Consider the following 57,671-nt stretch of genomic DNA (forward strand, 5'->3'; position numbering starts at 1 on the left):
CCGTGGAAAGCGTTACTGGTTGGAAGCCAGGCGGCTTGGGTTACCAGCAATACGTGCCGTTCGAGTCTTTCGAGCATGACCCGAGTTTCGACGTACCGAACAGCCGGCCGCATTACAGCATCCGCCAGCGCTCGTCTCTGCTGCACAATGGCTTGGATACCTACCTGAGTTTCGGCATCCGTCACGCAGAAGCTCATGAAACCTTGTCCATCGAGCTGACGTGTACCAATCAGAATCTGCCACGCAAGCTCAAGCTCGGCGACATCTGCGTGGCGTGCGAGGAAACCCCGGAGTTTCTGAGTTTCCGCAATATCACGCCGGCTACATCGAGCTTCGCGCCGCCGCTGAACCGCGACTTTCTATGGAAGTTGATCAGCAACATGTCGCTCAACTACCTGTCGTTGGCCGACGTCAGTGCGCTGAAGGTGATTTTGGAGACCTACGACCTGCCGCGTTATTACGACCAGCACGCGGAGAAGGTCAGCAAGCGCCTGCTCGGCGGGCTCAAACACATCAAGCATCACCACGTGGATCGCTTGCATCGTGGCTTGCCCGTACGTGGTTTGCGCACCGAGTTGACGATCGACCCTGAGGGTTATATCGGTGAGGGCGATCTGTTCGTTTTCGCTTCCGTGCTCAACGAGTTTTTCGCGTTGTACGCCAGCCTGAACTCGTATCACGAGTTGCGGGTAAACAGCACACAGGGAGAGGTGTACCAATGGACACCACGTATGGGCCTGCAGCCCCTGCTTTGAGCGGGCTGGCACGAGGCATACGCGAGTACTCGCTGTTTCAGGCGGTATTGCTGGTTCTCGACCGGCTGCGCCAGGCACACCCGTACCTGAGCGAAGAAGAACTGTATGACCAGTTGGAGTTCCAGGCCAATCCGAGCCTGGGCTTCCCGAGCAGCGATGTTGATCGTGTCGAGTTTTTCGAAGAGCACGGGCGTATGCGGGCGCGTATGCGCTTCAACCTGATTGGCTTGGTCGGCTCGGGTTCGCCGTTGCCTGCGTTTTACGGTGAGCAGGCGTTGGGCGATAGCGAAGACGGCAATCCAACGCGCAATTTCCTGGATCTGTTCCATCACCGGCTACAACGCCTGATGCTGCCGATCTGGAAAAAGTATCGATATCGCGCAAGCTTCGAAAGCGGCGCCGTCGATCCTTTCTCGTCACATCTTTTTGGCCTGATTGGCCTCGGTGGCGAAGAGATTCGACGTGCCAAGGAGTTGAACTGGAAACGCCTGCTGCCTTATCTGGGCCTGCTCAGTCTTCGCGCGCATTCGGCAGCACTGATCGAGGCGGTGCTGCGCTATTACTTCAAACACGCGGAGCTGACCATCGAACAATGCATCGAGCGCCGCGTGGAAATTCTCGAGGAGCAGCGTAATCGTCTGGGGCGAGCCAATAGTCTGCTTGGCGAAGACCTCGTTCTCGGCGAACACGTACGCGACCGCAGCGGCAAATTCCGCATTCATATCCGTGAGCTCGACTGGCAGCGCTTTCATGAATTCCTGCCGATTGGTTTTGGCTACCAGCCGCTCTGCGCGCTGGTGCGATTCACGCTGCGCGACCCACTCGATTACGACATTCGCCTCGTGCTGCGTCAGGAAGAAATTCGTGAACTGCGCATCGGCGAGCAGAACGCATGCCGCCTAGGATGGACCAGTTGGCTCGGCCGCGAGAAAGCGGACGGCGTGGTGACGCTGGGCAGCAAAATTCATTAAGGACAGATGACCAATGATCAACGTAGACCTGCAACAACTTATCCAGGCCCTGGACGCTGAAACCCGACGTGATCTGGAGCGTTCGGCCGAGCGCTGCGTCGCTCGGGGTGGTAGCAAGATTCTCGTCGAAGACTTGCTGTTGGGCTTGCTGGAACGACAGAACGGGCTGTTGTCCCGCGCCCTGCAGGATGCTGACGTGGAAGCCGGTGAGCTGAGCGCCGCCTTGCAGACCCGGGTCGAGCACAGTGCTTCACGCAGCCCGGTGTTCGCGCCGGAACTGGTGCAATGGCTGCAGGATGCCCTGCTGGTGGCCAACCTCGAGCTCGGCCAGACCCAGGTCGAGGATGCCGCACTGATTCTCGCGCTGCTGCGCAACCCGATGCGCTACGCAGGCAGCCGTTATCAGCCGCTGCTTGCCAAGCTGAATATCGAGCGTTTGAAGGAGTTCGCCCTGTCGCAACAACCTCAGACCCAGGCCGACGGCAAGCCGGTTGCGCAGGGCGAGTCACTGCTTCAGCGCTTCACACACAACCTGACGCAACAAGCCCGCGATGGCAAACTTGACCCGGTGTTGTGCCGTGATGGCGCGATCCGGCAAATGGTCGACATCCTGGCGCGTCGTCGCAAGAACAACCCGATCGTGGTCGGTGAAGCCGGGGTTGGCAAGACCGCCATCGTCGAAGGCCTGGCCTCGCGCATAGCGGCCGGTGAAGTGCCGCAGGTGCTCAAGGGTGTAGAGTTGTTGTCGCTGGACATGGGCCTTCTGCAGGCTGGCGCCAGCGTCAAGGGTGAATTCGAGCGTCGTCTCAAAGGCGTTATCGACGAGGTCAAGGCTTCGCCGAAGCCGATCATCCTGTTCATCGACGAAGCCCACACCCTGATCGGCGCTGGCGGCAATGCCGGAGGCTCCGACGCAGCCAACCTCTTAAAACCAGCACTGGCACGCGGCGAGCTGCGCACCATCGCAGCCACTACCTGGGCTGAGTACAAGAAGTATTTCGAGAAAGACCCCGCGCTGGCTCGACGTTTCCAGCCGGTGCAATTGCACGAGCCGACGGTGAGTGAAGCAGTGACCATTCTTCGTGGCCTGGCGCAGGTGTACGAAAAGAGCCATGGCATCTACTTGCGCGATGACGCGGTAGTGTCGGCAGCTGAACTGTCGGCGCGCTACCTGGCCGGTCGGCAACTGCCGGACAAAGCTGTCGACGTGCTCGACACGGCCTGCGCCCGCGTGCGCATCAGCCTTGCCGCTGCGCCGGAAAGCCTCGAGCGTCTGCGTGGTGAACTGGCCGAAGGTGGCCGTCAGCGTCAGGCCCTGCGCCGCGATGCCGAAGCCGGTCTGCTGATCGATCACGAAGCGCTGCGCGCCCTGGAAGCGCGGCTGGACGAAGCCGAGACGGAAAGGGCCGCGCTGGAAACCCAGTGGACAGAACAGAAGCAACTGGCCGAGCGTCTACTGGAGCTGCGTCAGCAATTGGCCAGGGTTCGTGAAGCCGCAGCCGCCGAACCGACCGTCAGCGTCGAAGAGGACGCCGAAGGCACGGTGATCGAAACCCGCGTTGCCGAGGTTGAGCAAGGCCAGAGCGTCGAAGCGCTGGAAGCCGAGCTCCACGAAACCCACACGGCGCTTGTTGCCGCGCAGGTGAAAGAGCGTCTGGTCAGCTTCGAGGTCTGCCCGCGTCTGGTGGCTGAAGTGATTAGCGCCTGGACTGGCGTCCCGCTGTCGCAACTGGCCCGGGAGCACAATGCCAAGATCGCCAGCTTCGCGACCGACCTGCGTACGCGCATCCGTGGTCAGGAACAAGCTGTGCACGCACTGGATCGCTCCATGCGCGCCACCGCCGCGGGCCTGAACAAACCTGATGCGCCAGTCGGCGTATTTCTGCTGGTTGGCCCGAGCGGCGTCGGCAAAACCGAAACGGCTTTGGCACTCGCTGATCTGCTGTATGGCGGTGATCGCTTCATCACCAACATCAACATGTCCGAGTTCCAGGAGAAACATACCGTTTCGCGTCTGATCGGCGCGCCGCCGGGCTATGTGGGTTATGGCGAGGGCGGCATGCTGACGGAAGCCGTGCGGCAGAAACCGTATTCGGTAGTGCTCCTCGATGAGGTCGAGAAGGCCGATCCCGATGTGCTCAATCTGTTCTACCAGATCTTCGACAAGGGGGTCGCGAACGACGGCGAAGGACGCGAGATCGACTTTCGCAACACGCTGATCCTGATGACTTCCAACCTCGCCAGCGACCGCATCAGTGAGCTCTGTGCAGACGGCGCGCGGCCCACTGCCGAGGTGCTTGAGGAAACCATTCGCCCGGTGCTCAGCAAACACTTTAAACCTGCCCTGCTGGCGCGGATGAAAGTGGTGCCGTACTACCCGGTCGGCGGGCCGGTGCTGCGTGAGCTGATCGAAATCAAACTGGGCCGCCTGGGCGAGCGCCTGAAGCGTCGTCAGCTGGACTTTACCTGGTGCCAGAACCTGGTCGATCACCTGTCCGAACGCTGCACGCAAAGCGAAAGTGGCGCACGGCTCATCGATCACCTGCTGGATCAGCACGTTTTGCCGTTGGTGGCGGACCGTCTGCTCGACTCTATGGCCACCGGCGAAACTCTCGAACGCGTGCACGCCACACTTGATGGTGATGGCAGCGTAGCCTGCGAATTCGCCTGAGGTGGGCGCAATGTTTGCTCAAGTACCGCAACCGCTGGTTTATGCAGAGCGCCTTCTAGCGCAGTTCTCCGGCTTGTCACGTGCATCCGATGGTGCTGCGTTGCTGGGCGACTTCGTGCGGGGCTTGGCCGAGCTCAGCGGGTGCGAACTGGCTCAAGTGTATTTGCTCGATGCCACGCATACCCGCCTGGGTATGCAAGCCGAGTACCTCGACAGCCAATTGCAACCTCGCGAAGCCGATAGCCTGCCGGCGGATTATAACGGCGAGCAATTGTTGCAGTTCGCGCTTTGCCAGAACCGCGTGGTGTGTCTCGAGGAGTTGAATGGCAGCCTGCATGAAACCAGTTTCCTGCCACCCTCCACGACACAATGGCAGTCGCTGCTATGCGTACCTCTGATCAACCAGCAGAAAGCGGTCGAAGGCCTGTTGGTCTGCGCCAGTCGACGCAACAGCGCCTTGCAGATGTTTGCCGATTCGTTGGGCAAGCTGGGCTCGTTCGTACTGGTGCAGTTGCATCTTCTCCAGCGTTTGCGCCGGCCAGCAGGCGACGCACTACCTGCAGCTCACAGCTCACCAGCCGCCAGCGGCTATGGCCTGATAGGCAAGAGCACGGCCATGCGGCAAACCTATTCGCTGATCAGCAAGGTGTTGCACAGCCCCTATACCGTTTTGCTACGCGGCGAGACGGGAACCGGCAAGGAGGTCGTCGCAAGGGCGATACACGATTGTGGTCCACGGCGCTCGCGCGCGTTCATCGTGCAGAACTGTGCTGCATTCCCGGAGAGCCTCCTGGAGAGTGAGCTGTTCGGCTATCGCAAGGGGGCTTTCACTGGCGCCGAGCGTGACCGGGCAGGGCTTTTCGACGCAGCTGATGGCGGCACGCTGTTGCTCGACGAGATCGGTGATATGCCGCTTTCGCTGCAGGCCAAACTGCTGCGCGTATTGCAGGAGGGTGAGATCCGTCCGCTGGGTTCCAACGATACCCACAAGATCGACGTGAGGATCATTGCCGCCACCCACAGGGATCTGTCAGTGATGGTCAGCGAAGGCAAGTTCCGCGAAGACCTGTATTACCGGCTGGCGCAGTTTCCTATCGAGCTGCCAGCGTTGCGCCATCGCGAGGGCGACATTCTTGACCTGGCGCGGCATTTCGCCGAGAAGGCCTGTGCGTTCCTGCAGCGCGACCCGGTGCGCTGGTCAGATGCCGCGCTCGACCGCCTTTCCCAATACGCCTTCCCGGGTAACGTGCGTGAGCTCAAGGGGCTGGTCGAGCGCGCTGTTCTGCTCTGCGAAGGCGGCGAGTTGCTGGCCGAGCATTTTTCCCTGCGTGTAGATGCCGTGCCTGTCGACAGCAATCTCAGTTTGCGCGAGCGGCTGGAGCAGGTGGAGCGCAGCATGCTGCTCGATTGCCTGCGCAAGAACGACGGTAACCAAACCCTCTCGGCGCGAGAGCTAGGCCTGCCGAGGCGCACGCTGCTTTACCGACTGGGGCGTTTGAACATCAACCTGGGTGAACTCAATGGATAGCAGCGAGCGCCTGGGTTCACGTTTTGTATATACCAGCAATGCCACTGCGGAAAATCGGTGCATTTCGCTTACTTCTGGAGACCTCTGATGCCTGTTCGTCACTGGCAAGCTTTTCTTCTGAGCCTTTTCGTGCTGTGCGGTATTAGCGGCTGTAGCGGCAATTACAAATTCAACGACGACACCTATCGCCCACTGGGTGATCCGCAGGCGGTCAACCGCGGCAAGTGACCGCAAGGAGCATCATCATGGAGCTGGTTTTCGAAGTGTTGAACACCAAGCAGTTCGTCCCTGCCGAGCTGTGCCAGAAGACGTTCAAACAGGCAGGCGGTGTGATCGGGCGGGGAGAGGATTGCGACTGGATCATCCCGGATCGCAAGCGACATCTTTCCAACCATCACGCGGTGGTCAGCTATCGCGACGGTACCTTCTTTCTGACCGATACCAGCAGCAACGGTATTCAGGACGGTTCGAGCGGTGCCCGCCTACGTAAAGGCGAGGCGGTGCGCATCGAGCACGGCAGCGTATACGTACTGGGCGACTTCGAGGTTCGCGCGCGCCTGGTTCGCGATCCGGCTGCGTTCGACACCGAAGTGGGCCGGCCTCAAGCCGCCGGTAGCATCATTCCCGACGACGCATTTCTCGATCTGGATCCGCTCGCTGCGCTCGATCAGCAAGAGCGCGTCTATTCGGAGTTCGAGGAACTGATTTCGCCCGCTGCTGCCCCCGACGACACCCGCCAGCGAGCCGACTATGCACGTATCGACATGGAAAGCCTGTTGGTTCCCGAGCTGGTCGAGGCGCCGCCGAAGGCAGAGTCGGTTCCCCAGACGGCACCGCGCGAGCAGCAGTCCGAAGGCTTTTGGGAGAAGTTCGCAGCCGCACTTGGCGTGGACATCTCTGGCTACGACCAGGAGGCCAGAGAGTTGCTGGCGGTAAACGTTGCGCAGTTGCTCAAACAAAGCGTCGCTGGCTTGCAGCAGAGCTTGCGCACCCGCAGCGAGCTGAAAAACGAGTTGCGTCTGGCGCAGACCACGGCATTGGGGTCTCAGAAAAACCCGCTTAAGCTTGCCGGCGATGCCAGCGAGGCACTGGGCCTCTTGTTGCAGACGAATAAACCAGGGCAGCTCACCGCGCAGCAGGCTATATCGCGCTCGTTCCGTGATTTGCAGGCGCACCAGGTGGCCATGTTGATGGCGAGCCGGGCCGCTGTTCGCGGCACTCTGGAGCATTTCTCACCACAGCAGCTCACGCTGCGTTTCGAGCGTGACAACAAGCCACTGTTTGCCACCTCCGGCAGCCGCTGGAAAGCCTACGGGCGTTATCACCAGGCGTTGCGGCAAGACGATGACTGGAGTGAGCGTCTGTTGGCGCGTGACTTCGCACAGGCCTATGAAGAGCAGGTGCGCCTTATTTCCACCCTGGATTCTGACCGTCAAGGATGATGCACATGTTTTGTCGTTCGAACGCTTTAATCAAAACCTTGGCAGTGTTGGGCGCTGTCGTCGCACTGGCCGCCTGCTCGACACTGTCGCCGTACTCGCATGTCACCAAGCTCAACCTGACGCTGACGGCAAGTGACCAACTCAATCCCGACCTGAATGGGCGTCCGTCGCCAATCGTCGTGCGTCTGTATGAGCTCAAGCACCCGGTCGCCTTTGAGAACGCGGACTTCTTCAGCCTCTACGAACGTGCCAAGGAGTCCCTGGCGCCAGACATGGTGGCCACCGAGGAGCTCGAGCTGCGCCCAGGGCAAACAGTCGATCTCAAGCTCAGTGTCCAGGAGGGAAGTCGTTATGTCGGTGTAGTGGCGGCCTACCGGGATCTACCCGAGGCACGGTGGCGCTATACGGTGCAGGTCGCTCCGTTGCAGATTACCGATGCCGATCTGACCCTCGATCAGAATGGCATTCGCAACACCCATGCATCGATTGCCAAGGCAGGTAACTGAACGTGAACTTCCATAAAGTCATTTGGCAGGAAGGCATGCTGCTGCGCCCGCAGCACTTCCAACACAGTGATCGCTACTACGACCACCAGATGAAGACCCGCACTCAGCTGTTGGGTGCTTACACCTGGGGTTTCCTGAGCCTGGACATCGATCTGCAATTTCTCAATATGGGCAAGTTGGTGGTGAGCCAGGCTTCGGGCATTCTCCCGGATGGCAGCCTCTTCGAGCTGGGCGGCAACGTTGAGCCCCTGGCGCTCGATGTGCCGCCCAATACTGGTAATACACCTATCTATCTGGCGCTGCCCTTGGTGACGGGCAATCACATCGAGGCGCGTCGCCCGGAGCAGTCCGATGTCTTGGCGCGCTACACCGCCTACGAGGCAGAGGTCACCGACTCGAACGCTGGCGATGACTCTTCCAGCCAGGTCAGCTGTGGTCGCCCGGACTTCAGGCTTCTGCTCGGTGAGCAGCAAAGTGATCAGGCTTACGTGAAGCTGAAGCTGTGCGAGGTGCTCGATGCTACGCCTGATGGCGTCATCAGCCTCGACCCGGATTTCGTGCCGACCTACATCCAGGCTCATGCTTCCAGCTACCTGCTGTCATGCCTCAAAGAGGTCATCAGCATGCTCAGCCACCGGGGCGACACCATCGCCGAGCGGATTCGCTCCAATGGCAAGGTGGGCGGTGCGGAGGTCGGCGATTTCATGATGCTGCAGCTGATCAACCGGACCGAGTTGCTGCTGCGCCACTACCTGAACCTCGAACAGGTACACCCTGAAGAGCTGTACCGCACGCTGCTGACCATGCTCGGTGATCTGGCGACCTTCTCGAGCGATAGCAAGAGACCCCGTCTGGACAGCCGATACCAGCACAGCGACCAAGGGGCGAGCTTTCGCAAACTGATGGAGGCGATTCGTCAGGTCTTGTCGATGGTGCTGGAGCAGCATGCCATCGAACTGATCCTGCAAGCACGTCAATACGGCATTATCGTGTCGCCTCTGCACGATCACAAACTGCTGGGCTCTGCATCGTTCGTGCTGGCCGCCAGTGCCAATTGTGATTCGGAGGAGCTTCGTCATCGGCTCCCGGCACACCTGAAGGTCGGCCCGGTAGAGCGCATCCGCCAGTTGGTCAATCTGCATTTGCCGGGTATCAAGGTCAAACCCTTGCCGGTCGCTCCGCGGCAGATCGCATTCCACTCCAACAAAACCTATTTCATTCTCGAACTCAGTTCCGAAGACCTCGCACAACTCGAGCGCTCCGGTGGCTTCGCATTTCATGTATCTGGCGAATTCGCTGAGCTTGAACTGAAGTTCTGGGCCATAAGGAACTGACCGACATGATCAAGGACACGGATTACCACCAGGACGACAAGACCGTCCTGCTCGATCGTCAAGGGCAGCGGCCTGCCTCGAGCCCCCTGACCGACTTCGCCGCGCCGCCTCGTTTCGAGCAGCTGGAAGAGCGGATGATCTATGCCGCGCGCTTGCGCCCAGCCGAGGCGTTCAACGTCAGCCTCAACTCGCTCGTGGCTGCCGCTTCGGAGCTGTTATCCGAGGTGGTGCGCCTCAAGCACAGCGACAGTTATGAAGACCTCTATGCGCTCAATGAGCGGCTGACTTCTGGCTTGAAACTGTTCGAAGTACGTGCGCTGCACAATGGTGCCGAGAGTAGCCAGGTGATGGCTGCCCGGTACGTGCTGTGTACGGTGGTGGACGAAGCCGTCGTGACCACGCCCTGGGGTAATGAAAGCGAATGGTCGCAGATGAGTCTGCTGAGCAGTTTCCACAATGAAACCTTCGGCGGGGAGAAGTTCTTTCAGCTCCTTGATCGACTGTCGAAAAACCCGGTCAAGCACTTGCCCATGCTGGAACTGATGTACCTGTGCCTGTCCCTGGGCTTTGAGGGCAAATACCGGGTGCAGGCGCGTGGCATGCTCGAGCTCGAGGGTATCCGCGATGCGCTGTATCGCCAGATTCGACAGCTGCGCGGCGATGTACCGCGCGAGCTTTCGCCGCACTGGGAAGGTTTGAACGATCAACGCCGCAGTCTGGTACGCATCGTGCCGGCCTGGATGGTGGTGTTGTTCACCCTCGTTTGCCTGGTGGTGATGTATTCGGGTTTTGCCTGGGTATTGAGCGAGCAGCGAGACACCGTTCTGCAACCGTATCAGTCATTCGATCAAACCGCGACTCAGCCACAGTCGTAAACAGGGACGTGTAATGAAGAATTTTTTCAAGAAGGTCGGCGCGTTCTTGCGTAAGACTTGGGTATGGACGCTGCTGCTGGTGCTCTTCGTCGCACTGCTCGTATGGTTCGTTGGGCCTTTGCTGGCGGTCGATGACTACAAGTTCTGGGCCAGCTCCACTTCCCGTTTGTTGACCATCAGTGTGCTGTTCCTCGTCTGGGGGTTGGCCATGGTCTTCGTCAGCTGGCGAGCTGGCGTGCGCAAGAAGGCTGAAGAGGAAAGTGACGACGGCCAGGAGCGTATTCGTCGTGAAGAACTGATCGATGAAGAGCAAAAGGAGCTTAAGGAGCGCTTCAAAGAGGCGCTTAGCACGCTCAAGACATCGAGCTTGTATCGTGGCCGCAGCGAGCGCTGGCGCAGTGACTTGCCCTGGTACCTGCTGATCGGCCCGCAGGGCGGGGGCAAGACCAGCTTGCTGGACTTTTCTGGCCTTGAGTTTCCGATCAACAAGATCGACCGCAAGCTCACCCGCGACACCCTGGGCACCCGGCACTGTGACTGGTATTTCGCCGACCATGGCGTGCTGATCGATACCGCCGGCCGCTATCTGACCCAACCGGATGCCGAAGTCGACGGCAATGCCTGGAGCACATTGCTCAACCTGCTTCGCAAGCGTCGTCGTAATCGACCGTTGAACGGCGTGCTGGTGACCATTCCGGTCGAGACCCTGCTGCATGATAGCGAGCAACAGCTCGAGATTCTGGCCCGACAAGTGCGTGCGCGCCTGCAGGACGTCCACCAGAAGCTGCATGTCGATGTGCCGGTGTATCTGGTCTTGAGCAAGGCGGACAGCCTGCTGGGCTTCGATGAGTTCTTCGATCAACTGACCCGTGAAGAAAGCGACCAGGTGCTTGGCACCAGCTTTCGCAAAGAGCAGGTCGGCACCGACGTGGCGGTGCTGCGCAACGAGTTCGAAGAGCTGCTGCGCCGCCTCAACAGCCAAGTGATCATGCGCATGCACCAGGAGCGTGATACCCAGCGCCGCGGCCGCATTCTCGACTTCCCCCATCAATTGGGGCAGATCGGCGAGCGCCTCTGCCTGTTCGTCGATATGGCGTTCACCGGTAACCGCTACCAGCGTGCCAGCCAGCTGCGCGGCTTCTACCTGACCAGCGCACCCCATCTGACCGGCGAAATGGATGCCACAGCTGCCAGCATTGGTGCCAATCTGGGCATGAGCGCCGGCGTACTGCCAACCCTGCGCAGCGGCCGCTCACGGTTCATTCATCACTTGCTAAGCCGGGTCATCTTTCCCGAAGCCGATCTCGCAGGCCTGGACAAGCGCGAGCGCAACCGTATCCATTGGGGCCAGCGTGCCTTGTACGTGGGCGCGCTTTCGGCCCTGGCGTTGTTCGGCGTGCTTTGGGCCACCGGCTTTTCGGCCAATTACGAACGACTGGAAAGCCTGCGCGCCTTGGCTCAAACCTGGACTCAGCAGCGTTCGGCCTTGAGCAGTCGTGATGATGCGATGGCCGCGCTCAAGGTGCTCGATACCAGCTACGCTGCGACCCAGGTCTTTCCGAAGACAGGCGACGTGAGTTACCACGAGCGGGGTGGCCTGTATCAGGGCGAACAGGTCAAGCCGGTAGTGGCGGCGGCCTATGAGCGTCAGCTCGAAGAGCAGTTGCTACCGCGGGTTGCCGGGATGCTGGAGGCTCAGGTCAGGGCCAATACCAAGGATCGTGACCGTCTGCTCAACAGTTTGCGCGCCTACCTGATGCTGAACATGAAGGACCGTCGTGACGTGCAGTGGCTCAAGGACTGGGTCGCGGCTGACTGGTCTCAGCGTTACATCGGCAATACCGCTGTGCAGAACGGTTTGAACGCTCACTTCGAGCGTCTGCTCAAGCAACCGTTCGTATACCCCCTGAACGAGCAACTGGTGGCTCAGGCACGTCAGATATTGCGTAGCGAGTCCCTGGCCAACGTGGTTTACCGGATGCTGCGCGAGCAGGCTCGCACCTTGCCCGAGTACCGTCTGGATCAGCATCTCGGCCCGCAAGGCTCGCTCTTCTTTGGCGCTAACTACGTCATTCCGGGCTTCTACACCCAGCAGGGCTACCAGCAGTATTTCGCTGTGCAGGGCTCGATGCTGGTCACCGATATCCTGCGTGACAACTGGGTGTTGGGGGAGGGCGCGGACCTTAGCGTGATGGATATGCGGCGCTTGATGGTCGAACTCGAGCAGTTGTATTTCCGTGATTACGCCAACTACTGGAGCGAAGCCCTGGGCCAGATTGGCCTGCTGGCGGCCAATGATTTCGCGGAGGGCGCTGAGCAGCTCGCCGGCCTTACCTCGGCCAACTCGCCGATTCTTCAGTTGCTGGTCGAGGTGAGGGAAAACACCCGCTTTCCTACCATCGCCGACGCAGCAGAGGGTGCTGCAGAGGCTGCAGGGCAGTTGGCGGAGCAGAACGGCAAACTTGGAAAGCTGGCCAATGCCGTTGCCGACAAAGCGTCCGACAGCGTGGCGAAAAATCTGCCAGATACGTCGAGAAAGTCGTTGCAGAGCCGTTTCGAGCCGTTGCATCGCTTGCTTGACGATAACAACGGGCCGACCGCTGACCTGAGTTCAGCAATGGCGGCGCTCAACGATCTGCAGATGCAGGTGGCCAGCTTGGCTCGTGCCAGCGCGCCAGAGCAGGCAGCGTTCGAAATGGCCAAGAATCGCATGGGAGGGCAGCGCGATGCGCTGAGCGCTCTGCGTAGCTCCGCCGGTCGCCTGCCGCGGCCCGTGGGAGGATGGTTCAACGTGCTGGCCGAAGACACCTGGCGGCTGGTGCTCAGCGATTCCTACCAATACCTGAACCAGCGTTATCAGAGCGAGCTGTATAGCTTCTACGGGAAGGCGATCCGCCAGCGCTATCCCTTCGACGCCCATAGCGCGAGTGATGTGGCAATCGCGGATTTCCGTGAGTTCTTCAAGGCTCAGGGGATCTTCGATCGCTTCTTCGACAGTTACATGCGCCCATTCGTCAATGGCGACTCGGGCAATTACCGCATGCGTAGCGTCGATGGCTACAGCCTGCCCATCTCCAGGACGTACCTCGACCAGATGGCGGCAGCGCAGACTATTCGCCAGAGCTTCTTTGCCGACAACCCTGCCGAACCTCAGGTGCAGTTCAAGCTCGAGCCTTACACGCTGGATTCGGCTGTCAGCCGCTCCGAATTCAAGCTCGGCGACAAGACCATGGAGTATCGCCATGGCCCGATCGTACCGATGGCGTTCAAATGGCCGACCGATGCCGAGGGCGGGCGTACCAGCCTGGTGCTCGACAGAATGGTCGGTCGACCTTTGGGTATCGAGAAGAACACAGGCCCCTGGTCACTGTTCAGGCTGTTCGATCTGATGGAAACCGAGTACCTCACGGGCCGCGATGTGCTGGTGCTCAAGGCCGATGTGGGCGGCATGCGCGCCAACTACCTGCTGACCAGCCAGCGTGCGCCGAATCCATTCGACATGAGTGCGCTGCGTAGCTTCCGTATGCCGGTGCAGCTCTGATGCTGGTGGCCAGCCCTTGGCGTAGCGCCGCGCGAACCGATACGGGAAAGGTTCGCGCGCGCAACGAAGATGCTTTTCTCGATTGCCCTCAAGATGGTTTGTGGGTGGTCGCCGATGGCATGGGCGGCTATCAGGGCGGCGACGTCGCCAGCCAGCTGATCGTCGCCAGCCTGGCGGCGCTCCCGGTCGAGCAGAGCTTCGACGAGCGACTCACGGCGATTCGCCAATGCCTGCACTGGCTCAATCGCCGCTTGTCCCAGGAGTTGACCATCGTCGCTGAACGCCCCGACAACATCATCGGCAGCACCGTGGTGGTGTTGCTGGTGGAGGGCAGCCGCGGCGCCTGTATCTGGGCCGGCGACAGTCGTTGCTACCTGTGGCGTGGCCAGCGGTTGTATCAGTTGTCCAAGGATCACTCGCTGCAACAGCAATTGATTGATGAGCAGCAGCTGAGCCTAGCCGAAGCTAGGATTCACCCGGCGGCTCACGCATTGACCCGAGCGGTTGGTGCGGCCGAGCACCTGACCCTCGATGTACTGGAGTTCGAGGTTCACCCAGGCGATGCCTATTTACTGTGCAGTGATGGGCTTTACAACGGTATAAGCGGTGACGAGCTGGGCAACGCGCTTAGCCTAGCGCTGCCCCATATCGCGCTGGAACGCTTGTTCGATGGTGCTCTGCGCGGTTCTGCCCGGGATAACCTGACGGCGGTGGTGATCCGCCAATGAACGAGCTGCTGCGCGTTGCCGACGAGCTACCGGTGCATGAAGAGCAGGATCGCGATCTGACGTATTTCGCTTTCGCCAAAGCAGCGCAGGCCCCGTCGTCTGCTAGTCGAGCCAGCCTGGCGGCAATGCCTGAAGTACTGGGCGGCCGGTATCGCATCGAGCGCTTGCTGGGTGCCGGAGGCATGGGCCTGGTTTACCGTGCTCGCGATCTGCTCACCGAGCAATTCGGCGACCCTGAGCCTTACATCGCATTGAAAATTCTCGGCGAAGAGTTTGCCGAGTCACCCGACGCGAGCGCTCTGTTGTATAGCGAGTTTGCGCTGGTGCGGCAGCTGCGCCACGACAATGTGCTACGCGCGCATACCTTCGAAGTGGACACGGACTGCCAGCGGGCCTTTTTCACCATGGAACTCATGCATGGTTTGACACTGGATAAGCTGCTCTGTGAACGGCCTCTGGGTATTGCCTGGCAAGAGCTGTGCACAATTGCGCTGCCGATGCTCGATGCATTGGCACACGCTCATGCACAAGGTGTACTGCACGGCGATATGAAACCGAGCAACGTCATGGTCAGTGAGGAGGGCATTCGCTTGTTCGACTTCGGCCTTGGGCAGGCAGACGAGCGCGTACTGCCTGGCTTGCCGCATGTGAGCCGCGAACGTTTCAATGCCTGGACCCCAGGCTACGCCGCGCCGGAGCTGCTGGACGGTGAGCCGCTGACGACCAGGGCCGATATTTACGGCGTCGCCTGTGTGATCTACGAGTTGGCGGGCGGTAAGCACCCGTTTCGCCGCCTACCTTCAAATCAGGCGCGTGATGCACAACTCGAAGGTGAGCTGCATGCTCCCATGCACCTGCCAAGGCGCTGCTGGCCGGCGCTCAAGACTGCACTGACCTTCGACCCTGCGCAGCGCACCATCACTGCCCAGGAACTGCGTGATGCATTGGACGCTCCGCCGTCCTGGCTGAAACGCCTGACAGGCCAGCACAACGGATGACAACCGAACAGGGAGTACACGATGTTCAATCCTTCTAACGAAACACACTTCAGCCTGAGCGTTAAGGAGTTTGCGGGCGACCTGCAGGTGTTGTCGTTCACGGGCACCGAGGGTGTCAGCCAGCCCTATCGTTTCGATCTGGAGTTGGTGAGTGAAAATCACGATCTGGATCTGGAGAGTTTGCTGCACAAGCAGGCTTTCCTGGCGTTCGACCCGCAGGGCAGCGGTATTCACGGCCAGATTTACCGCGTTGCCCAGGGCGACGCCGGTAAGCGGCTGAGCCGCTACACGGTGTCGATCGTTCCGCAGTTGCAGTACCTGCAGCACCGCACCAATCAGCGCATCTATCAGCAGATGTCGGCACCGGACATCATTGCGCAAGTGCTCGAAGAACATGGCATCAAGGCCAACGCCTACAACTTCCAGCTGAGTCAGCCATGCCCTGAGCGCGACTACTGCGTGCAGTACGACGAAAGCGACCTGCATTTCGTGCAGCGCCTGTGCGAGGAGGAGGGCATTCACTACCACTTCCAGCACAGTGCCGATGGCCACCTGCTGGTGTTCGGTGATGACCAGACCGTGTTCCCCAAACTGGGCCAGCCCACGGCTTATGTACAAGGCAGCGGCCTGGTGGCAGACGAGCCTGTTATCAAGGGCTTCAAATTGCGCCTGGAAACCCGCACCAGCCGCGTCACGCGCCGCGACTACGATTTCGAGAAGCCGAGGCTGCAGCTCGAAGCGGCCTACAAGCCCAGCGGCGAAAGCAGCGAGCCGGATCTTGAAGACTACGATTACCCCGGCCGTTACGTTGAGCGCACCCGTGGCAAGTTCCTCAGCCAACGGGCGCTGGAGAGGCACCGCGCGGACTATCAGCAGGCCGAGGGCTGGGGCGATCAGACCCGCCTGGTGAGTGGCCATTTCCTGGAGCTTTCCGAACACCCGCGCAGTGAATGGAACGACCTGTGGCTGCTGACCGAGATCTTCCACGAAGGCAAACAGCCGCAAGTGCTGGAAGAGTCCATCAGCAGCGACACGACCAATAACAAGGACGATTTCCACCAGGGCTACCGCAACCGTTTTCTCGCCACGCCTTGGGCGGTGATGTACCGACCCGCGCTGCTGCACCCCAAGCCGCGCGTGCTGGGTAGCCAGACGGCCGTGGTAACAGGGCCTGCCGGCGAAGAGATCCACTGCGACCAATATGGGCGCGTAAAGGTACAGTTCCACTGGGATCGAGAAGGCCAGGCGGATGACAAGACCAGTTGCTGGATGCGCGTTTCCAGCGGTTGGGCTGGGGATCGCTACGGCGGTATTGCCATTCCGCGCATCGGCATGGAAGTGCTTATCACCTTTCTCGAGGGTGACCCCGATCAGCCGCTGATCAGCGGCTGCCTGTACCACAAGGAAAACCAGGTTCCGTACCCGCTGCCGGCGAACAAGACCCGTACCGTATTCAAGACGCTCAGTTCCCTAGGCGGTGGCGGCTTCAATGAGCTGCGCATCGAAGACAAGAAAGGCGCTGAGCAGATCTTCATTCATGCCCAGAAAGACTGGGATGAAAACATCGAGCACGACCAGAAGATTCGCGTCGGCAACGAACGCCACGACACGGTTGAGAAGAACACCTACACCGAACTGAAGGCCGAGGAACACCGCACCACCCACGCCGACCGCAAGGTCGAGGTGCGCACCGATGACCATCTGACCGTCGCCCTGAACCAGCACGTGAAACTGGGCACTGCGCAGTTGACCAGTGCCGGTAGGGAGATCCACCTCAAGGCCGGCGAAAAGATCGTGATCGAGGCGGGCATGGAGCTCACCGTCAAGGCAGGCGGCAGCTTCATCAAGCTGGATCCGAGCGGCATCACCATGGTTGGCCCGACGGTCAGGGTGAATGCCGGAGGCTCGCCAGGCAGCGGTTCGGGTATCGGTATCAAGCCACCTGTATTGCCGGGGGCAGCGGATAAAGACAAGGCTGGCGGAGTGCCGGACGAGGTTGCCAGCAACTGTGTGGAAAAACCGCAGCCGGCGGTTTGTGAAGAGTGTTTGCGTCGCGCGCAAAGCAAAGCCCAAGTGCTAGTCGCACGTTGAGATTCAAGGAACGATGATGAAATCCCCAACCCACAGTTGGCTCACTCTGCTTGGCGAGCAGGCAGCAGAGGCTGGCCTGCAGCATGTCGATCTATTGGTCGATGCCAGCAACCTCCAATACCCGTTGCTTTCGCGCCTCGATGAAATCGAGCAGCCGCCGGAGAGGGCCATGCTTCTACAGGGCACTCCGGAAGAAGCCATCGCCGCGGATGGACCGATCCTGTTGCGCATAAGAGCCGAGCAGCTCAAACAGCGGTCCTGGCTCGACGAATTGCTCGCCAGCAAAAATGCCCATCAGCATCTTCTGGCGCTGCTCAGCCCGTGGCCGTTTGCCCAGCTTGCCAGTCACCTGAGCCACTGCACCCAGGCCGAATGGAACGACGGCCGAGGCAGTGGACTGCTGCGTTTCTATGACCCACGCATGCTGGTTCCCACCAGTGAAGCGCTGGATCCTCATCAGGCATGGTTTCACGCGCCGATCATTACCTGGCACTGGCAGGACCGTGATCGTATGCCTCGCAGCTTGGCGGGTAACCTCATGCGCCCGACCGAGGTGCCATCGCCACTTCCCACGTTGCGGCTGACAAGAGCCCAGGCGTCCGGCTTGCTCGCCTGGAGCGCTGCAGAAAACTATCGCCGTAGCTGGGGCGTGCAGCCGCAGGACTACGGCCTGGCGCTGCAGGAACTGTTGATGCGCCACCTGATGCACGGGCAGTTGGCGGCGAACCGAGAGGGCGTGTATGACCTCGACCAGCGCGACACCTTCATACGCGACTGGCTGGCCGAAAACTCGCCAATCGCGCCGCCTGTCCAAGAGGCCGAGGTGTGGGCGTGAGTCGCGGAGTTTTAGTGGCGGGCGCGGTATTGGTGGCGTTACTGCTAACCGGCTGTGTGTCCAAGGAGAGCGAGATGCTCGGGGCACCTGTCGAGGGCTATAACCACACCTCCGCTGCCATCAACCGATTTACCGTCAATGGTGCAGGCGGGCCTAATTTGGGGCCTTATAGCGGTGGCGGTGGACAGGTATGTTGTGGCTCGGTGCCGCGTTACTGGCGACCTGGATTGAGGGCCATTGTGGAGTGGGAGAAAGATCCTAATCCTCGGCCAGCTATCCCCCTAAAGCGCAATAAATATGGCTCTCTCGATCCGGATGATTACAAAAAACATGCGGCCAATTACACCAGTCATCGGATGGTAGTGGATATCCCTCAGTACCAAGAAGCTGGAACATTGAAGGTGCATTTTCTTCCCTGTGATCAAGTAAGAGTTTCGGCGGATAATGTTTTCTACGATACGCCCAGTTATCGCTATAACTTTCCACGCAAGATGGAGGATAAGGAATGTCCCAGAACCTGAAGTCACCGGCTGCGCGTAACTTGATACGCCGCTATCCATTTGCCTCTTTGCCGTTGGTGTTATTGCTGGTCAGTGGTTGTATGGCTAGGGAGTCCGAGATGCTCGGTGCACCTGTTGAGGGCTATAACCATACATCCGCGGCCATCAACAGATTCACCGTTAATGGCGCCGGTGGCCCAAATATCGGTCCGTATCAGGGAGGGGGGAAACAAGTTTGCTGTGGTTCGCTGCCACGTCATTGGCGGCCAGGGCTAAGAGCCGTTGTGGAGTGGGAGAAGGATCCTAACCCATTCCCAGCGGTGCCACTTAAACGCAATAAATACGGCTCTCTAGACCCCGATGATTATAAAAGGCATGCGGCCAACTACACTCATCACCGTGCAGTTGTAGAAATACATGAGTACGACAAACCTAGTCCCCTCATCGTGCACTTTCTTCCTTGCGACACCGTGCGCGTCGCCGCCACTCCTATAGTTCCAGGCCATCCTGGTTACCCCTACAATTTCCCACCCAAGATGGAGGATACGGAATGTCCAAAAGCCTGAAGTCACCGGCTGCGCGTAGCTTGATACGCCGCTATTCATCTGCTGTTTTGCCGCTGGCGTTATTGCTGGTCAGTGGTTGTATGGCCAGAGAGTCCGAGATGCTTGGTGCGCCTGTTGAGGGCTATAACCATACCTCTGCGGCCATCAACAGATTCACCGTCAATGGCGCAGGCGGGCCCAATTTAGGGCCTTATAGTGGCGGCGGCGGTCAGATTTGTTGTGGCTCGGTACCCCGTTACTGGCGACCTGGTTTGAGAGCTATTGTGGAGTGGGAGAAAGATCCCTCTCCCAGAGGGTACGGCAGTTGGCCAGAGCGGCCTTATTCTGAAGCTTGGAATAAACGCATGGATGAGCACCGCAGTCACTATACTCGTCACCGAATGGTCGTCGATATTCCTCAGTACCAAGTAGCCGGTACTTTAAAAGTGCATTTTCTGCCCTGCGATCAGGTCAGGGTCTCCGCAGATAATATCTTTTACGACACACCAGGTTACCCCTATAACTTTCCACGTAAGATGGAGGATAAGGAATGTCCCAAGCAATGAGGCCGCCGCCTGCTAGCGTGCTAATTGCACGCGCTTACGAGCGTACAGGCCTACCAATCGATTCATCGGAAGTGCGCCTTAATATTCAGGCCCAAGAGCGAGATGAGAAGAAACTCTGGAGTAAGGCGGCTATCGCCGCTGCAAAGCAGGGTGAAGCTGTCCCTGAGCCTTGCTGCAAAGCTCTGCATATCAGTCTTTGTTTTGATGGCACCAATAATCATGAGCCATCGGATTCAATTGCTGACCCTAGATGTACGAGCAATGTGGCACGCCTGCTTCATGCCAGTATCGAAAAAATAGATAACGGTTTTTTTCGTTACTACAGCCCAGGAGTAGGCACTGTATTTGAGGAAATTAAAGAATATGTGCCTGACTCAAACGGCCTGATTGGAGCCCGTGGAGGTGAAGACCGAATCAACTGGGGACTTACCCGATTAATCGCGGCGCTCAAAGAGACACTCAAAAGCGAAGGGCAAGAGCCGCTTTCTCTTGGCCAGACGCAGGCATTGGTCGAAGCCATGGGCACTAATTGGGCTGCTTCCGTGCTTAGCGGAGGGTTATTGGAGAATGGCGCGCGCAAGCGCAAGGCTGCAATAAAGCCATACGAGGATCAACTCGCTAGCGTGCTGAAAGAGCGGCAAAGTTCAGAGAAGAAGCCGGAAATTCTCGCCCTGCGCCTCTACGTCTATGGGTTTTCCCGTGGCGCCGCCCAGGCCCGCACTTTTGCCAACTGGCTGATGGAGCTGACGCGCCAGCAGAACGGTGAAGCCAGCGAATACCGTTTTGCCGGGCTGCCCATTTCCATCGAGTTCCTCGGGCTGTTCGACACCGTGGCCGCTGTTGGTCTGGCTGACAGTGCGCCTTTTGCCGCTGGCCATATGGACTGGGCAAGCGGCACCATGCGCTTGCCGGACGAGCAGGCTTGCATGCCAACCGGCCTGCCTGAAGATTGTGGTTTTCTCAAGCGTTGCGTGCATCTGGTTTCCGCCCATGAACAGCGCGCCAGCTTTCCACTGGACTCCATTCGTCGTCGGGAAAAAAATGCTGATGGGACGCGTAACGACAAAGCAGCGTCCACTTATCGCAAAGATCACTGGTGGGAGTATGTCTACCCCGGTATGCACTCCGATGTAGGCGGGGGTTATCCCCCGGGCGATCAAGGTAAGGCCCGAGGCGGCCAAGGAGAGCTGTTGTCGCAGATTCCTTTGCACCATATGTACCGATCAGCCTTCGCCGCAGGTGCACCGCTACAGGTTCCCGAATCCGTAGCAGATGGTCTTGAGGAATGGCGCAAGATGGATCCCGATACTTTCGGCGAGTTTGCTGTAAGTGACATGCTGACAGCCCGCTTCAACGCCTGGCAAAAACAAGCCGTGGCAGGTTCACTTGAAGATGTAATCAAGCGAGAGCAGGCCCTGATCACGGCCTGGCGTATCGACCGCTATGCGGGCGGTATCGACAAGCAAGGCTTTTACAGCCGTGTGAAAGGGCAGGACATGAGCAAGGAGCAACAGGCCGCTCTGAAACGGCTGCATGCCCATAAACTGGCAGAAAACTCTGCAGCGGCTCAGGGCAAGGAGCTGCCTGTGCTCAGTGAACGACAACAGCAACAGCATGAGGCTGATCTCAAGCTGGTCGGGGGCACTGATGCTTATTCGCGCATCAACACAAACAAGACATTCGAGCCTGCGCTCGACGATCAGCAATTGCGCCGTGCCGCTGCCGAGTTCAAACGTGATTATGATCGTAGCTGGGGCGTTGACGAAGACACCTTTAGCATCGGTGGCGTAATCAACATGCTGTTGGGCGGCACCGTTTATCTTATCAACGAAGAAGACGAAGCCCAGGAGTATGCCGAGCTTTACAAGAATGGAACCGCGCGTAATCGCGAGCTGTTTGTGAGGCCGGGAGTTATTGCCAATGGGCAACAAGCACTGGTCGAGCTTTTCGACGAGCAGGTACACGATTCGCGTGCCTGGTTTATGAATTCTTCTGCTCTTGGAGAGCGCGAGCCTTTTACCGATTACTTCCGCATCCGCCTGGTTCACTTCGACAACGAATCGAACAAAAACCTATCGGTCTTGGCAACAGCCGGGCGCGTGGTTGGCGTGGGCATTGCGCTGGCCAGCGTTGGGCTGTCGGTCAAGAAGCGCAACCCGCGTTACCTACTTGGCCTTTTCCTGCCATCGCTGGCGACACCTGTGCTGACGGGCAGAGTTGGCCTGCCAGATTTCCCAGAGATCACCGCGTTCGATCCATTGACCGGTATCGCTTTGCCAATGATGGACGGCGTGCAGTCCCTGCGGGCGTTCACGCAAAATCCAGGCGATGTGGTGGCCAAGCTCAGCAGCATGCCGTTGCCGGTACCGCTCACCGAGCAAACCGCCATTACGCCGGATCTACAGACCATCTTCAACGCGGCCGAAGCAGCAAAGGCCGCCAAAGAAGCCAAGGACTCCGGTGATATGAGCGGTTTGCTGGGTCAAGTCATGGATTTGATGGGTAAGGATGATCCCAAACCAGGGCTTCCGCCACCTGGCTGGCTAGATCAAGCCAAGGGGATGGCCGGGGAGCTTAGAGGCTAGGTGTCGCTGTATCCCTGTACGCTGTTCGGTGAGTGATAGGCCTGATGTTGCTGATAAGGATTAGGCCGGTTCTGGCGCAGTAATCAGGTCGTCAGGCCTGTAATGCTCGACGCGTTGAGAAGAGCTTTCATCGCGTCGGGCATCAATATCTTTCGCCGCCTACCTTCCAACCAGGCGCGTGATGCACAACTCGAAGGTGAGCTGCATGCTCCCATGCACCTGCCAAGGCGCTGCTGGCCGGCGCTCAAGACTGCACTGACCTTCGACCCTGCGCAGCGCACCATCACTGCCCAGGAACTGCGTGATGCATTGGACGCTCCGCCGTCCTGGCTGAAACGCCTGACAGGCCAGCACAACGGATGACAACCGAACAGGGAGTACACGATGTTCAATCCTTCTAACGAAACACACTTCAGCCTGAGCGTTAAGGAGTTTGCGGGCGACCTGCAGGTGTTGTCGTTCACGGGCACCGAGGGTGTCAGCCAGCCCTATCGTTTCGATCTGGAGTTGGTGAGTGAAAATCACGATCTGGATCTGGAGAGTTTGCTGCACAAGCAGGCTTTCCTGGCGTTCGACCCGCAGGGCAGCGGTATTCACGGCCAGATTTACCGCGTTGCCCAGGGCGACGCCGGTAAGCGGCTGAGCCGCTACACGGTGTCGATCGTTCCGCAGTTGCAGTACCTGCAGCACCGCACCAATCAGCGCATCTATCAGCAGATGTCGGCACCGGACATCATTGCGCAAGTGCTCGAAGAACATGGCATCAAGGCCAACGCCTACAACTTCCAGCTGAGTCAGCCATGCCCTGAGCGCGACTACTGCGTGCAGTACGACGAAAGCGACCTGCATTTCGTGCAGCGCCTGTGCGAGGAGGAGGGCATTCACTACCACTTCCAGCACAGTGCCGATGGCCACCTGCTGGTGTTCGGTGATGACCAGACCGTGTTCCCCAAACTGGGCCAGCCCACGGCTTATGTACAAGGCAGCGGCCTGGTGGCAGACGAGCCTGTTATCAAGGGCTTCAAATTGCGCCTGGAAACCCGCACCAGCCGCGTCACGCGCCGCGACTACGATTTCGAGAAGCCGAGGCTGCAGCTCGAAGCGGCCTACAAGCCCAGCGGCGAAAGCAGCGAGCCGGATCTTGAAGACTACGATTACCCCGGCCGTTACGTTGAGCGCACCCGTGGCAAGTTCCTCAGCCAACGGGCGCTGGAGAGGCACCGCGCGGACTATCAGCAGGCCGAGGGCTGGGGCGATCAGACCCGCCTGGTGAGTGGCCATTTCCTGGAGCTTTCCGAACACCCGCGCAGTGAATGGAACGACCTGTGGCTGCTGACCGAGATCTTCCACGAAGGCAAACAGCCGCAAGTGCTGGAAGAGTCCATCAGCAGCGACACGACCAATAACAAGGACGATTTCCACCAGGGCTACCGCAACCGTTTTCTCGCCACGCCTTGGGCGGTGATGTACCGACCCGCGCTGCTGCACCCCAAGCCGCGCGTGCTGGGTAGCCAGACGGCCGTGGTAACAGGGCCTGCCGGCGAAGAGATCCACTGCGACCAATATGGGCGCGTAAAGGTACAGTTCCACTGGGATCGAGAAGGCCAGGCGGATGACAAGACCAGTTGCTGGATGCGCGTTTCCAGCGGTTGGGCTGGGGATCGCTACGGCGGTATTGCCATTCCGCGCATCGGCATGGAAGTGCTTATCACCTTTCTCGAGGGTGACCCCGATCAGCCGCTGATCAGCGGCTGCCTGTACCACAAGGAAAACCAGGTTCCGTACCCGCTGCCGGCGAACAAGACCCGTACCGTATTCAAGACGCTCAGTTCCCCAGGCGGTGGCGGCTTCAATGAGCTGCGCATCGAAGACAAGAAGGGCGCCGAGCAGATCTTCATTCATGCCCAGAAAGACTGGGATGAAAACATCGAGCACGACCAGAAGATCCGCGTCGGCAACGAACGCCACGACACTGTGGAGAAGAACACCTACACCGAACTGAAGGCCGAGGAACACCGCACCACCCACGCCGACCGCAAGGTCGAGGTGCGTACTGATGACCACCTGACCGTCGCCCAGAACCAGCATGTGAAGCTGGGCACTGCGCAACTGACTCAGGCTGGCAGAGAGATCCACCTCAAGGCCGGCGAAAAGATCGTGATCGAGGCGGGCATGGAGCTCACCGTCAAGGCAGGCGGCAGCTTCATCAAGCTGGATCCGAGCGGCATCACCATGGTTGGCCCGACGGTCAGGGTGAATGCCGGAGGCTCGCCAGGCAGCGGTTCGGGTATCGGTATCAAGCCACCTGTATTGCCGGGGGCAGCGGATAAAGACAAGGCTGGCGGAGTGCCGGACGAGGTTGCCAGCAACTGTGTGGAAAAACCGCAGCCGGCGGTTTGTGAAGAGTGTTTGCGTCGCGCGCAAAGCAAAGCCCAAGTGCTAGTCGCACGTTGAGATTCAAGGAACGATGATGAAATCCCCAACCCACAGTTGGCTCACTCTGCTTGGCGAGCAGGCAGCAGAGGCTGGCCTGCAGCATGTCGATCTATTGGTCGATGCCAGCAACCTCCAATACCCGTTGCTTTCGCGCCTCGATGAAATCGAGCAGCCGCCGGAGAGGGCCATGCTTCTACAGGGCACTCCGGAAGAAGCCATCGCCGCGGATGGACCGATCCTGTTGCGCATAAGAGCCGAGCAGCTCAAACAGCGGTCCTGGCTCGACGAATTGCTCGCCAGCAAAAATGCCCATCAGCATCTTCTGGCGCTGCTCAGCCCGTGGCCGTTTGCCCAGCTTGCCAGTCACCTGAGCCACTGCACCCAGGCCGAATGGAACGACGGCCGAGGCAGTGGACTGCTGCGTTTCTATGACCCACGCATGCTGGTTCCCACCAGTGAAGCGCTGGATCCTCATCAGGCATGGTTTCACGCGCCGATCATTACCTGGCACTGGCAGGACCGTGATCGTATGCCTCGCAGCTTGGCGGGTAACCTCATGCGCCCGACCGAGGTGCCATCGCCACTTCCCACGTTGCGGCTGACAAGAGCCCAGGCGTCCGGCTTGCTCGCCTGGAGCGCTGCAGAAAACTATCGCCGTAGCTGGGGCGTGCAGCCGCAGGACTACGGCCTGGCGCTGCAGGAACTGTTGATGCGCCACCTGATGCACGGGCAGTTGGCGGCGAACCGAGAGGGCGTGTATGACCTCGACCAGCGCGACACCTTCATACGCGACTGGCTGGCCGAAAACTCGCCAATCGCGCCGCCTGTCCAAGAGGCCGAGGTGTGGGCGTGAGTCGCGGAGTTTTAGTGGCGGGCGCGGTATTGGTGGCGTTACTGCTAACCGGCTGTGTGTCCAAGGAGAGCGAGATGCTCGGGGCACCTGTCGAGGGCTATAACCACACCTCCGCTGCCATCAACCGATTTACCGTCAATGGTGCAGGCGGGCCTAATTTGGGGCCTTATAGCGGTGGCGGTGGACAGGTATGTTGTGGCTCGGTGCCGCGTTACTGGCGACCTGGATTGAGGGCCATTGTGGAGTGGGAGAAAGATCCTAATCCTCGGCCAGCTATCCCCCTAAAGCGCAATAAATATGGCTCTCTCGATCCGGATGATTACAAAAAACATGCGGCCAATTACACCAGTCATCGGATGGTAGTGGATATCCCTCAGTACCAAGAAGCTGGAACATTGAAGGTGCATTTTCTTCCCTGTGATCAAGTAAGAGTTTCGGCGGATAATGTTTTCTACGATACGCCCAGTTATCGCTATAACTTTCCACGCAAGATGGAGGATAAGGAATGTCCCAGAACCTGAAGTCACCGGCTGCGCGTAACTTGATACGCCGCTATCCATTTGCCTCTTTGCCGTTGGTGTTATTGCTGGTCAGTGGTTGTATGGCTAGGGAGTCCGAGATGCTCGGTGCACCTGTTGAGGGCTATAACCATACATCCGCGGCCATCAACAGATTCACCGTTAATGGCGCCGGTGGCCCAAATATCGGTCCGTATCAGGGAGGGGGGAAACAAGTTTGCTGTGGTTCGCTGCCACGTCATTGGCGGCCAGGGCTAAGAGCCGTTGTGGAGTGGGAGAAGGATCCTAACCCATTCCCAGCGGTGCCACTTAAACGCAATAAATACGGCTCTCTAGACCCCGATGATTATAAAAGGCATGCGGCCAACTACACTCATCACCGTGCAGTTGTAGAAATACATGAGTACGACAAACCTAGTCCCCTCATCGTGCACTTTCTTCCTTGCGACACCGTGCGCGTCGCCGCCACTCCTATAGTTCCAGGCCATCCTGGTTACCCCTACAATTTCCCACCCAAGATGGAGGATACGGAATGTCCAAAAGCCTGAAGTCACCGGCTGCGCGTAGCTTGATACGCCGCTATTCATCTGCTGTTTTGCCGCTGGCGTTATTGCTGGTCAGTGGTTGTATGGCCAGAGAGTCCGAGATGCTTGGTGCGCCTGTTGAGGGTTATAACCATACTTCTGCGGCTATTAATCGATTTACCGTCAATGGTGCCGGCGGTCCAAATATTGGTCCGTACCAAGGGGGGGGGAAGCAAGTTTGCTGTAGTTCGGTACCGCGCTATTGGCGACCAGGGTTAAGGGCAATCGTCGAGTGGGAGAAAGACCCTTCACCTTACGGGTATGCAAATTGGTCTGAGCGTTTGTATTCTGATGCATGGAATAAACGCATGGATGAGCACCGTAGTCATTATACTCGTCACCGAATGGTCGTCGAAATTCCTCAGTACCAAGAAGCCGGTACATTAAAGGTTCATTTTTTGCCTTGCGATCAGGTCAAGGTCTCCGCAGACAATATTTTTTACGATACACCAGGTTACCCCTATAACTTTCCACGCAAGATGGAGGATAAGGAATGTCCCAAAGCCTGAAGTCACCGGCTGCGCGTAACTTTATACGCCTCTACCCATTTGCTGTTTTGCCGCTGGTGTTATTGCTGGTAAGTGGTTGTATGGCCAGAGAGTCTGAGATGCTCGGCGCACCTGTTGAGGGTTATAACCATACATCTGCGGCCATCAACCGATTTACCGTTAACGGCGCCGGAGGTCCTAATTTAGGCCCTTATAGCGGTGGCGGTGGACAGGTTTGTTGTGGCTCGGTGCCGCGTTACTGGCGGCCTGGATTGAAGGCTATTGTGGAGTGGGAGAAAGATCCAGCACCGAGGGACTATGTGAACTGGGCACCTCTTGGAACCGACGCTTACAGAGAATCTTATAAAAAACACGAAGCCAATTACTCCCATCACCGGATGGTAGTTCAAATCCCAGAGTATAAAGAGGCCGGTACGCTGAAAGTACATTTTCTGCCCTGCGATCAGGTCAGAGTCTCAGCCGACAATGTTTTCTACAATACGCCCAGTTATCGCTATAATTTTCCACCCAAGATGGAGGATACGGAATGTCCCAAACCTTGAAGCCAGCACCAGCTGGAGTGCTGATTGCACGACCATTCGAACGTACGGGCTTGCCAATCAACTCATGGGAAGTTCTTCTTAACATAAGGGCTCAGGAACGAGACGAGAAAAAAGCTTGGAGCCGATCGATTAATACCGCTGCAAAGCAAGGTGAAGCAGTACCTGAACCGTGCTCTAAAACTCTGCATATCAGTCTTTGTTTTGATGGCACCAATAACCATGAGCCATCGGACTCAATTGCTGACCCTAGATGCACGAGTAATGTGGCTCGCCTGCTTCATGCCAGTATCGAAAAAGTAGATAACGGTTTTTTCCGTTATTACAGCCCAGGAGTGGGCACCGTATTTGAGGAAATTAAAGAGTATGTACCTGACTCAAATGGTCTGATTGGAGCCCGTGGAGGTGAAGACCGAATCAATTGGGGGCTTACCCGATTAATTGCGGCGCTCAAAGAGACACTCAAAAGCGAAGGGCAAGAGCCGCTTTCTCTTGGTCAGACGCAGGCATTGGTCGAAGCCATGGGCACCAATTGGGCTGCTTCCGTGCTTAGCGGAGGGTTATTGGAGAATGGCGCACGCAAGCGAAAGGCTGCAATAAAGCCATACGAGGATCAACTCGCTGGCGTGCTGAAAGAGCGACAAAGTTCCGATAAGAAACCGGAGATTTTGGCTCTGCGCCTCTATGTTTATGGGTTTTCCCGTGGAGCCGCCCAGGCCCGCACTTTTGCCAACTGGCTGATGGAACTGACGCGCCAGCAGAACGGTGAAGCCAGCGAATACCGGTTCGCCGGGCTACCCATCTCCATCGAGTTCCTTGGATTGTTCGACACCGTAGCCGCCGTAGGCCTTGCCGACAGTGCCCCGTTCGCAGCAGGCCATATGGACTGGGCCAGCGGTACCATGCGTTTGCCAGACGAAGATCCTGAGCAAGCCTGTATGCCGACTGGTCTGCCTGAAGACTGTCGGTTCCTCAAACGCTGCGTGCATCTAGTTTCCGCCCATGAGCAACGCGCGAGCTTTCCACTGGACTCCATTCGCCGCCGGGAGAAAAACGCTAACGGGACGCGCGACAACACCCGAGCATCCGTTTATCGCAAGGACACTTGGGAGTATGTCTATCCCGGCATGCATTCCGATGTGGGCGGCGGTTATCCGCCTGGTGATCAGGGTAAGGCTCGTGGTGGTCAAGGTGAACTGTTGTCACAGATTACCCTGCACCATATGTACCGTTCGGCCTTCGCTGCTGGTGCTCCATTGCAGGTGCCGGCGGATACGGCTGATGTGGCAGATTTAGTCGAAGAATGGCGGAAGATGGATGGTCGGACTCGAAACGAGTTTGACTTCACTCCGCAACTTGTCACCCGCTTCAACGCTTGGCAAAAACAAGCCGTGGCAGGTTCACTTGAAGATGTAATCAAGCGAGAGCAGGCCCTGATCACGGCCTGGCGTATCGACCGCTATGCGGGCGGTATCGACAAGCAAGGCTTTTACAGCCGTGTGAAAGGGCAGGACATGAGCAAGGAGCAACAGGCCGCTCTGAAACGTCTGCATGCCCATAAACTGGCAGAAAACTCCGCAGCGGCTCAGGGCAAGGAGCTGCCTGTGCTCAGTGAACGACAACAGCAACAGCATGAGGCTGATCTCAAGCTGGTCGGGGGCACCGACGCTTATTCGCGCATCAACACAAACAAGACATTCGAGCCTGCGCTCGACGATCAGCAATTGCGCCGTGCCGCTGCCGAGTTCAAACGTGATTATGATCGTAGCTGGGGCGTTGACGAAGACACCTTTAGCATCGGTGGCGTAATCAACATGCTGTTGGGCGGCACCGTTTATCTTATCAACGAAGAAGACGAAGCCCAGGAGTATGCCGAGCTTTACAAGAATGGAACCGCGCGTAATCGCGAGCTGTTTGTGAGGCCGGGAGTTATTGCCAATGGGCAACAAGCACTGGTCGAGCTTTTCGACGAGCAGGTACACGATTCGCGTGCCTGGTTTATGAATTCTTCTGCTCTTGGAGAGCGCGAGCCTTTTACCGATTACTTCCGCATCCGCCTGGTTCACTTCGACAACGAATCGAACAAAAACCTATCGGTCTTGGCAACAGCCGGGCGCGTGGTTGGCGTGGGCATTGCGCTGGCCAGCGTTGGGCTGTCGGTCAAGAAGCGCAACCCGCGTTACCTACTTGGCCTTTTCCTGCCATCGCTGGCGACACCTGTGCTGACGGGCAGAGTTGGCCTGCCAGATTTCCCAGAGATCACCGCGTTCGATCCATTGACCGGTATCGCTTTGCCAATGATGGACGGCGTGCAGTCCCTGCGGGCGTTCACGCAAAATCCAGGCGATGTGGTGGCCAAGCTCAGCAGCATGCCGTTGCCGGTACCGCTCACCGAGCAAACCGCCATTACGCCGGATCTACAGACCATCTTCAACGCGGCCGAAGCAGCAAAGGCCGCCAAAGAAGCCAAGGACTCCGGTGATATGAGCGGTTTGTTGGGCCAGGCCATGGACCTGATGGGCAAGGATGATCCCAAGCCTGGGCTCCAGTCTCCGGGTTTTTTGGGCCAAGCCATGAACTTGATGGACAAGGACGGCGCCAAAACCGGGCTCCCACCTGCAGGTTTGGTGAGTCAGGCCGTGGACTTGGTGGGCAAGGGCGATGCCAAATACGGGCCTCAGCCTCCGGGTTTGCTGAATCAAGCCAAGGGCGAAGCCAAAGGGCTTATCGGCTAGCGGTGTAACCCGCACGTTGTCCAATAAATGAGTGATACGGATACCGGGGGTCGCCAGTTCAAGCACCCCTTGGACCTAGGCCCGGTATCAGGAAAGCCTGATGTTAACCGGTTGAGTCCCTTGACGATGCCGGTATAAAAACCAACGGCCCGGTTCGCGAAGGCGAGACCGGGCCGTTGGGCCATCAGGCGCCGACGTTACGCCGCGTCCTGATCCTTGGCCAGGGAAGCCATGTCGATCACGAAGCGGTACTTCACGTCGCTCTTGAGCATGCGTTCGTAGGCTTCGTTGATGTTCTGGATATCGATCATTTCGATGTCCGAGACGATGTTGTGCTCGGCGCAGAAGTCGAGCATTTCCTGGGTTTCGGCGATGCCGCCGATCAGCGAACCGGCCAGGCGGCGGCGCTTGAAGATCAGGCCGAAGACTTCCGGCGACGGGTGCGCCGAGTCCGGTACGCCGACCAGGGTCATGGTGGCGTCGCGCTTGAGCAGGCCGAGGAAGGCATCCAGGTTGTGCGGGGCGGCCACGGTGTTGAGGATGAAGTCGAAGCTGTTGGCGTGGGCCGCCATCTCGTCGGCGTTCTTCGACACCACCACTTCGGCAGCGCCCAGGCGCAGGGCGTCTTCACGCTTGTTCGGCGAGGTGGTGAACAGCACCACGTGAGCGCCCATGGCGGCGGCGATCTTCACGCCCATATGGCCGAGGCCACCGAGGCCGACGATACCCACCTTGTCGCCCGGCTTGACGTTCCACTGGCGCAGCGGCGAGTAGGTGGTGATGCCGGCGCAGAGCAGCGGCGCAACAGCGGCCAGGTTGTCGGTATGGCGGATGCGCAGGACGAACTTCTGGTCGACGACGATGGCGTCGGAGTAGCCGCCAAAGGTGTTTTCGCCACCGAAGAGCGGGCCGTTGTAGGTGCCGGTGAAGCCGTTCTCGCAGTATTGCTCCAGGCCTTCGGAACAGGACGAGCAGCTCCGGCAGCTGTCGACCATGCAGCCGACGCCGGCCAGGTCGCCGACCTTGAAGCCGGTCACGTCGCTACCGACGGCGGTGACCTTGCCGACGATCTCGTGGCCAGGCACCGAGGGGTACAGGGTGTTCTTCCACTCGTTGCGCGCGGTGTGCAGGTCGGAATGGCAGACGCCGCAGTAGAGGATGTCGATCTGCACGTCGTTGGCGCCGACGGCGCGGCGCTGGAAGCGGTAGGGCGCGAGAGGTTTGCTGGAGTCCTGGGCGGCATAGCCGAGAATGGTGGTCATGGGCAATTCCTGTCGGTTGTGAATCGGCGGCTTGTGGCCGCGGGGGGTGGATAAGCGTAGTGCAGCCCGGTGCCGGGTCGATTGCACAATCCTGTCGCTGTCTGTCCTGATCCTGTGGTTTTAGGAGGTACAGGCCGGTAGATGGTTCCCTGCCTGCATCTTGGCGGGTTCGAATCGACCTGCGCTCAGTTGCTGCGTGGGGGCCAGTAGTGGGTTTTATGGCAGGGTGATTGAACCGCAGCGCGTCGCGCCGGGCAGCGACCCTGGAGCGGAGTCGGATCGCCTAGCGACTGTTAAGGCGCGCGCGCAGCAGCGGGGTGAGCTCGTCGAACAGCGTCTGCACGGAGCGTAGCGCCAGGCAGTCGGGGCGGGTCAGCAGCCACAGGTCGGTGTCGCAAGCGACCAGTGCCTCGCTCAGGCGCTCCACGCCATTCAGGCTGCGGGCCATGAAGTCGGGCAGGGCGGCGATGCCCAGGCCGCCCTGCACCAGGGTGGCGACCGCCGACATGCTGCTGCAGCGGTAGCGCGGCACCAGGCTGGGGTGCACCTGGTGGCGCCAGGCCACGGTGATGTGGTCGGGCATGGAGTCGTCCGGGGCGATCCACGGTACTGCGGTCGGCGCCTGTAGAAAGGCGTCACGGTGTTCCGGGCGGCCGCAGATGTAATAGGCGGTGTGGCCGAGTTGACGGCCGACCAGGTGCTCGGGCGGTGCGTTGGACAGGCGCAGGGCGATGTCCGCGTCGCGGCGGCTGAGATTGGCGAAGGTGTTGGTGGTGGCCAGCTCCAGGGACAGCGCCGGGTAACGGGGCATCAGCTCGGCCAGGCTGGGCAGCAGCAGGTTCTGCAGTACCGCATCGGTGCAGGTCAGGCGCACCGTGCCGCTGATGACTTTTTCGCCGTGCTGCAGGGCGATCCGCGCGGCATCCAGGGCCTGCTCGGCGCGCTCGGCCTGCTCGGCCAGGGCCTGGGCGCTCTGGGTCGGCATGTAGCCGCGGCGGCTCTTCTCGAACAGGGCGATACCGAGATTGGCCTCCAGCTTGCGGATGGCCCGGAACACCGTCGACACATCCACCTGCAACTGCTCGGCGGCCCGTGCCAGAGAGCGTCCGCGCACCAGGGCGAGCACCAGGGCGAGGTCGACGTGGCTGATCTGATATTGCGTGGGTGCAATCATCAATTGCTCTGTTGCCAGTATCGGTTGCGTGTGCGCCCACTTATACTCAAGGCGTTGCCTAGAATCAAATCCGCTAGCGGATACCCAGAATAATGAGGCGCCAAGGCTCGTGATATGTCTTGCGCGGGCGCGCCGATGCGAAAGGATGTATTTCCCATGACTTCGGTTTCCCCACGTGTTGTTCAGCTCAACGAAGCGAACACCTTTCTCAAGGAACACCCTGAGGTTCAGTACGTCGACCTGCTTATCACCGACATGAACGGCATCGTGCGTGGCAAGCGCGTCGAGCGCGCCAGCCTGCACAAGGTCTATGAAAAAGGCATCAACCTGCCGGCCTCGCTGTTCGCCCTGGACATCAACGGCTCCACCGTGGAGAGCACCGGCCTGGGCCTGGACATCGGCGACGCCGACCGTATCTGCTACCCGATCCCCGACACCCTGTGCAAGGAGCCCTGGCAGAAGCGCCCCACCGCGCAGCTGTTGATGACCATGCACGAGCTGGACGGCACGCCGTTCTTCGCCGACCCCCGTGAAGTGCTGCGCCAGGTGGTGGAAAAGTTCGACGAGCTGGGCCTGACCATTTGCGCCGCCTTCGAGCTGGAGTTCTACCTGATCGACCAGGAAAACGTGAACGGGCGGCCGCAGCCACCGCGTTCGCCGATTTCCGGCAAGCGCCCGATCTCTACCCAGGTCTACCTGATCGACGACCTCGACGAGTACGTCGACTGCCTGCAGGACATGCTCGAAGCCGCCAAGGAGCAGGATCTGCCGGCCGACGCCATCGTCAAGGAAAGTGCCCCGGCGCAGTTCGAGGTCAACCTGCATCACGTCGAAGACGCCATCAAGGCCTGCGACTACGCGGTGCTGCTCAAGCGTCTGATCAAGAACATCGCCTACGACCACGAGATGGATTCGACCTTCATGGCCAAGCCCTATCCGGGCCAGGCGGGCAACGGTCTGCACGTGCACATCTCGCTGCTCGACAAGAAGACCGGGCAGAACATCTTCGCCACCGACGACCCGGAGCAGCACGCACCGCTGCGCCATGCCATCGCCGGGATCCTCGACACCATGCCGGCGTCGATGGCCTTCCTATGCCCGAACGTCAACTCCTACCGGCGTTTCGGTGCCCAGTTCTACGTGCCGAACGCGCCAAGCTGGGGCCTGGACAACCGCACCGTGGCGGTACGCGTGCCGACCGGCAGCAGCGACGCGATCCGCATCGAGCACCGGGTGGCCGGTGCCGATGCCAACCCGTACCTGATGATGGCCTCGATCCTCGCCGGTATTCACCACGGCCTGACCAACAAGCTGGAGCCGGGGGCGCCGATCGAGGGCAACTCCTACGAACAGCTGGAACAGAGCCTGCCGAACAACCTGCGCGATGCCCTGCGCGAGCTGGACGACAGCGAGGTGATGAACAAGTACATCCGCCCGGAATACATCGACATCTTCGTCGCCTGCAAGGAAGCGGAAATGCACGAGTTCGAGACCACCATTTCCGACCTCGAATACAACTGGTACCTGCATACCGTCTAACGGAGTGATGAGCATGACCACCATGACTCGCCAGGATTGGGAGCAGCGTTACCAGGGCCTGCGCATCGAAGGCCGGGCCTTTATCGACGGCAGCTATCGCGATGCCGTGGGCGGTGCGACCTTCGACAGCATCAGCCCGGTGGATGGCCGCCAGCTGGCCCGCGTGGCCAGTTGCATGGCCGAGGATGCCGAGCTGGCGGTCAAGGCCGCTCGCGCCGTGTTCGAGCGCGGCGACTGGGCCAGGCTCGCGCCGGCGCAGCGCAAGCGGGTACTGATCGCCTTCGCCGACAAGCTGCTGGCCAATGCCGAGGAACTGGCGTTGCTGGAAACTCTCGACATGGGCAAGCCGATCAGCGACTCGCTGAGCATCGACGTACCGGCGGCGGCCAACGCCATCCGCTGGAGCGCCGAGGCGATCGACAAGCTGTATGACGAGGTCGCGCCGACGCCCCACGACCAGCTTGGCCTGGTGACTCGCGAAGCGGTCGGCGTGGTGGCGGCCATCGTGCCGTGGAACTTCCCGCTGCTGATGTCCAGCTGGAAGCTCGGCCCGGCGCTGGCCAGCGGCAACTCGGTGATCCTCAAACCCTCCGAGAAGTCGCCGCTGACCGCCATCCGCGTCGCTCAGCTGGCGATGGAGGCGGGCATTCCGGCTGGCGTCTTCAACGTGCTGCCCGGCTACGGCCATACCGTGGGCAAGGCCCTGGCCCTGCACATGGACGTCGACACCCTCGTGTTCACCGGCTCCACCCGGATCGCCAAGCAACTGATGATTTACGCTGGCGAATCGAACATGAAGCGCGTTTGGCTGGAGGCCGGCGGCAAGAGCCCGAACATCGTCTTTGCCGATGCCCCGGACCTGCAGGCCGCAGCCGAGGCAGCGGCCACCGCCATCGCCTTCAACCAGGGCGAAGTGTGCGTCGCCGGCTCGCGCCTGCTGGTGGAAAGCTCGATCAAGGAGCGCTTCCTGCCCATGGTGGTCGAGGCGCTGCAGAGGTGGAAACCCGGTCACGCCCTGGAGCCGGACACCCGCGTCGGCGCGCTGGTCGATGACGGCCACCTGGCCACCGTGCTCGGCTTCATCGAGGTCGGTCGCGAGGAGGGCGCCGAGATCCTTACCGGTGGTGAGCGCGCCCTGCAGGAAACCGGCGGCAGCTACGTGCAGCCGACCCTCTTCGCCGGTGTGAACAACGCCATGCGCATCGCCCGCGAGGAGATCTTCGGGCCGGTGCTGTCGGTGATCACCTTCGACAGCGACGAGGAAGCCATCCGCATCGCCAACGACACGCCCTATGGCCTGGCCGCAGCGGTGTGGACCCGCGACATTTCCCGCGCCCACCGCACCGCGCGGGCGCTGCGCGCCGGCAGTGTGTGGGTCAACCAGTACGACGGCGGCGACATGACCGCGCCGTTCGGCGGCTTCAAGCAATCGGGCAATGGCCGCGACAAGTCGCTGCATGCTTTTGACAAATACACCGAACTGAAAGCGACCTGGATAAAAATCTAAGTAAGGGATGCGGCCCGCTGCCACAGCGGGGCGCCTGTGCTTTGGCCTCATATTTAGGCGCTTTGGGAGATATTCCATGACTCAACACGTCGACAGTTACTACGCCGCCTCGCGCAACCCGCGGGTCGATTACCCAGCACTCACGGACGTCGTCGAGACGGATGTATGCATCATCGGCGCCGGCTACACCGGCCTTTCCACCGCACTGTTCCTGTTGGAAAACGGTTTCCGGGTGACCGTGCTGGAAGCCGCCAAGGTCGGTTTCGGCGCCTCGGGCCGTAACGGCGGGCAGATCGTCAACAGCTACAGCCGCGACATCGACGTCATCGAAAAGCAGGTCGGCGCACGCCAGGCCCAGCTGCTCGGCGAGATGGCCTTCGAAGGCGGGCGCATCATCCGCGAGCGGGTCGCCAAGTACGGCATCCAGTGCGACTTGAAGGACGGTGGCGTGTTCGCCGCCATCACCGGCAAGCAGCTGGGCCATCTCGAAGCCCAGAAGAAGCTCTGGGAGCGCTACGGCCATACCCAGCTGGAGCTGATGGACGAGCGGCGCATCCGCGAAGTGGTCGGCACCGACCGCTATGTCGGCGGCATGCTGGACATGAGCGGCGGCCATATCCACCCGCTCAACCTGGCCCTGGGTGAAGCCGCTGCGGTGACCTCACTGGGTGGCGCCATCTACGAGCAGAGCCCGGCCACCCGCATCGACCGCGGCCCGCAGCCGGTGGTGCACACGCCCAACGGCCAGGTGAAGGCCAGGTTCGTGGTGGTCGCCGGCAACGCCTACCTGGGCGGCCTGGTACCGGAGCTGGCGAGCAAGTCGATGCCCTGCGGCACCCAGGTGATCGCCACCGAGCCGCTGAGCGACGAGCTGGCCCACAGCCTGCTGCCCCAGGACTACTGCGTGGAAGACTGCAACTACCTGCTCGATTACTACCGCCTGACGGCCGACAAGCGCCTGATCTACGGCGGTGGTGTGGTCTATGGCGCCCGCGACCCGGCGGACATCGAAGCGATCATCCGCCCCAAGCTGCTCAAGACCTTCCCGCAGCTCAAGGACGTGAAGATCGATTACACCTGGACCGGCAACTTCCTGTTGACCCTGTCGCGCCTGCCCCAGGTCGGCCGCATCGGCGAGAACATCTACTACTCCCAGGGCTGCAGCGGACACGGCGTGACCTATACGCACCTGGCCGGCAAGGTGCTGGCCGAGGCGCTGCGCGGCCAGGCCGAGCGCTTCGACGCCTTTGCCGGGCTGCCGCATTACCCATTCCCGGGTGGGCAACTGCTGCGCGTGCCGTTCACCGCCCTGGGTGCCGCCTACTACCAGCTGCGTGACCGCCTGGGTTTCTGATGCTACGCCTGCCGACGTGTGCCGTCGGCAGGCTTTTCCGGAGAGAACACCATGACCCGCATGCCCCTGATCGGCGTGACTGCCTGCCGGCAGCAACTTGGCAAATACGATTCCCACACGGTTGGCGACAAGTACGTCGAGGCGGCGGCCTACGCCGGCCTGCCACTGGTGCTGCCAGCGCGCAGCACGCCGAGCGACCCGCAGCAGCTGCTCGAGCAGCTCGATGGCATCCTGTTTACCGGCTCGCCGTCCAACGTCGAGCCGCGCCACTACCAGGGCACGCCGAGCCTGGAAGGCACCCAGCACGACCCGAGCCGTGATGCCAATACCTTGCCGCTGCTGCGCCTGGCCATCGACAAGGGTGTGCCGGTGTTCTGCATCTGCCGTGGCTTCCAGGAGCTCAACGTGACCCTGGGCGGCACCCTGCACCAGCGTGTACAGGAGCTGCCGGGCTATCTGGACCATCGCGAGCCGCAGCGCGATTCGGTGGCCGAGCAGTACGCGCCACAGCATGCGGTCAGCGTGCAGCCGGGCGGGGTATTCGAGCGGATCGGCCTGCCGGCGCAGTTCCAGGTCAACTCGCTGCACAGCCAGGGCATCGACCGCCTGGCCGAGCGCCTGCGTGTCGAGGCGCTGGCGCCCGATGGCCTGGTGGAAGCGGTGTCGATCCCCGATGCGCCGGGCTTTTTGATCGGCGTGCAGTGGCACCCGGAGTGGCGCTTCGCCGAGAACCCCGAGTCGCTGAGGTTGTTCCAGGCGTTCCGCGATGCCTGCCAGGCCTACGCTCGGGCGCGCGACGCCCGCTGAATCCGCCCTGAACCCGCTCGGGTTCCGGGTGCTCTGACCTGAACGGGTCGGGATCTTCCCCAGGCTCCAGGGCCGCAGGCTGAAGCCCGCTGGCACGCTGCCCGCCCTGCAGATCCCGGCCACGTTCGGAAACAATTCCAAGACGATGGCAGAGACTTATGAGTGATTACACAGATGCGTCGGCAACGCCCGTCGCTGGCGCCGCCGCCGTGGTGTCCGGCAAGGGCCTGGCCCAGGGCAAGGTCGGTTTGCTGGCCTGCGTGGTGCTGGGCATCTCCACCATCGCACCGGTCTATACCCTGACCGGTGCATTGGGCCCGACGGTGCGCGAGGTTGGCGTGTACCTGCCGGCGGTCTTTATCGTCGGCTTTCTGCCGATGCTGCTGGTGGCCCTGGGTTACCGCGAGCTGAATGCCGCGGAGCCGGACAGCGGCACCTCGTTCACCTGGTCGGCGCGGGCCTTCGGGCCGATGATCGGCTGGATCGGCGGCTGGGGGCTGGTCACTGCCACCACCATCGTGCTGTCCAACCTGGCCGGCATTGCGGTGGACTTTTTCTACCTGTTTCTCGCCCAGCTGACCGGGCTGGACTGGCTGGCCGACCTGACCCGCAACCTGCTGGTCAACATCGTCACCTGCTGCGCCTTCATCGCCATGGCGGTGTGGGTGTGCTGCCGGGGCATCGGCATGACCATGGGCGTGCAATACACCCTGGTAGCGCTGCAGCTGGTGGTGCTGATCGGCTTTTCCGTCGCCGCCTTCGCCGCCGCGCCGGACAGCTCGCCGGTGGTCTTCCATCCCGAGTGGTTCAACCCGTTCAATATCGATTCGTTCTCGGCCTTCGCGGCGGGCCTGTCGCTGTCGATCTTCATCTTCTGGGGCTGGGACGTGTGCCTGACCGTCAGTGAGGAATCGGTCGGTAGCGAAAAGGTGCCGGGGCGCGCCGCGACCCTGACCGTGCTGCTGATTCTCGCCCTGTACCTGTTCACTGCGGCGGCCACCCTGCAGTTCGCCGGCACCGGCGACAGCGGCCTGGGCCTGGGCAATGCGCAGATCCAGGAAAACGTCTTCGCTCACCTGGCCGGCCCGGTGATGGGGCCGCTGGCGATCCTGATGTCCATCGCCGTGCTGGCCAGCACCGCGGCGTCGCTGCAATCGACCTTCATTTCACCGGCGCGCACCTTGCTCGCCATGGGCTACTACCGGGCGGTGCCCAAGCGCTTCGCCAGCGTGCACCCGCATTCGCAGACACCGCGCTACGCCACTATCGCCGCCGGCATCGCCACCGCGGTGTTCTACGTGACCATGCGCACGCTGAGCGAGAACGTGCTGGCCGATACCATCACCGCCCTGGGCATGATGATCTGCTTCTACTACGCGCTGACCGCCTTCGCCTGTGTCTGGTACTTCCGCCACAGCCTATTCGACAGCGCGCGGCACTTCTTCATGCGCGGCCTGTGCCCGCTGGTGGGCGCGGTGATGCTGTCGATCATCTTCTGGCAGACCACCCTGGACAGCATGTCGCCGGATTTCGGCAGCGGCTCGCACGTCGGTGGTCTTGGACTGGTGTTCGTGATCGCCGTGGTGATCCTGCTGCTGGGCCTGGTGCTGATGTTCATCGCCCGCTGGCAGGCGCCGGCGTTCTTCGATGGCAATACCCTGCAGAAGCAGGTGAAGCCGGTGAAGGCGCGGTAGCGCAGCAGGGCGTACCCGCGAAGCAGTACGCCGTTGCCCTGTGTCAGGATCGATAGGTGATGGCGGACCGTTCGCTTCGCTACGAGCGGCCGGCGTCCCGGTCCGCCCTACGAGCTGTGCTCAACGCCAGGCCACCTGGTCTCAGAAACGACAAAGGGACGCCGAAGCGTCCCTTTGTCGTTTACCGCAGGCCGATCATCAAGCGGCCTGGGACTTTTCCTCGGCCTGTTTCACCGCACGGTTCAGGGCGCTGAACAGCGCGCGGAAACTCGCCGTGGTGATGTTCTCGTCGATACCGATGCCGTGCAGCGGGCGCTGACCGTCGAGTCGGATCTCGATGTAGCAGGCGGCCTTGGCGTTGGCGCCGCCACCAATGGCGTGCTCGTGGTAGTCCATCACTTCGACAGCGACCGGCAGGCTGGAGGCCAGGGCTTCCAGCGCGCCCTTGCCCGAACCGCTCCAGCGCTGTTCCTGGCCGTTGACCTGCACCTTGGCGTCGACGCGGCTTTCGCCGTTCTCTTCTTCCAGGCGATGGCCCTTGAGCTCGTAGGGCGAGGTGGCCTTGAGGTATTCGCTGTCGAGCAGCTTGTGGATTTGCGAGGCGGTCATCTCCAGGCCCAGGCGATCGGTTTCCTTCTGCACCACCTGGCTGAACTCGATCTGCATGCGGCGCGGCAGGTTGATGCCGTATTCCTGCTCGAGCAGGAAGGTGATGCCGCCCTTGCCGGACTGGCTGTTCACGCGGATCACCGCCTCGTAGTCGCGGCCGATGTCGGCCGGGTCGATCGGCAGGTACGGCACTTCCCACAACGCGCCTTCCTGCTGCTGGGCGAAGCCCTTGCGGATGGCGTCCTGGTGCGAGCCGGAGAAGGCGGTGTGCACCAGATCGCCGACGTACGGATGACGCGGGTGCACCGGAATCTGGTTGCAGTCCTCGACCACCTTGCGCACCGCATCGATGTCGGAGAAGTCCAGCTGCGGGTTGACGCCCTGGGTGTAGAGGTTCAGCGCCAGGGTCACCAGGCAGACGTTGCCGGTACGCTCGCCGTTGCCGAACAGGCAGCCTTCGACGCGATCGGCGCCGGCCATCACCGCCAGCTCCGAAGCCGCGACACCGGTGCCGCGGTCGTTGTGGGTGTGCACACTGATCAGCACACTGTCACGCTTGCTCACGTGGCGGCCGAACCACTCGATCTGGTCGGCGTAGTTGTTCGGCGTGGCGCACTCGATGGTGGCGGGCAGGTTGAGGATCAGCGGGTTGGCCGGGGTCGGCTGGAACACGTCGATCACCGCATTGCACACCTCGACGGCGAAGTCGATTTCGGTGCTGCTGAACACCTCCGGCGAGTACTCGAAGCCCCACTGGGTTTCCGGCGCTGCAGCGGCCAGGCGCTTGATGGTGGTGCCGGCGGAAACGGCGATGGCTTTGACGCCCGCCTTGTCCTGGTTGAAGACGATCTTGCGGAAGCTCGGCGCGCAGGCGTTGTAGTAGTGGACGATGGCCTTTTTGGCGCCCTTGAGGGACTCGAAGGTGCGCTCGATAAGGTCGTCACGGGCCTGGGTCAGCACCTGGATGGTCACGTCGTCCGGGATGTGGCCGCCTTCGATCAGCTCGCGCACGAAGTCGAAATCGGTCTGCGAAGCGGACGGAAAGCCCACTTCGATTTCCTTCAGGCCCACCTGCACCAGGCACTTGAAGAAGCGCATCTTCTTCTCGGCGTCCATCGGCTCGATCAGCGACTGGTTGCCGTCGCGCAGGTCGGTGGACAGCCAGATCGGCGCCTTGTCGATGATCTTGTCGGGCCAGGTGCGGTCCGGAATCTGAATCTGAGTGAACGGGCGGTACTTTTGCGACGGGTCTTTGAGCATGCTCATGAATCGATCCTGAGGCGAGGGCCAGGGTGGGCCGTGCTGGAAAAAGAGAGAAAGCGAAACGCGAGAAAGGGGGCCGGCAGACCCTAGCGCAGTCGCTGAGCGACCAGGCAGAGATTGGCGTGTTGCCGAAGCAGGATGAGGGTCTGGGAGATGGTCATGGGCTCAACCCTAACCATTGGGGGTAAAGCTGGCAAGTCTGTCTTTGAAATTGGTGGAAACCACCAAGGTGTGCGCCTTGGTGGTTTTTTATTGCGTGCCTGACGGACTTTTTGCGGTTGCGTTGCGCAGTATTCAGGCCGGAGAAGAGCCGCTGCCCTGCAGGGCGGGGCGCAGTTCGCGCATGTCCGCCCCGCTCGGGTGCTGGAACACCCGCAGACCGAACTCCGGGAGGATCGCCAGCAGGTGATCGAAGATGTCCGACTGGTAGCCCTCGTACGGCACCCAGGCCACGGTATTGGTGAAGCAGTACAGCTCCAGCGGCAGGCCGTCGGCGGTGGGCTGCAGCTGGCGCACGATCTGAGTCATGTTCTGGTTGATGCCCGGGTGCTGACGCAGGTAATGCTCGACGTAGGCGCGGAAGGTACCGAGATTGGTCACCCGGCGGGTATTGGCCGGCTCCTGGGCGGCATCGGCCAGTTCGGCGTTCCAGCTCAGCAGCTCGCTCTGCTTGCTGCTCAGGTACTGGCCGAGCAGCAGGAAGCGTTGCAGGCGGGCGATCTCGTCCGGGCTGAGAAAGCGCACGCTGGTCTGGTCCAGGTAGATCGCCCGCTTGATGCGGCGGCCACCGGATTCCTGCATGCCGCGATAATTCTTGAACGGGTCGCTGATCAGGCGTTTGGTGGGAATGGTGGTGATGGTCTTGTCCCAGTTCTGCACCTTGACGGTGTGCAGGGCGATATCGATGACATCACCGTCGGCGTTCAGCTGTGGCATCTCGATCCAGTCACCGACGCGCACGATATCGCTGGAGGAGATCTGCACGCTGGCAACCAGCGACAGCAGGGTGTCCTGGAAGATCAGCATCAGCACCGCGGCCATGGCGCCGAGGCCGGACAGCAGGATCAGCGGCGAGCGATCGATCAACGTGGCGATCATCAGGATGGTGGCGATGGCGTAGATGACGATGGTCACCACCTGGATGTAGCCCTTGATCGGCTTCAGGTGTGCGTTCGGGCGGCGCTGGTAGAAGGCGTTGACCAGATTCAGCACGCCGCCGATGGCCAGGGCGATGGTCAGGATGATGAAGGCGCTGCAGACGTTCTCCACCACCGTGACCACGGCCGCCGGCAAGTGCGGGATCACCTTGATGCCGCTGGCCAGGATCAACGCCGGCACGATGTTGGCCAGGCGGCGCACTACGTGGGAGTCGGCCAATGCCTTGTCCTGGCCCACGGTGGTGGAGCGCAGTGCCCGGTACAGGCCGCGCACCAGGATGCGCTTGACCACCCAGTTGGCCAGCCAGGCGCCAGCGAGCAGCAGGCACAGGCTGATCAGGGTATGCAGTTCGGGGTATTGCTGCAGCCACGCGAGTGTGGCCTGGTACTGTTCTTTCATCGCATCTCTCGCTGGTTTCATGACCGCCACCGTCGGCGCACCGGGCGATGGCGCGCGTACCTTAGCAAACCCAGGTTGCCGGCGGGCATCTGCGCATCTCTGGTAACCATTGGCTCAGTGGCTGCGCAGGGGGCGAGCGGTGCTGCGGTGACGGGGCGCCCCTGGCAGGACGCCGATCATGGCCTCACCTAGCGTAGGCGTATTCGCCGCCCTTCTCCAGGGCGCGGCGGTAGGCGGGGCGGGCGTGGATGCGTTCGAGAAAGGCCATCAGACGCGGGCGGCTGGCGTCCAGGCCGGCGCGCGCCGCGGCGGCTTCCAGCGGAAAGCTCAGCTGGATGTCGGCGGCGCTGAACGTTTCGCCGGCGAACCAGGTGCTCGTGGCCAGCTCGCTTTCCAGGTAGTCCAGGTGCAGCTTGAGTTGCGGCGTGACGAAGGCGCTCTTGACCTTCCGGGCGATGCCCCGGGCGATGGGTTTGACGAAGAACGGCATCGGGCTGCTTTCCACCTTGTCGAACACCAGCTTGAGCAGCAGCGGTGGCATGGCTGAACCCTCCGCGTAGTGCAGCCAGTAATTGCAGCGCAGGCGTTCGGGGCTCTCGGCGGGGGGCAGCAGGTGCGGGCCGTAGCGGTTGGCGAGGTAGTCGATGATGGCGCCGGACTCGGCCAGGGTCAGGTCGCCGTCGGTGACCACCGGCGACTTGCCCAGCGGGTGCACGGCGCGCAGCTCCGGCGGGGCGAGCAGGGTCTTCGGGTCACGCTCGTAGCGCTTGATCTGGTACTCGACGCCCAGTTCTTCGAGCAGCCAGAGGATGCGCTGCGAACGCGAGTTGTTGAGGTGGTGGACGGTGATCATCAGGGCTCCTCGGGAAGGTCGGGCGACTGCCGCTCAGATTAGACGTGAACCTGCAGCGCCGCCCAGCTTCAAGGCTTGAAGGCACCAATGAAGATCGCCGGGTCGACCCGTGCGTCGTTGAGGCTGACGTTCCAGTGCAGGTGCGGCCCGGTGGCGCGGCCAGTGGCGCCGACCTTGCCGAGCACGCCGCCGCGGGGCAGCTCGTCGCCAACCTTCACGCCGATCTCCGAGAGGTGGCAGAACATGCTGATCAGGCCCTGGCCATGGTCGACGAACACCGTCTTGCCATTGAAGAAGTAGTCGCCCACCAGGATCACCTTGCCGGCCGCCGGCGCCTTGATCGGCGTGCCGCGGTTGGCGGCGAAATCCAGCCCGGAGTGCGGGTTGCGTTCTTCACCGTTGAAGAAGCGGCGCAGGCCGAAGGGGCTCGACAGCGGCCCATTGACCGGCTTGTCGAACAGCAGGTTGCTCGGCTGGCGCGGGCTGAACTGCCGGTAGGCGCGGGTCTGCTCGGCCAGCTCCTTCTCGATGCGCGCAAGGTTCTTGGCGTTGGGATTGACCTGCTGCTGGTTCTTGATGGTGATGCGCTGCTCGACGTACTTCTTGTTGCTCACCTGGAAGCTCAGGCGCTGGCCGGCGGATTCGATCTGCTGGGTGCCGGGCTTCACGCTCAGCGGGATGCCGACGATGGCGATCCAGCGTTGCCCGTCCTCTTTTACCACCAGCACCGGCTTGCCCTGATAGGTGGCACTGGGTGCACTGGCGCTGTTGCCCAGGTCGACCACCGCCACGCCGCCAGGCACCGGTTTGTTGAGCAGCCGGCTGATAAAGCCTTCGGCGTGGGCGGGCAGGGCGAGGCACAGGGTGAGCAGCAATATCAGTGAACGCATTGGAGTCCTTATCGGTATCAGTCGAGCAGCGACAGGGTAACGGGGGCAAGGTGATTGTCTTCGACGCGCACGTCCAGCTCGCCTTCGCCCAGGCGCGCCTTGAGGCGTTGCCCGGGGTGGGTGGCGGCGGCGCTGCGAATCGCCCGGCCGCGCTCATCGAGCAGAATGCTGTAACCGCGCCCCAGGGTCGCCAGCGGGCTGACCACGTGCAGCGTCTGCATCTGGCTCTGCAACGCCAGGCGACGGGCCTTGAGACCTTCTTTCATCGCCCGCGGCAGGCGCTCGGCCAAGCTGTCGAGGCGCTGGCGCAGTAGCTTGAGGTGGCGCCCGGGGTGTTGGCCGGCCAGGCGGGCCTCGAGTTGCGCCAGTTTGTGGCTGCGCCCATTGAGCTGCTGGGTGAAGGCGCGGCGCAGGCGCATGTCCAGATCATCGAGGCGCTGGGCTTGCTGGCGCAGCCGCTCGCCAGGGTGACGCATGCGTCGGGTCAGGCCGTCGAGGCGCATTCGCTCGCGGGCCAGGCGGCCGTGCATCGCCAGGGTCAGGCGCCGTTGCAGCACGCTGACCCGCTGCGCCAGGTCATTGCTGTGCGGCGCCAGCAGCTCGGCGGCGGCTGATGGCGTGGGCGCACGCACGTCGGCGACGAAATCGCTGATCGACACATCGGTTTCATGGCCCACCGCGCTGACGATGGGCGTTACGCAGGCGGCCACGGCGCGGGCCACGGCCTCTTCGTTGAAGCACCAGAGGTCTTCCAGGGAGCCGCCGCCGCGGGCCAGGATCAACGCATCGAAGCCCTGGGCATCGGCCAGTTTCAGGGCGCGAACGATCTGCGCAGTCGCCTCGCGGCCTTGTACGGCGGTGGGAATCAGGCTCAGCTCGACCTGCGGGGCACGGCGGCGAAACACGCTGATGATGTCGCGGATCACCGCACCGGTCGGCGAGCTGACGATGCCGATGCGCCGCGGGTGGGCGGGCAGGGCGCGTTTGCTTTCGGCGGCGAACAGCCCTTCGGCGCCGAGCTTCTCCTTCAGCGCCTCGAAGGCCAGGCGCAGGGCACCATCGCCGGCGGGCTCCACCGCGTCGAGAATCAGCTGGTAGTCGCCACGGCCCTCGAACAGCGAGACCTTGCCGCGCACCTTGACCGCCAGGCCGTCGCGCAGCGCCTGGCGCACCCGCGCGGCGTTCTGCCGGAACAGCGCACAGCGCACCTGGGCCTGGCTGTCTTTCAGGGTGAAGTAGATGTGCCCGGAAGCCGGGCGCGCCAGGTTGGAAATCTCGCCCTCGACCCAGATGCCACCGAAGACATCTTCGAGCAGCAGGCGCGCGCGGTTGTTGAGCTGGCTGACGCTGAGCACCTCGCGGTCGAGGTTCAGGCGTTGGAACGGGTCTTTGATCATGGCCGGCATGATAAGCCGCGGCGTGCGCGCCGCGAAACCGCATGTCAGTAATTGGTATGGCCGGCGAGCTGCACCGCGGCGACTCGGCAGGCTGGATGGCTCTGGTTTATCATCGCCATGCAAATGATAATCCTCCGCATAACCAGCCCTGCGCGCCATCATGAATCCACGCTCTCCGTTTTCCGCCCCGCGCGTGCTGGTCGTCGATGACCACCGCAAGATCCGCGAGCCGCTGGCCGCCTACCTGCGCAAGCATGGGTTCGACGTGCGCACCGCGGAAAGCGCCGAGGGCATGTGGCAACTGCTCGACGGCCAGCCCTTCGATGTGCTGGTGCTGGATGTGATGCTGCCCGATGGCGACGGTTTCGAGCTGTGCAGCCGCCTGCATCGGCGCAGCGGCATGCCGGTGATCCTGCTTACCGCCCGTGACGCCACCTGCGACCGCATTCGCGGCCTGGACCTGGGCGCTGATGACTACCTGACCAAACCCTTCGAGCCGCGCGAGCTGGTGGCGCGCCTCAACAGCGTGCTGCGCAGGCGCGGCGCGGTCGCGGCAGAGCCGCAGCGGGTCGAGCCTTCCGCGCAGGTGCGCCATTACCGCTTCGCCGGCCTGGCATTCGCCAGTGGCAGTGCCAGCCTGTGCGACAGCGCGGGACAGACCACGCACCTGAGCACCACGCAGGGACGTCTGCTGCAGGTGTTTCTCGACCATCCCCATCAGTTGTTGAGCCGCGCGCAACTGATCGACCTGACCGCCCGGGCGGACAGCGACCTGTTCGACCGCACCGTCGACCGTCAGGTCAGCCGCCTGCGCCGCAAATTGATCGACAGTTCCGGACGCGATGACCTGCTGCGCACCGTATGGGGCGACGGCTACATGCTGGTGGCGGATGTAACCTCTGCATGAAGCGCTTGGCGCGGTTGTGGCCGCAGCGCCTGGTTCATCAACTCGCGGTGTTGCTGATCATCGCCCTGCTGGCGTCTCACGCCATCGCCGTGCTGCTGTTGCAGCGCACCGGCGAGCTGGTGCATCCGCTGTCTCGCGATCAACTGCTGGAGCGGCTGAGCACCGCCTACCACGCTGCCACGCAGCTGGCCCCGACCGATAACGGGCGGCTACTGGCAGCCATGGGCGACGCCGAGGCGCGGTTCTGGGTGGCCGGTGCGGCGGATGTGCAGCCTTTCTCGATGCATGCCGAAGAACGGCGGCTGACCAGTCAGTTGGCCACACGGTTGCAGGTACCGCCCGAGCGGATCCATATGCAGCTCGAGCGTGTAGGCGGCGGCCCGGCCCGTGAACAGGTGTTGAGCCCGGCGGGCTGGGAGCCGCTGCGGCTGCGCAGCAGCATCGTACTGCCGGGCGGGGCGTATCTGAATGCCCTGCAGCATCCGTCCGGCGCCTATGAATGGGGCCGCCTGCTGGCCTATGCGCTGCCGGTCAGTATTGTGCCGATCCTGCTTATTCTATTGTTCTTCATTGGCCGTGTGGTGCGGCCCTTCGCTGCCTTGGCCGCGGCCACCGAGTGCATCAGCCGCGGCGAGCGTATCGCTCCGCTGCCGCTAGCGGGGCCCCGCGAGGCGCAGGAGCTGGGCCAGGCGTTCAACCGCATGCAGGAGCGTGTCGCTCGCCATGTGGAGGGGCGCACGCGCATGCTGGCGGCGCTCAGCCATGACCTCAACACGCCGCTGACCGAGCTGCGCCTGCAACTCGAGCTGCTCGATGAGGGGCCGCTGCGTGAGGATCTGCTGGAAAGCCTCGACGAGCTGCGCGCCATGGTCGCCGAAACGCTGGATTTCATCCGCGACGATGCGGTGCAGGAGCCGACGGTGCGGCTGTCCCTGAACCGGCTGCTGGCAGACCTGGCGCAGCGTTATCGCACCCTGGATCAGCCGGTCGTCTGGCGGCTCGGTGATGAGCTGTTCTGCCGCTGCAGACCGCTGGCCCTCAAGCGGGCGTTGACCAACCTGATCGACAACGCCCTGCTGCATGGTGGCGATGCGCAGGTCACCCTGCAGCGGTATGCGTCCGGGGAGTTGTGCCTGGAAGTTCTCGACCATGGCCCGGGCATCGATCCCGGGAAGCTGGCGCAGGTGTTCGAGCCATTCGTGCAGTTGAGTGGCGAGCGGCGTGGCAGAGGCCTGGGCCTCGGGCTGGCCATCGCCCGCGCCTGCGTGCAGGCCCATGGCGGCGAGCTGAGCCTGGAAAACCGCCCGCCTGCCGGCCTGTGTGCGGTGGTGCGCTTACCGGCGCAGGGGTGAGCCGGCTCAGCCCTGGTTTTCGGCCTTGAGAAAATCCACGAACGCCCTGAGCGGCGAAGGCACGTGGCGGCGGTCGTTGTAGTAGAGGTAGGGGCCGTCGAACGCCTGCCACCAGTCTTCCAGCACCGGCACCAGCGCGCCCTGTGCGAACAGCGGGCCCAGGTATTCCTCGAAGGTGTAGATGATGCCGACACCAGCTACCGCGGCGCCTACTTCCAGGTCCTGGGACGAGGACAGCAGCGGCCCCTGGGGTGGCACGCGGACGATCTCGCCGTCCTTTTCCAGCTCCCACACGCCCAGCTTGCCGCTCTCGAAACGATGGCCGATCAGGCGATGTTCGAGCAGGTCGCGCGGTTGCTGCGGCGTGCCGTGGCGCACAAGGTAGGCCGGCGCGGCGCCCGCCACGAAACGCTGCCGACGGGGCCCGATGGGCACGGCGATCATGTCCTTGGCCAGGCTTTCCTCGTAGCGCACGCCGGCGTCATAGCCGGCGGCCACCACGTCGACGAAGGTGTTGTCCATCGTCACCTCGACACTGACGCCGGGGTAGCACTCGAGAAAGGCGGGGATCAGGCGCGGCAGCACGAAGCGGGCGATGGGCACCGGCACGTTGAGGCGCAAGGTGCCCACGGGCTGTTGCGCCTCGTCGTCGAGGTCACTGAAGGCGGCGCCGATTTCATCCAGGGCCGGGCGCAGCCGTTGCAGCAGGCGTGCGCCAATTTCGGTGGGGTACACGCTGCGGGTGGTGCGGTTGAGCAGGCGTACGCCGAGGTCGCTTTCCAGGCGACGCACGCAATCGCTGATCGACGAGGCCGGCATGCCGCGTTTCTGCGCCGCTATCCGGAAGCCGCCGGCTTCGACCACGGCAGCGAACAGGGCGACGTCCGTCAGGTTGGGCTGGCGCATGGCTGGACACCCTCGAGATAGGTGGCTGGATTGTACGAATGGCCGTACATGGCGTCCAATTTTATACGGCTTATCGTGGAGCGCTACCCGTTGAACAATGGTTCACGTCGACGGGCCGCATCGCTGCGAACCGTCGGATCCCTACCGACAAGAGGATTGAACAATGACGACCACCATCCTGCAAACGCCCACCCTGGCCAGCCCCGGCGCCGCCTGGCGCAAGTGGCTGGCGACCCTGAGCCTGACCCTGGGCTTCGCCCTCGAGGCGAACAGTGCTTCTGCCCAGCAAACCGCACCCAAACCGGACTGGAGCCTGGCCGATATGCCATCCCAGAGTGGGCGCATCTTCCTGGTCACCGGCGGCACCAGCGGCATGGGCTTCGAAGACGCCAAGGCCCTGGCCGCCGCCGGCGCCGAAGTGGTGATCGCCGCCCGCAACCCGCAGCGGGGCAGGGAGGCGATGGCGCGCATCAAGGAGGAAATCCGCGGCGCCCAGGTGCAGTTCGAGGAAGTCGACCTGGCCGATCTGGCTTCGGTGAAAGCCCTTGGCGAGCGCCTCAATGCCAAGCTGCCGCGCCTCGACGGGCTGATCAACAACGCAGCGGTCATGGCGCCGCCGGAGCGCAGAACCTCGGCCGATGGCCATGAACTGCAGCTGGCCACCAACTACCTGGGGCACTTCGCCTTGACCGGCCACGTGCTGCCGCTGCTGCGCAAGAGCACCGAGCCGCGGGTGGTCACCCTGTCGAGCATCGCGGTGTTGCGCGGCAACCTCGACTTCGATGACCTGCAGTCCGAGCGGGCCTACAACCCCTATGCCTCCTATGCGCAGTCCAAGCTGGCGACCCTGATGTTCGCCTTCGAGCTGCAGCGCCGCAGTGAGCAGCAGGGCTGGGGCATCCAGAGCATCGCCGCGCACCCGGGTGTTGCCGTGACCGAGCTGATCGCCCGGGGGCCGGGGCTGGACAGCGAGTTCGGCCGCAACTGGGCCAAGGATCGCGACGAATACCACTCCGCCGCCCAGGGTGCGCTGCCGACGCTCTATGCCGCCACCGCGCACCAGGCTCAGGGCGGCGCCTACTACGGGCCGACCGGCGAGGAAGAAAAACGCGGGCCCCTGGGCCTGGCCACGGTGCCGGCGGTTGCCCGGGATGCCGAGGCCGCCGCACGCCTGTGGACGGTCGCCGAGCAACTGACCGGCGTCACCTACCGCTGACAAACCACCAGGAGCGCCCATCATGTTTCCCACTGTTCTGGTGCGGCGCCTTGGCGCTGCCATCAACGCCGAGCGCCACGAGCTGGGGCCGGCGCTGGCCGGCTTCGCGCTGTTCTTCTGCCTGTTCTCCGGCTATTTCATGCTGCGGCCCATTCGCGAGTCGATGGGTATCATGGCCGGGGTCGAGAACCTGCAATGGCTGTTCACCGCCACCTTCGTGGTGATGCTGGTGGCCGTACCGCTGTTCGCCTGGCTCAGCTCGCGGGTGCCGCGCATCCATTTCGTCGACTGGGTGTACGGCTTCTTCTGCCTGAACCTGCTGGCCTTTGCCGTGCTGTTCCAGGTGAGCGACGACAACGTCTGGCTGGCGCGGGTGTTCTACGTATGGATCTCGGTCTACAACCTGTTCGTGGTGTCGGTGGCCTGGAGCCTGATGGCCGACGTGTTCGACAGCCAGCAGGCCAAGCGGCTGTTCGCCTTTATTGCCGCCGGTGCCAGTGTCGGCGGCCTGGTCGGGCCGGCCATGAGCGCGCTGCTGGTCGGGTTGATCGGCGAAAGCGGCCTGGTATTGCTGGCCGGTGTGCTGCTGGGCGTCGCCCTGGCCTTCAAGGCGCCGCTGATGCGTTGGCGAGAAGTCGGCGGCGCCGGCCGCCCGGGCGCCGTGAAGGCCGAGAGCTCGCGCAAGCCGGTGGCTGGCAACCCGTTCAGCGGCCTGACGCGGGTGCTGCAATCGCCTTATCTGTTGGCCATCGCCGCATTCGTGGTGCTGCTCGCCACGGTGACCACCTTTCTGTACTTCGAGCAGGCGCGCCTGGTGGCCGAGCGTTTCCCGGATCGTGATGCGCAGATTCGCGTGTTCGGCATCATCGACGTGATCGTGCAGGCCGGCGCCTTGCTCTCGCAGGTGTTCATCACCGGGCGCATCGCCCAGAAGATGGGCGTGCGGGTGCTGCTGGCCCTGGTGCCGCTGCTGGTCTGCGTGGGCTTTATCGGCCTGGCCCTGGCGCCCAGCTTCGCCATGCTGGCGGCGTTGATGATCGTGCGGCGCATCGGTGAATACGCCTTCGTGCGCCCCGGCCGGGAAATGCTCTTCGCACCATTGGATGCGGAGAGCAAATACAAGGCGAAGAACTTTATCGACACCGTGGTCTACCGCGCCGGCGACGCGCTCAGCGGCTGGGTGAAGAGCTTTCTCGATCTGCTCGGCCAGGGCGCGGTGCTGGTGGCGCTGGTTGGCGCGGGCTGCGCCCTGGTCTGGGGCGCGCTTGGCTGGTACCTGGGCAGGCAGGCCGATGAGATGAGCAGGCAGGACGCGCGGCAGATAAAAGCGGTCGTTCATGGCTAGGCAAGGCGACCGGTTGGTGAGCCGAAGCGGATCGCCACCCGGTCTACCCATCTCGAAAATTACAAGGCGGTGGCGGCAGTTCGGCGATGTGGGAGTGGGCGGGGGCGCCCAGTCCACGCCCGCGACTCGCGCGCATGGCGCGCTCCCACGACAGGCTGGCTCTCCCTTGTGATCGTTCCCATGCTCCGCCTGGGAATGATCGGGTCATCAGAAGTCCAGCGATGCGCCCAGCCAATAAGTGCGGCCGTAATTGACCGTGCCGTCGTCTTCGTCATTCAGGCGCTTGTTGCCCAGGTTGTAGATCGCCGAATTGAGCGTCAGTGATTCGGTCAGCTTGTACGAGCCACCGACGTCGGCAGTGGTGTAGGCGCGGGACGATTGGCCGGTCAGGGTGGCGCCATACTCCTCGCCGTTGTAGTGGGTCGCCGCCCAGGCCAGGGCTCGGTCGGTGATGTCCCAGTCGGCGCGCAGGCTCGCCTTGCGCTTGGGCGTCAGTGACAGCGGCCGGCCCCGGTCGACGCCGCTCTTCTGCTCGGAGTCCAGGTAGGTGAAGTTACCCTTGATCGCCACGTTGCTCAGCGCCTGCCAGTTGCCGCTCAACTCCAGGCCGCGGATCACCGCCTTGTCGACGTTGACCCGCTCCATCACGGTTAGGCCCTGCCATTGCTCGGTGGTGGTGACGGTGGAGAGCTTGTCCTTGAAGTCGTTGTAGAACAGCGTGGCGGCGGCCGAGAGGTCGTCGCGGTTCGACCACATTGCACTCAACTCATAGTTGGTACTGCTCTCGGGTTTGAGGTTGGAGTTGCCGAACTGCACGAAGCGGTTACGGCGCACCACCGCGTAGTCGTCGATCACCGCACGCAGTTCGGGGGCCTTGAAACCGCGGGCCACGCCGCCTTTCAGCGTCCATTCGTTGGTCAGGTGCCACACGCCGTAGACGCGGGGATTGACGTGGCTGCCGTACTGCTCGTGATGGTCCAGGCGCACGCCGGTGGTCAGGGCGAAATCGTCGGTGATCGACCACTCGTCTTCGGCGAACAGGGCCTTCTGCACCACCGAGTATTCCTCGTTTTCACGCTCGCGAGGGGTGCCGCGGTTGGCCTGGTTCCAGTCGGTCAGCGTGGCCTCGTTCCACTGCATGCCGGCAGTGGTGACGTGGTAGTCGGTCGGAATCACCAGCTTGCCGTCCAGCACACGGTTGCGGATCTCCGGCTTGCGGCCGAACACGTCGGCCTGCGCCGGGGTGGCCTTGCCTTCGCGGCTGGTGGTCTCTTCGGCGAACGACAGCGTCGAATCCGCCCAGCCCCAACGGCCCTCGTGGGTCAGCGACCAGTGATCACGGTTGTTCTTCTGCTCCCGGGTCGACCAGTTGGCACTCAGGCCATCGCCATTCTTCAGGCGCGAGGCGCCGGCTTCGAGCAGGAAGTCGTGGTTCTCGCTCGGTGTCAGGGCTAGGCGTGCGGTCAGGCTCTTGTTGTCGGACTTGGCGAAGCCCTCGTTGGCTTCGGCGTCGTCGTCGGCCTGGCGGTCGAGGTAGTTGCCCCACACCTGCAGGCCCAGCACCTCGTTGATCAGCGGGCCATTGAGATAGAACTGGGTGTTGCGGGCATTGCCCTGGTCGCTGTTCGGGCGCGCCGAATAGTCGTAGGACACGTTGCCGCCCCACTCGGGCGACACCTTGCGGGTGATGATGTTGATCACCCCACCGATGGCATCGGAGCCGTACAGCGAGGACATCGGCCCGCGTACCACCTCGATACGTTCGATGGCTGCGGCCGGCGGCACGAAGCTCTGCTCGTAACCACGGTTGCCATTGACCCGCGAATCCCGCCCGCTCTGGCGTTTGCCGTCGACCAGAATCAGTGTGTAGTCGCCCGGCATGCCGCGGATCTGGATGTCGGTCTCGTTGGCACCGCCGTTGACCACCACACCTTCCACGTCGCGCACCGCATCGGCCAGGCTCTGCACCGAGCGCTTGCGCAGATCGTCACCGCTGATCACGGTGACCGAAGCTGGCGCGTCTTCCAGGTTCTGGGCAAAACCGGAAGCGGTCACCACCATATCGTCCAGTTCGACGGTATCGGCATGGGCGAGGGTGCTGCCAGTGACCAGGCAGAAGGTTGCCAGGCGAATCAGCGTGCCGACAGGGCGGCGAGGGAAGGGTGCGTGCATGGAGTAGTCCTTACGAATCGTTTGCAGGCGCGAATCGTATGCATCCATGGTCGCAAAGGTTGGACAAAGTGAGACAGGGTGGTCGCTGGGCGGGGGAACTCGAGGCTGTGCAGCGAGATGCGCTTAGCTTTGCCAATCAGGCAAAACCGCCAGCGAGTAGAGCGGATGACGCTCTTTTCATCCACCCGCGATCATCAGGCGGCGCCTCATTCGCCTTAAATGCTCGTGCTTAATATAGTCTAAATGTATCAGCCAGAGCAGGGCGTTGAATGCCTGCGTTGCAGGCACAGGGCGCAGATAGCGCAGTCAATAAAAACCTGCAGTCGCAGGTTTTTATCAAACCATGCCTAATCCCAGGGTTAGACCCGCTCAGCCCACATATCGTACTCATCGGCATCGACGATACGCACGCGCACCTTGTCGCCGGGCTGGAAATCGGTGCCTTCGATGAAGACGCTGCCGTCGATTTCCGGGGCGTCGGCCCAGGAGCGGGCGACGGCGCCCTGGTCGTCGACCTCGTCGATCAGCACGTCCATTTCGCGGCCGATCTTCAGTTGCAGGCGGGCGGTACTGATGGCCTGCTGGTGGGCCATGAAGCGGTCCCAGCGATCCTGTTTGACGTCATCGGGCACGATGTCCACGTCCAGGTCGTTGGCCGGCGCGCCTTCGACGGGCGAGTACTGGAAGCAGCCGACGCGGTCGAGCTGGGCTTCGGTCAGCCAGTCAAGCAGGTACTGGAAGTCTTCCTCGGTTTCGCCGGGGAAGCCGACGATGAAGGTGGAGCGGATGGTCAGGTCCGGGCACTGTTCGCGCCAGGATTTGATGCGCGCCAGGGTGCGGTCTTCAAAGGCCGGGCGCTTCATCAGCTTGAGGACGCGCGGGCTGGCGTGCTGGAACGGGATGTCCAGGTACGGCAGCAGTTTGCCGGCGGCCATCAGCGGGATCACGTCGTCGACGTTGGGGTAGGGGTACACGTAGTGCAGGCGTACCCACACGCCCATGCTGGAGAGCGCTTCGCAGAGCTCTTTCATGCGCGTCTTGACCGGCTGGCCGTTCCAGAAATCGGTCTTGTACTTGAGGTCGACACCGTAGGCGCTGGTGTCCTGGCTGATCACCAGCAGCTCCTTGACGCCGGCCTTGACCAGGCGCTCGGCCTCGCTGAGCACGTCGCCGACCGGGCGGCTGACCAGCTTGCCGCGCATCGAGGGGATGATGCAGAAGCTGCAGCTATGGTTGCAGCCTTCGGAAATCTTCAGGTAGGCGTAGTGGCGTGGGGTCAGCTTGACGCCTTGCGGTGGGATCAGGTCGACCAGCGGGTTGTGGTCCTGGCGCGGCGGCACCACTTCGTGCACGGCGTTGACCACCTGCTCGTACTGCTGCGGGCCGGTGACCGACAGCACGCTGGGGTGCACGTCACGGATGCTGCCTTCTTCGACGCCCATGCAGCCGGTGACGATGACCTTGCCGTTTTCCTTGATGGCTTCACCGATCACTTCCAGGGACTCGGCCTTGGCGCTGTCGATAAAGCCGCAGGTGTTGACCACCACCACGTCGGCGTCCTGATAGGTCGGCACGACTTCATAACCTTCCATACGCAGTTGGGTCAGGATGCGCTCGGAATCCACCAAGGCTTTCGGGCAGCCAAGGGAAACGAACCCAACTTTTGGGGTGGCGGTGGTGGTCATGCAGGTGAACCTCAGGGCTAAGACGGGCCGGGCGCTTTGGGCGCCTCTGGTCAAAAAGTGCGCAATTCTAGCGGCGTGCGAGGCACTTTTCCAGCACTGCCGACAGGATGTGGATGCGGGCCACGCCCATTGCCTTGAAAGATGCTGTTGCAGACTCCGCCCATGGGCCGCGCCGGGGCCTGTTAGCGTGCCCGAGCGGCAGGCGGGCGCCGCCGCGCATCCCCATAACAATGACAAAAGGGCTACCCGATGTTTTCACGAATCACGCTGCTGAGCGTCAATCTGGTTCAACGCTTCCTGCCGTCTCCCTTCGTGTTCGCCATGCTGCTGACCCTGGTGGTATTGGCGTTGGGCATCTTCGCCACCGGCCAGAGCCTGCCGCAGATGGCCCAGCACTGGGGTGGTGGTTTCTGGAACCTGCTGACCTTCACCATGCAGATGGCGTTGGTACTGGTCACTGGCCATGCCCTGGCCAATGCGCCACCGGTGGCCCGGCTGCTGGACCGCCTGGCGCGTATCCCCAATACGCCTGGCCAGGCCATCGTGTTCGTCACCCTGGTGGCGATGGCCGCCTCCTGGGTCAACTGGGGCTTTGGGCTGGTGGTCGGCGCGGTGTTCGCGCGGGCCCTGGCGCGCCAGGTGCAGGGCGTGCATTACCCCTTACTGGTGGCGGCAGCCTATTCCGGCTTTCTGGTCTGGCATGGCGGCTTGTCGGGCTCGGTGCCGCTGTCGCTGGCCACTGGTGGCGCGGATCTGCAGCGCATCAGCGGCGGTGTGCTGACTGCGGCAATCGGCGTCGAGCACACGCTGTTCACTACCCTCAACCTGACCATCATCGCCTTGCTGGTAATCGGTGCGCCGCTGCTCAACCGGGCGATGATGCCGCGTACGCCCACGGTGGCCGCGCCGGAGTTGCTGATCGATCCGCCACCGCCCGTCATCCCGCGAGAGACCGGCTCCCAGCGCCTGGACGACAGTCGCATTCTCGGGTTGCTGATCGTCGCCCTGGCGGCCATCTACTTCGTCTACCACTTCGCCAGCAACGGCTTCGGCCTGACCCTGAACCTGGTGATCGGTATCTTCCTGTTCGCCGGCTTGTTGCTGCATGGCTCACCCGAGCGCTACGGGCGGTCGATTCAGGACAGTGTCGGTGGTATCAGCGGGATCATCATCCAGTTTCCGTTCTACGCCGGGATCATGGGCATGATGGTTGGCGCCAATGCCGAGGGCGAAACCCTGGGCAAGCTGATCAGTGATCTGTTCATCGATTGGTCGTCGGCCGAGACCTTTCCGCTGCTGACCTTCCTGAGTGCCGGGTTCTTGAACATGTTCATCCCGTCGGGCGGTGGCCAGTGGGCGGTGCAGGGGCCGATCATGCTGCCGGCCGGTGAGGTGCTCGGCGTGGCGCCGGAGATCACCGCCATGGCGATTGCCTGGGGCGACGCCTGGACCAACATGATCCAGCCGTTCTGGGCGCTGCCGCTGCTGGCCATTGCCGGCCTGGGCGCGCGGGACATCATGGGCTATTGCCTGATCA

At 61.8% G+C, this 57,671-nt stretch carries 45 protein-coding genes and 1 pseudogene (2 of these 46 only partly in view); 36 read left to right on the forward strand and 10 right to left on the reverse strand.

All coding sequences use genetic code 11. The features are described 5' to 3' along the window. The 26 genes and pseudogenes from tssF to K8U54_RS18915 form a co-directional block, all read left to right on the forward strand. Positions 1-755: the end of a type VI secretion system baseplate subunit TssF gene (gene tssF, locus K8U54_RS18790; RefSeq protein ID WP_249907239.1), read on the forward strand. The gene continues 1,033 nt to the left of window position 1, outside the view; only the last 755 of its 1,788 coding nucleotides appear in the window; its start codon lies beyond the left edge, outside the window; its stop codon occupies positions 753-755. Beyond that, complete coding sequence (tssG, locus tag K8U54_RS18795) at positions 719-1,726, forward strand: type VI secretion system baseplate subunit TssG (RefSeq protein WP_249907240.1); 1,008 nt, start codon at positions 719-721, stop codon at positions 1,724-1,726. The genes tssF and tssG overlap by 37 nt, the downstream gene beginning before the upstream one ends. A gap of 13 nt (positions 1,727-1,739) precedes the next feature. Then, positions 1,740-4,397, forward strand: coding sequence for a type VI secretion system ATPase TssH (gene tssH / locus K8U54_RS18800; RefSeq protein ID WP_249907241.1), 2,658 nt, complete (start codon positions 1,740-1,742; stop codon positions 4,395-4,397). 10 nt (positions 4,398-4,407) lie between these two features. After that, a complete protein-coding gene (locus K8U54_RS18805) occupies positions 4,408-5,925 on the forward strand; it encodes a sigma-54 interaction domain-containing protein (RefSeq protein ID WP_249907242.1) in 1,518 nt (505 codons plus the stop codon). Positions 5,926-6,012: 87 nt separating this feature from the next. Further along, positions 6,013-6,153, forward strand: a complete 141-nt coding sequence (locus K8U54_RS18810; protein ID WP_249907243.1) for a type VI secretion protein — start codon at positions 6,013-6,015, stop codon at positions 6,151-6,153. A 17-nt stretch (positions 6,154-6,170) separates the two neighbouring features. After that, positions 6,171-7,367 carry a type VI secretion system-associated FHA domain protein TagH gene (tagH, locus tag K8U54_RS18815; RefSeq protein ID WP_249907244.1) on the forward strand — a complete coding sequence of 399 codons (1,197 nt, stop codon included), beginning with the start codon at positions 6,171-6,173 and terminating at the stop codon, positions 7,365-7,367. A gap of 5 nt (positions 7,368-7,372) precedes the next feature. Next, the gene (gene tssJ / locus K8U54_RS18820) at positions 7,373-7,873 is read left to right on the forward strand and encodes a type VI secretion system lipoprotein TssJ (protein WP_249907245.1); all 501 of its coding nucleotides are present in this window, start codon (positions 7,373-7,375) and stop codon (positions 7,871-7,873) included. A 2-nt stretch (positions 7,874-7,875) separates the two neighbouring features. After that, entirely contained in the window at positions 7,876-9,207 is a 1,332-nt protein-coding gene (tssK, locus tag K8U54_RS18825; protein ID WP_249907246.1) for a type VI secretion system baseplate subunit TssK, read from the forward strand. Positions 9,208-9,212: 5 nt separating this feature from the next. After that, a complete protein-coding gene (icmH, locus tag K8U54_RS18830) occupies positions 9,213-10,082 on the forward strand; it encodes a type IVB secretion system protein IcmH/DotU (protein WP_249907247.1) in 870 nt (289 codons plus the stop codon). A gap of 13 nt (positions 10,083-10,095) precedes the next feature. Next, complete coding sequence (tssM, locus tag K8U54_RS18835; RefSeq protein WP_249907248.1) at positions 10,096-13,623, forward strand: type VI secretion system membrane subunit TssM; 3,528 nt, start codon at positions 10,096-10,098, stop codon at positions 13,621-13,623. After that, entirely contained in the window at positions 13,623-14,351 is a 729-nt protein-coding gene (locus tag K8U54_RS18840) for a PP2C family protein-serine/threonine phosphatase (protein WP_249907249.1), read from the forward strand. Before tssM ends, K8U54_RS18840 begins: the two co-directional genes overlap by 1 nt. Then, the gene (locus K8U54_RS18845) at positions 14,348-15,349 is read left to right on the forward strand and encodes a serine/threonine-protein kinase (RefSeq protein WP_249907250.1); all 1,002 of its coding nucleotides are present in this window, start codon (positions 14,348-14,350) and stop codon (positions 15,347-15,349) included. Before K8U54_RS18840 ends, K8U54_RS18845 begins: the two co-directional genes overlap by 4 nt. A gap of 21 nt (positions 15,350-15,370) precedes the next feature. Further along, entirely contained in the window at positions 15,371-17,440 is a 2,070-nt protein-coding gene (tssI, locus tag K8U54_RS18850) for a type VI secretion system tip protein TssI/VgrG (RefSeq protein ID WP_249907251.1), read from the forward strand. A gap of 16 nt (positions 17,441-17,456) precedes the next feature. Beyond that, positions 17,457-18,275, forward strand: a complete 819-nt coding sequence (locus K8U54_RS18855) for a DUF4123 domain-containing protein (RefSeq protein ID WP_249907252.1) — start codon at positions 17,457-17,459, stop codon at positions 18,273-18,275. Positions 18,276-18,349: 74 nt separating this feature from the next. After that, on the forward strand, positions 18,350-18,796 hold the full coding sequence (locus K8U54_RS18860) for a DUF3304 domain-containing protein (RefSeq protein ID WP_249910474.1): 447 nt from the start codon (positions 18,350-18,352) through the stop codon (positions 18,794-18,796). An 80-nt stretch (positions 18,797-18,876) separates the two neighbouring features. Continuing rightward, a complete protein-coding gene (locus tag K8U54_RS18865) occupies positions 18,877-19,341 on the forward strand; it encodes a DUF3304 domain-containing protein (RefSeq protein ID WP_249910475.1) in 465 nt (154 codons plus the stop codon). After that, positions 19,326-19,886 carry a DUF3304 domain-containing protein gene (locus K8U54_RS18870; protein ID WP_249907253.1) on the forward strand — a complete coding sequence of 187 codons (561 nt, stop codon included), beginning with the start codon at positions 19,326-19,328 and terminating at the stop codon, positions 19,884-19,886. The genes K8U54_RS18865 and K8U54_RS18870 overlap by 16 nt, the downstream gene beginning before the upstream one ends. Continuing rightward, on the forward strand, positions 19,871-22,471 hold the full coding sequence (locus K8U54_RS18875; RefSeq protein WP_249907254.1) for a T6SS phospholipase effector Tle1-like catalytic domain-containing protein: 2,601 nt from the start codon (positions 19,871-19,873) through the stop codon (positions 22,469-22,471). The genes K8U54_RS18870 and K8U54_RS18875 overlap by 16 nt, the downstream gene beginning before the upstream one ends. Before the next feature lie 138 nt (positions 22,472-22,609). After that, positions 22,610-22,834 (forward strand): annotated as a pseudogene (locus K8U54_RS18880) (serine/threonine protein kinase); the annotation flags it as partial. A gap of 21 nt (positions 22,835-22,855) precedes the next feature. Beyond that, positions 22,856-24,925, forward strand: a complete 2,070-nt coding sequence (tssI, locus tag K8U54_RS18885) for a type VI secretion system tip protein TssI/VgrG (RefSeq protein WP_249907255.1) — start codon at positions 22,856-22,858, stop codon at positions 24,923-24,925. A 16-nt stretch (positions 24,926-24,941) separates the two neighbouring features. Continuing rightward, on the forward strand, positions 24,942-25,760 hold the full coding sequence (locus tag K8U54_RS18890) for a DUF4123 domain-containing protein (protein ID WP_249907252.1): 819 nt from the start codon (positions 24,942-24,944) through the stop codon (positions 25,758-25,760). 74 nt (positions 25,761-25,834) lie between these two features. Continuing rightward, positions 25,835-26,281, forward strand: coding sequence for a DUF3304 domain-containing protein (locus K8U54_RS18895; protein WP_249910474.1), 447 nt, complete (start codon positions 25,835-25,837; stop codon positions 26,279-26,281). An 80-nt stretch (positions 26,282-26,361) separates the two neighbouring features. Continuing rightward, positions 26,362-26,826 carry a DUF3304 domain-containing protein gene (locus K8U54_RS18900; protein WP_249910475.1) on the forward strand — a complete coding sequence of 155 codons (465 nt, stop codon included), beginning with the start codon at positions 26,362-26,364 and terminating at the stop codon, positions 26,824-26,826. After that, positions 26,811-27,371, forward strand: coding sequence for a DUF3304 domain-containing protein (locus K8U54_RS18905; protein WP_249907256.1), 561 nt, complete (start codon positions 26,811-26,813; stop codon positions 27,369-27,371). The genes K8U54_RS18900 and K8U54_RS18905 overlap by 16 nt, the downstream gene beginning before the upstream one ends. Beyond that, a complete protein-coding gene (locus K8U54_RS18910; protein WP_434059959.1) occupies positions 27,356-27,913 on the forward strand; it encodes a DUF3304 domain-containing protein in 558 nt (185 codons plus the stop codon). The genes K8U54_RS18905 and K8U54_RS18910 overlap by 16 nt, the downstream gene beginning before the upstream one ends. Further along, positions 27,898-30,645, forward strand: coding sequence for a T6SS phospholipase effector Tle1-like catalytic domain-containing protein (locus tag K8U54_RS18915; RefSeq protein ID WP_249907257.1), 2,748 nt, complete (start codon positions 27,898-27,900; stop codon positions 30,643-30,645). Before K8U54_RS18910 ends, K8U54_RS18915 begins: the two co-directional genes overlap by 16 nt. A gap of 197 nt (positions 30,646-30,842) precedes the next feature. Here K8U54_RS18915 and K8U54_RS18920 read toward each other — a convergent pair whose 3' ends face one another. Then, a complete protein-coding gene (locus K8U54_RS18920; RefSeq protein WP_249907258.1) occupies positions 30,843-31,907 on the reverse strand; it encodes an NAD(P)-dependent alcohol dehydrogenase in 1,065 nt (354 codons plus the stop codon). 283 nt (positions 31,908-32,190) lie between these two features. Continuing rightward, the gene (locus K8U54_RS18925) at positions 32,191-33,081 is read right to left on the reverse strand and encodes a LysR family transcriptional regulator (RefSeq protein ID WP_249907259.1); all 891 of its coding nucleotides are present in this window, start codon (positions 33,079-33,081) and stop codon (positions 32,191-32,193) included. A gap of 156 nt (positions 33,082-33,237) precedes the next feature. On the opposite strand from K8U54_RS18925, the gene K8U54_RS18930 reads away from it, so the two are divergent. From K8U54_RS18930 to K8U54_RS18950, 5 genes are all read left to right on the forward strand, one after another. Continuing rightward, on the forward strand, positions 33,238-34,620 hold the full coding sequence (locus tag K8U54_RS18930; RefSeq protein WP_249907260.1) for a glutamine synthetase family protein: 1,383 nt from the start codon (positions 33,238-33,240) through the stop codon (positions 34,618-34,620). A 13-nt stretch (positions 34,621-34,633) separates the two neighbouring features. Then, the gene (locus K8U54_RS18935; protein WP_249907261.1) at positions 34,634-36,127 is read left to right on the forward strand and encodes an aldehyde dehydrogenase; all 1,494 of its coding nucleotides are present in this window, start codon (positions 34,634-34,636) and stop codon (positions 36,125-36,127) included. 76 nt (positions 36,128-36,203) lie between these two features. Then, positions 36,204-37,481, forward strand: a complete 1,278-nt coding sequence (locus K8U54_RS18940; protein WP_249907262.1) for an NAD(P)/FAD-dependent oxidoreductase — start codon at positions 36,204-36,206, stop codon at positions 37,479-37,481. A 51-nt stretch (positions 37,482-37,532) separates the two neighbouring features. Then, positions 37,533-38,288, forward strand: a complete 756-nt coding sequence (locus tag K8U54_RS18945) for a gamma-glutamyl-gamma-aminobutyrate hydrolase family protein (RefSeq protein WP_249907263.1) — start codon at positions 37,533-37,535, stop codon at positions 38,286-38,288. Between the two features lie 158 nt (positions 38,289-38,446). Further along, positions 38,447-39,982 carry an APC family permease gene (locus K8U54_RS18950; RefSeq protein ID WP_249907264.1) on the forward strand — a complete coding sequence of 512 codons (1,536 nt, stop codon included), beginning with the start codon at positions 38,447-38,449 and terminating at the stop codon, positions 39,980-39,982. Positions 39,983-40,180: 198 nt separating this feature from the next. On the opposite strand, the gene leuA is transcribed toward K8U54_RS18950, so the two are convergent. From leuA to xseA, 5 genes are all read right to left on the reverse strand, one after another. Then, entirely contained in the window at positions 40,181-41,857 is a 1,677-nt protein-coding gene (gene leuA, locus K8U54_RS18955; RefSeq protein WP_249907265.1) for a 2-isopropylmalate synthase, read from the reverse strand. A gap of 291 nt (positions 41,858-42,148) precedes the next feature. Beyond that, on the reverse strand, positions 42,149-43,411 hold the full coding sequence (locus K8U54_RS18960; protein ID WP_249907266.1) for a mechanosensitive ion channel family protein: 1,263 nt from the start codon (positions 43,409-43,411) through the stop codon (positions 42,149-42,151). Positions 43,412-43,595: 184 nt separating this feature from the next. Next, complete coding sequence (locus K8U54_RS18965; protein WP_249907267.1) at positions 43,596-44,264, reverse strand: glutathione S-transferase; 669 nt, start codon at positions 44,262-44,264, stop codon at positions 43,596-43,598. Positions 44,265-44,332: 68 nt separating this feature from the next. Then, positions 44,333-45,154 (reverse strand): M23 family metallopeptidase, encoded by an 822-nt coding sequence (locus K8U54_RS18970; RefSeq protein ID WP_249907268.1) that lies wholly within the window; start codon positions 45,152-45,154, stop codon positions 44,333-44,335. Between the two features lie 17 nt (positions 45,155-45,171). Then, positions 45,172-46,551 (reverse strand): exodeoxyribonuclease VII large subunit, encoded by a 1,380-nt coding sequence (gene xseA / locus K8U54_RS18975; RefSeq protein WP_249907269.1) that lies wholly within the window; start codon positions 46,549-46,551, stop codon positions 45,172-45,174. Between the two features lie 160 nt (positions 46,552-46,711). Between xseA and K8U54_RS18980 the strand changes: the two genes are divergently transcribed. Both K8U54_RS18980 and K8U54_RS18985 read left to right on the forward strand, forming a co-directional pair. Continuing rightward, positions 46,712-47,458 (forward strand): response regulator transcription factor, encoded by a 747-nt coding sequence (locus K8U54_RS18980; protein ID WP_249907270.1) that lies wholly within the window; start codon positions 46,712-46,714, stop codon positions 47,456-47,458. A 29-nt stretch (positions 47,459-47,487) separates the two neighbouring features. Then, complete coding sequence (locus tag K8U54_RS18985) at positions 47,488-48,810, forward strand: ATP-binding protein (protein WP_249910477.1); 1,323 nt, start codon at positions 47,488-47,490, stop codon at positions 48,808-48,810. A gap of 6 nt (positions 48,811-48,816) precedes the next feature. Here K8U54_RS18985 and K8U54_RS18990 read toward each other — a convergent pair whose 3' ends face one another. Then, positions 48,817-49,716: a LysR family transcriptional regulator gene (locus K8U54_RS18990; RefSeq protein ID WP_249907271.1), complete on the reverse strand. Its 900-nt coding sequence runs from the start codon at positions 49,714-49,716 to the stop codon at positions 48,817-48,819. Positions 49,717-50,038: 322 nt separating this feature from the next. Between K8U54_RS18990 and K8U54_RS18995 the strand changes: the two genes are divergently transcribed. Beyond that, positions 50,039-50,932, forward strand: coding sequence for an SDR family oxidoreductase (locus K8U54_RS18995; protein ID WP_434060033.1), 894 nt, complete (start codon positions 50,039-50,041; stop codon positions 50,930-50,932). 22 nt (positions 50,933-50,954) lie between these two features. Next, entirely contained in the window at positions 50,955-52,277 is a 1,323-nt protein-coding gene (locus K8U54_RS19000; protein WP_249907273.1) for an NTP/NDP exchange transporter, read from the forward strand. A gap of 207 nt (positions 52,278-52,484) precedes the next feature. Here the strand turns inward: K8U54_RS19000 and K8U54_RS19005 are convergent, their stop codons facing one another. After that, on the reverse strand, positions 52,485-54,449 hold the full coding sequence (locus K8U54_RS19005; protein ID WP_249907274.1) for a TonB-dependent receptor domain-containing protein: 1,965 nt from the start codon (positions 54,447-54,449) through the stop codon (positions 52,485-52,487). Between the two features lie 359 nt (positions 54,450-54,808). Next, entirely contained in the window at positions 54,809-56,134 is a 1,326-nt protein-coding gene (gene rimO, locus K8U54_RS19010) for a 30S ribosomal protein S12 methylthiotransferase RimO (protein ID WP_249907275.1), read from the reverse strand. A 249-nt stretch (positions 56,135-56,383) separates the two neighbouring features. Here rimO and K8U54_RS19015 point away from each other — a divergent pair, with 249 nt between their 5' ends. After that, positions 56,384-57,671 carry the 5' portion of a short-chain fatty acid transporter gene (locus tag K8U54_RS19015; protein WP_249907276.1) on the forward strand. It continues 53 nt past the right edge of the window, so only the first 1,288 of its 1,341 coding nucleotides appear in the window; the start codon lies at positions 56,384-56,386; its stop codon lies beyond the right edge, outside the window.

This window comes from Pseudomonas fulva, assembly GCF_023517795.1.
Lineage (GTDB): Bacteria > Pseudomonadota > Gammaproteobacteria > Pseudomonadales > Pseudomonadaceae > Aquipseudomonas > Aquipseudomonas fulva_D.

Coding starts and splice junctions, on each gene's coding strand:
- tssG (WP_249907240.1), top strand. CDS start 719: ATGGACACCACGTATGGGCCTGCAGCCCCTGCTTTGAGCGGGCTGGCA.
- tssH (WP_249907241.1), top strand. CDS start 1,740: ATGATCAACGTAGACCTGCAACAACTTATCCAGGCCCTGGACGCTGAA.
- K8U54_RS18805 (WP_249907242.1), top strand. CDS start 4,408: ATGTTTGCTCAAGTACCGCAACCGCTGGTTTATGCAGAGCGCCTTCTA.
- K8U54_RS18810 (WP_249907243.1), top strand. CDS start 6,013: ATGCCTGTTCGTCACTGGCAAGCTTTTCTTCTGAGCCTTTTCGTGCTG.
- tagH (WP_249907244.1), top strand. CDS start 6,171: ATGGAGCTGGTTTTCGAAGTGTTGAACACCAAGCAGTTCGTCCCTGCC.
- tssJ (WP_249907245.1), top strand. CDS start 7,373: ATGTTTTGTCGTTCGAACGCTTTAATCAAAACCTTGGCAGTGTTGGGC.
- icmH (WP_249907247.1), top strand. CDS start 9,213: ATGATCAAGGACACGGATTACCACCAGGACGACAAGACCGTCCTGCTC.
- tssM (WP_249907248.1), top strand. CDS start 10,096: ATGAAGAATTTTTTCAAGAAGGTCGGCGCGTTCTTGCGTAAGACTTGG.
- K8U54_RS18840 (WP_249907249.1), top strand. CDS start 13,623: ATGCTGGTGGCCAGCCCTTGGCGTAGCGCCGCGCGAACCGATACGGGA.
- K8U54_RS18845 (WP_249907250.1), top strand. CDS start 14,348: ATGAACGAGCTGCTGCGCGTTGCCGACGAGCTACCGGTGCATGAAGAG.
- tssI (WP_249907251.1), top strand. CDS start 15,371: ATGTTCAATCCTTCTAACGAAACACACTTCAGCCTGAGCGTTAAGGAG.
- K8U54_RS18855 (WP_249907252.1), top strand. CDS start 17,457: ATGAAATCCCCAACCCACAGTTGGCTCACTCTGCTTGGCGAGCAGGCA.
- K8U54_RS18860 (WP_249910474.1), top strand. CDS start 18,350: ATGCTCGGGGCACCTGTCGAGGGCTATAACCACACCTCCGCTGCCATC.
- K8U54_RS18865 (WP_249910475.1), top strand. CDS start 18,877: ATGGCTAGGGAGTCCGAGATGCTCGGTGCACCTGTTGAGGGCTATAAC.
- K8U54_RS18870 (WP_249907253.1), top strand. CDS start 19,326: ATGTCCAAAAGCCTGAAGTCACCGGCTGCGCGTAGCTTGATACGCCGC.
- K8U54_RS18875 (WP_249907254.1), top strand. CDS start 19,871: ATGTCCCAAGCAATGAGGCCGCCGCCTGCTAGCGTGCTAATTGCACGC.
- tssI (WP_249907255.1), top strand. CDS start 22,856: ATGTTCAATCCTTCTAACGAAACACACTTCAGCCTGAGCGTTAAGGAG.
- K8U54_RS18890 (WP_249907252.1), top strand. CDS start 24,942: ATGAAATCCCCAACCCACAGTTGGCTCACTCTGCTTGGCGAGCAGGCA.
- K8U54_RS18895 (WP_249910474.1), top strand. CDS start 25,835: ATGCTCGGGGCACCTGTCGAGGGCTATAACCACACCTCCGCTGCCATC.
- K8U54_RS18900 (WP_249910475.1), top strand. CDS start 26,362: ATGGCTAGGGAGTCCGAGATGCTCGGTGCACCTGTTGAGGGCTATAAC.
- K8U54_RS18905 (WP_249907256.1), top strand. CDS start 26,811: ATGTCCAAAAGCCTGAAGTCACCGGCTGCGCGTAGCTTGATACGCCGC.
- K8U54_RS18910 (WP_434059959.1), top strand. CDS start 27,356: ATGTCCCAAAGCCTGAAGTCACCGGCTGCGCGTAACTTTATACGCCTC.
- K8U54_RS18915 (WP_249907257.1), top strand. CDS start 27,898: ATGTCCCAAACCTTGAAGCCAGCACCAGCTGGAGTGCTGATTGCACGA.
- K8U54_RS18920 (WP_249907258.1), bottom strand. CDS start 31,907: ATGACCACCATTCTCGGCTATGCCGCCCAGGACTCCAGCAAACCTCTC.
- K8U54_RS18925 (WP_249907259.1), bottom strand. CDS start 33,081: ATGATTGCACCCACGCAATATCAGATCAGCCACGTCGACCTCGCCCTG.
- K8U54_RS18930 (WP_249907260.1), top strand. CDS start 33,238: ATGACTTCGGTTTCCCCACGTGTTGTTCAGCTCAACGAAGCGAACACC.
- K8U54_RS18935 (WP_249907261.1), top strand. CDS start 34,634: ATGACCACCATGACTCGCCAGGATTGGGAGCAGCGTTACCAGGGCCTG.
- K8U54_RS18940 (WP_249907262.1), top strand. CDS start 36,204: ATGACTCAACACGTCGACAGTTACTACGCCGCCTCGCGCAACCCGCGG.
- K8U54_RS18945 (WP_249907263.1), top strand. CDS start 37,533: ATGACCCGCATGCCCCTGATCGGCGTGACTGCCTGCCGGCAGCAACTT.
- K8U54_RS18950 (WP_249907264.1), top strand. CDS start 38,447: ATGAGTGATTACACAGATGCGTCGGCAACGCCCGTCGCTGGCGCCGCC.
- leuA (WP_249907265.1), bottom strand. CDS start 41,857: ATGAGCATGCTCAAAGACCCGTCGCAAAAGTACCGCCCGTTCACTCAG.
- K8U54_RS18960 (WP_249907266.1), bottom strand. CDS start 43,411: ATGAAAGAACAGTACCAGGCCACACTCGCGTGGCTGCAGCAATACCCC.
- K8U54_RS18965 (WP_249907267.1), bottom strand. CDS start 44,264: ATGATCACCGTCCACCACCTCAACAACTCGCGTTCGCAGCGCATCCTC.
- K8U54_RS18970 (WP_249907268.1), bottom strand. CDS start 45,154: ATGCGTTCACTGATATTGCTGCTCACCCTGTGCCTCGCCCTGCCCGCC.
- xseA (WP_249907269.1), bottom strand. CDS start 46,551: ATGATCAAAGACCCGTTCCAACGCCTGAACCTCGACCGCGAGGTGCTC.
- K8U54_RS18980 (WP_249907270.1), top strand. CDS start 46,712: ATGAATCCACGCTCTCCGTTTTCCGCCCCGCGCGTGCTGGTCGTCGAT.
- K8U54_RS18990 (WP_249907271.1), bottom strand. CDS start 49,716: ATGCGCCAGCCCAACCTGACGGACGTCGCCCTGTTCGCTGCCGTGGTC.
- K8U54_RS18995 (WP_434060033.1), top strand. CDS start 50,039: ATGCCATCCCAGAGTGGGCGCATCTTCCTGGTCACCGGCGGCACCAGC.
- K8U54_RS19000 (WP_249907273.1), top strand. CDS start 50,955: ATGTTTCCCACTGTTCTGGTGCGGCGCCTTGGCGCTGCCATCAACGCC.
- K8U54_RS19005 (WP_249907274.1), bottom strand. CDS start 54,449: ATGCACGCACCCTTCCCTCGCCGCCCTGTCGGCACGCTGATTCGCCTG.
- rimO (WP_249907275.1), bottom strand. CDS start 56,134: ATGACCACCACCGCCACCCCAAAAGTTGGGTTCGTTTCCCTTGGCTGC.